The organism is Bacillus cereus group sp. BfR-BA-01355, from assembly GCF_022663675.1.
In the GTDB taxonomy this organism is placed as follows: Bacteria; Bacillota; Bacilli; order Bacillales; family Bacillaceae_G; genus Bacillus_A; species Bacillus_A thuringiensis_S.
Genome location: NZ_JAKUFY010000024.1, coordinates 1 through 57,671 on the forward strand (window position 1 = coordinate 1; position 57,671 = coordinate 57,671).

Genomic DNA, 57,671 nt, shown 5'->3' on the forward strand with positions numbered 1-57,671 from the left:
GAAAAACCAAGGTGACCAAGACGATAAAACGCTAGATGGGAAAAATCAAGGTGAACAAGATGGTAAAAAACCAGAACAACCAAAGCAAGAGAACATTCAAGATCCAAGTGCACAATTAAACGAAGCCATTTCTAAAACATCAGATAAGATGTTACAAGATGGAATTGAAAGTGATTGGGTAGCTGTAGCGCTTTCTCGTTCTGGAAAGAATGTGCCAATTGAGGCAAAATTAAATTATGTTAAGTCAGTAACTGAAAAAGTAGAAAAGCGCATTAATCGTTTTTCAGCGACAGATTTAGCTAGAACAATTATTATGATGAATGCAATGAGTGCAGACCCTAAAAATGTAGGTGGACATAATTTAGTTCAAAAATTGTATGAGTCAGATAAAGTGAATTCTGTTACAGGTTATGCATTTGCTTTACTTGCATTTGATACGAAGAAGTATGAGATTCCAGTTGAATCAAAATGGAACAGAGTTGCTCTAGTGGAAGCACTGTTAAATAATCAGCATACAGATGGTGGATGGACTTATAATAGTTCAGGTAGTAAAGATAGTGCTAGTAGCGTTGATGTAACAGGTATGGTTTTATCAGCATTAGCTCCTTATCAAGAGCGATCAGATGTGAAACCAGCTATACAAAAAGCTGTTGCGTATTTATATAACGAACAGCTGCAAAATGGCGGTTTTTCAGCTGATGGACAAGAAAATTCAAATAGTACTGCGCAAGCAATTATTGGATTATCGCTTGTTAAAGATGTAGATCAAAACCGTCTTCATAAGGCAATGCAAAACCTATTATCATATCAACTTTCAAATGGTGAATTTAAATGGTTACCAAGTGATCAAAATGGTAACGGAATGGCTACAGAACAGGCTCTTTTAGCATTACTTCAATTTAAGGAAATGGGAAAATCTATTTATGATTGGTCTAATGTAGACGTTGGTGATGTAATTAAGCCAAAACCGATTGAAGAGCCAGAAAAGGTCGTTGAACCAGAAAATAATGTAGTAGAAAAAGAAGTTACTGAAGAACCGAAAGAACAAAAACAAGTACAACAAGAAACAAAAGATGAAAATCTAAAAGTAGTTGTAGATAACGAACCGGTTAAGAATAAAAAAATCGGAAACGGTAACAGTCTACCAAAAACAGGAGCATCTTCTCATAGTGCAGCAACAGAAGTAGGTATGGGTGTATTATGTATTGCTTCTGCATATGTATTATGGAGACGTAAAGCAGCTTAACAAAAAATTAGGAGCAATTATTTGCTCCTAATTTTCGTATGAAAGGTGAGAGATATGATAAGTAAGGTGAAATGGTTCATTTCTTTACTGCTTTCGCTCGGGCTACTTGCCGGATGTGAAGAGGCAGCTGTAAAGCCTGAGAAGAAGGTAGAACCGAAGCAAGAAGAGGTAGCGAAACAAGAAGAACAACAAGATGAAGCGAATCCGGAAGAAAAAACAGAAGAAAAGCAAGCTGAATCAGAGCAAAAGCAGCAAGAAGAGCAGAAAGAGAAACAAGAACAAAAAGTAGAAGAGAAGCCGAAAGAGGAAAAGCCGCAGGTACAACCAGAGGTAAAGAAAGAAGAGAAACAACAGGAACAACCGAAAGAGCAACCTGCTGTAAATAAGCAACCAGAGCAGCAACAAGCACAAGAAGAGAAACAACAACCGAAAGCATCAGGAGTAAAAGAAGAAGCAAAGGTTGTGAATCAGCCGAAAGAAACACCGAAGCAGGAGCAAAAAGAAGATCTGAATAAAGCGGAGAAAACGATACCGACTCCGGCAGTACCAAAACCTGAACCACCAAAACCAGATTCAGTACCAGTACCGAAACCGCAAGTAAAACAAGTAACAATCTCGGTAAAAGGAAATAACGGATATATAATGGGTGCGAAAAAGATGGATGTACAAGAAGGTGATACAGTGTATAAAGTATTGCAACGTACAGGATTAGATGTTGATGCAAGCGGATCTAGAGATAGTATTTATGTAAAAGGTATTAATGATTTATATGAAAAAGATATTGCGGATACTAGTGGATGGAAATATCGTGTGAACGGTGCTTTTCCAAACCATAGTGCTGGTGTAGCTACGGTAAAACCAGGAGATACAATTGAGTGGGTATACGTATTACAATAAGAAAGGCATTCGGTAAAGGGCTATGAAAATAAGTTTTTCTTCTTTACATCCTTTTGTGAATTTTTTCTATTATATCGGGGTGATGATACTATGTATGATGTGTCTTCATCCTCTTTTTTTAATTGGAGCAATAGTATTAATTATTATGTTAAATGTGATGCAAGGAAATAGCGAAAAGATAAGAAAGATGCTACCGAGCACAATTGTTTTCTTCTTTGTGGTAATTTTATTTAATTCGTTATTAACGCATAGAGGTCGAACTACGTTATTTTGGTTAGGTGATAGCCGTATTAAGCTTGAGGCGATTATGTTTGGAATAGTAATGGGGTTATTACTAGTTGCAGTTATGTTTACGTTTGCGTCATACAATGATATTATTTCCAGTCATAAATTTTTATATTTGTTTTCAAGAATTTCACCGAAAGTTGCATTGTTAACGATGATTACAGTGAGATTTGTTCCTTTGTTTATAAGGCGATTAAAGAAAATCACACTCATTCAAAAGACGAAAGGTGTGCAGGTAGATTCAGGTTCGATAATTGAACGCGTCAAAAATGGTATGCAATTGCTGCAAGTATTATTAATTTGTTCATTGGAAGATGCACTGCAAACGGCAGATTCTATGCAAGCTCGTGGATTTGGTGTAACGAAACGTACGACATATATTCGCTATAGAATGGAAAAACGAGATTGGTATACGCTCAGTTATTTAAGTATTCTATTTATAATTGCTATCATATGTAGTACGTATGGCGGAGGAAAGTTAATCATTTATCCGAAAGTCGAATCTATTTTATTTCAGCAATACGATGGGATGATGTTTATCGTATTTACGATGTTTATTAGTTTACCAATTATAATGGAAGGAAGGGAATGGTTATGGTGGCGCATGCAGAAATAAACAATTTATCATTTGTATATGCTGATGAAAACGAAAAAGCGTTACAGCATATTTCTCTTTCTGTTCAAAAAGGAGAGTTTATTGCACTTGCCGGCGGATCAGGATCCGGGAAGACGACTTTATTAAAACATTTTAAAAAAGAATTACTTCCAATTGGTAAGCGTACTGGGGATACATATTATGATGGTACTTTATTAGAAAATGTACCTGATTTGTTATCTGCTCAAGAAATTGGTATGGTATTTCAAAATCCAGAAAATCAACTCGTAATGGATACAGTTATTCAAGAATTAGCATTTTCTTTAGAAAATATTGGGTTACCATCACATATTATTCAAAAACGAATAGCAGAGCTTATTAGCTTTTTAGGATTTCAAGATTTATTGCATCAATCTGTTCACACGTTATCTGGTGGGCAAAAGCAACTTGTTAATTTAGCTGCGGTATTAGTTATGCAGCCGAAATTGCTATTATTAGATGAACCGACAGCGCAGTTAGATCCAATTGCTGCAAAAGAGTTTTTAGGATTATTAAAACGGATTAATGAAGAACTTGGAATTACGATTATTTTAAGTGAACATCGTTTAGATGAAGTTATCCCGCTTGCAACACGCGTTGTTTGTATGGATAATGGCTGTATTATGTATGATGGTAGTCCTAAAACTGTTATTACGAATATGTGGGGAGTAGAAACATTCCGTCCATTTATTCCGCAAATTCCAAGGCTATTTTTAGAGTGGAATGTGAGAGATATTCCGTTTACGGTGCGAGAGGCGCAAATGAAAATGAATAATTTTTCAGCGATATCATATGTAAATGAGCCAATAGCACAAAGTGAAAAGCAAGAGGTAATTTTAAGCGCAGAGCATATTTCGTTCCAATATGAAAAAAATAGTCCGCTTATTTTACGTGATTTATCAGTTTCGATTGAAAAAGGAAAATGGGTAGCGCTCGTTGGGAAGAACGGTACAGGTAAGTCTACACTGTTAACGATTTTAGCGGGATTGCAAAAAGCGAGAAGAGGGAAAGTAAAGTGGAATGGGAAAGTGATACATAAAATTGATTCGAAAGAACGATTTAAAAGTATTGGGTATGTATCGCAGCATCCATATTATCATTTTACATTTGATACAGTGTGGGAAGAAGTGTATGAACGTGCACGTGAATTATACGGAGAACAAGGAAAAGAAATAGCAGAAGATACGCTAAAACAGTTTTGGTTGTATTCGCTTAAAGAACGCCATCCGCACGATTGTAGCGGAGGAGAGCAACAACTTCTTGCATTATGTACGACGTTATTATCAAAGCCGACTTTATTATTACTTGATGAACCGACAAAGGGGTTGGATCCATGGAAGAAAGAAAGAGTAGGAGAACTATTTAGGAAGCTACAAAAAGAAGGTACAACAATTGTAATGGCAACGCATGATATTGAGTTTGCAGCGAAATACGTGGATCAATGTATGATGTTATTTGATGGAACAGTCATTATGAATGATGCACCGAAAGAATTTTTTAGCGGCAACTTCTTTTATACAACATCTATTAATCGATTCATTCGAAAAGAATTGCCATATGCATTAACGTGGGAGGATGTGTACGAAGCGTGTCCAAACGATATGTTGCATTCATAATATGTATCTTTGCAGTAATAATCGGCACATTACTTCTTACGACACTTGTCATGGACGGTTATTACATGTTAAGTAGTTTGTTTATATTAGCAGTTATTATGTTACCTTTCTATATCCGTTTTGAAAGAAAGGCGTTTGTTTCACGTGAAATTGTTCTCGTTGCTGTATTAGCGGCAATTGCAGCAGTAAGCCGGGTGCCATTTTCTATTTTACCAAGTGTACAACCAACTTCTTTTGTCATTATCGTTTCTGCAATTGTATTTGGAAGTGAAACTGGTTTTATGATTGGTGCTACAGCAGCAATCGTATCCAATATTTTTTTAGGACAAGGTCCATGGACACCGTGGCAAATGTTTTCATGGGGCATGATTGGTTTTATAGCAGGTCTACTTCGTAATACATTTTTTATGAAAAAGCTATGGGGAAGACTTCTTTACGGAGTAATTGTTGGCTTTTTATTTGGCTGGATTATGAATTTCTGGGGCCTTCTCGGTTTTATACGAGAAGCAACGTGGGAAACTGTCATTTCGTATTATATCGCAAGTTTTTACTTTGATTTGAGCCATGCGATTTCGAATGTTATTTTCTTATTACTATTTAGTACTTCATGGATTACGATTCTTACAAGATTTAAAAAGAAATACGGTATATTAGATGAGCATAACGTGACATAGAAAAGCATACTCATATAAGGTAGGGTCGCGACTTACATATTCGTTTGCCTCTTTCATGCTTCTTACATATTGTAAGGAGCATTTTTTTGTCAAAAAATTGATTTAATATGCATCCGTTATTATATAAAATTATTTGTATAATGGTAGGTGAGAACTTTTTTCAAAAGTGAGGTGTATAGTTAATGAAGTTAGTTATTCCGAAGCAACATGGTGCATGGGCCATGCTTGTTATTCCTTTTTTATTAAGTGTCATACTTGGGAAACCTACTATTTATCATATTCCATTGTTTTTAGCGTGGTTTTTTATCTATTTAGCCACGTATCCATTTCTTACGTACATAAAGCAAAGACGAAAAAAAGAGTTTTTACAAGCTGCCATTGTTTATTTCAGCATTGCGTTCCTATTTGGGATGATTTCTTTATTATATGAGTGGCGAATTCTTTTATTCTTAATAGTAATGATTCCATTATTTATAGTGAATATGTATTACGCCCGTCAAAAAAATGAAAGAGCACTATTAAATGATATTTGTGCAATCATTGTGTTTTGTATCGGTGGGTTAATTAGTTATTACTTTTCAATGAAGCAAATCGATCATACAGCTTTATTCATTGCACTTATTTCATTTTTATACTTTTTAGGTAGTACGTTCTATGTGAAAACGATGATTCGTGAAAAAAATAACCCGAAGTATCGTCTTATATCTTGGGGATATCATATCTTATTAACGATAATTGTATTTGCGATTAATCCGTGGTGTTCTCTTATTTTTATACCAAGTGTCATTCGAGCAATTGTGTTGTATGGCAAAAAAATTTCTATTATAAAAGTAGGAATTTTAGAAATTGCTAATTCTGTATATTTTTTAATCATAACGGCAATAATTATGAAGTATGCCATTTGAAAAAACTTCCCATCAATAGATGGGAAGTTTTTAATCTTTTTCTAAAATGTGAACGGTGTACTCGCAACGTTGAATAGCTTGTTCAACAGCATAAAGTGATTGTTCAATACGAGCGCGATTAAAATCTTTTTCAACTGTTTCGAGCGCTTCTTCTAAACAATTTTTAGCTTCTTGTAATGATTGAAAAGAATCTTGTACATATCCGCGAGCATTTTGATGCATTTCATAATCCTCCTTGCATGTTCGTATATGGGTAGTATGAACAGTAAGGAAGAAAATATAATTTGTTATATTTATTATATTTGTTTGACAATTAAAGTGGAATTACGTATAGTAAGAATTAAGTGAATATTTTCTTATCCAGAGAGGTGGAGGGACTGGCCCGATGAAACCCAGCAACCGCGATGCAGGTGCTAATTCCAGCAGAACATATTTGTTCTGGGAGATAAGACGAAGATATATACGTAACTTCTTCTTATCGGAGAGGTTTTTTTATTGCAAAAAAACCGATTACGAAAATTTATATTAAGAAGAAAGGGGTTGCGCATTACTGTGACACTCGAAAAATACGTAAAACTGCGTAGTACAGTTTATGAATATATGATAGAGCAAGATAAGCCGATATCATTATTAGATATTCAAGAACATATCGTTTCGCATCATGAAGGAAAATTCACGAAAAAGATGTTGCATCAATTTTATTTATCAAGATTATTAGACGAACTAAAACTGGATGGGAAAATTACATTAGCTGATGAATATCTCTATGCTGAAAAAGGGGTATTGTATAAGGCGAGAAAAGGGAGCTAAGCTCTCTTTTTTTCTTAAAATAACGGAGTATGTAGAGTAAAAGACTGCTAAAGCAGCCTGATACAGGGAATGGTGTTGAGTGTGTAGTGTCAAAAATTGAATGTGCCTGAAAGAGGCAATTCATATCGGCTGCAAATGAAAAGAGACACCTTCGCCGAATAGGTGTCAGTCATTTTGTCATATAGACTTGCTATTTGACAGTTATTAGAATAACATGCAGGGGCTCTAGAAGTCAAAAGGGAATTAAAGGAAGAGGTGTTGTTATGTATGCTTATTTAATAAAAGAACTATATAGGCATATTCCGAAATATATTATTGATAGAGGATATGAATATTATGAAGATGGACATGTAGAAGATGTTGAAGTACATGATAATAAAGTATTTGCTTTTGTGAATGGTAATGCAGGAAATTATAAAGTCGTTATCGACCTCAAAGATTTTTCAGAAAGTAACTGTGAGTGTCCCTATGAAAATTATTGTAAACATATGGCGGCAGTTGTTTATGATATTCAAGGCACTGGTGAGAGTGCAGTTAAAGAGAAACTGAAAGATTTAGAAAAGGAAGAGTTACTTACTGTATTAAACCGTTTATTACAAAGTTCGAAAAACCTGCAAATTGTAGAGAAGTTGTTAAAGAAGGGGAAACTTTAACTTATAGAGGGAGTTGTTATGTAGTGAATGTACTAATTGTATACGCTCATCCTAATCCTTCAAGTTTTAACGCGACGATTTTAAATCATGTGCAAAAAGGACTACAGGAAACAAATCATTCAGTTACCGTACTTGATTTATACAAAGAACAATTTGATCCAGTCCTCGTGTTTCATGAAGAGAAGAAAAGACGTGATTTAGTAAATGAAGAAGAAACAGCTCGGTACAGAACGTTAGTAGAAGAAGCAGATACACTTTTATTCATCTATCCAATATGGTGGTGGGGGATGCCAGCAATTTTAAAAGGATTTATCGATCGTATTTTCGTAGCTGGATTTGCTTATAAATATGAAGGGGTTCTGCCGAAAGGATTATTGCAAGGGAAAAAAGCGTGGGTTATTAATACGTTAGACTCGCCTCTATGGTACGTCGCATTGTTATATCGATCAGCAGATTGGATTATGATGAAGAGAGGTGTTTTACGTTTTTGTGGCATTCGCGATATAAAACGGTCAGTGTTTCAATCTGTGAAAACGAGTAAAGTATCAAAGCGTGAAAAATGGTTATTACAAATAGAAGAAAAGGCTCGTACATTATGAATGAAGTCGACAGTATTATAAACTGTGTTCAGTATGATGGCGAACTTTTTCGGAAGTATGTTACGCGTTTACTTCAATTGAAAAAATGCAGCGATACATTTCAACAAATTCAAATTGAGTTAAGAAATGACTACTTGATAAGAGGAATTTGTGAAAGAGAAGTTGATGAGGTAGTACGGGGAAGTAAAGAATATGAAATGCATTTTCTTCCTAAAGTATTACAGTGGAATTTTTTGAGGGAAAATCCATATCTAATTGAAAAAGTGTGTGAAGATTTTTTTGCGTTTGAGGCATTACATCTTAAGGACGTAGAGTGGAATACAGTTATAAATTGCATGGGAAATAAATGATTTATTATGTAAAAAAACTAGTATAAAACTAGCTTTTCGTTTAAATAAATAAGAAGTATAGACTAAATGATAAAACCCGCCTATAGTAAGTTCACAACACAAAATCCCATAATGTCACGAGCACCTAAACCAGCTATCGCTAATGCTGGTAATGCCCAGAAAGGTTGAAAGGAACGGTATTTGAATATTGATCTAGTTGATTAATATGCAGCAAGTGCAAAAGGATTTTATTTTCTTTTGTGGAATGTTATTTATATTTACCTTATTAAAATTTAGAAAGGAGAATATTTATGAAACATTCCTTAATGGAGACAAATTCAGAACCAGAAAAGAAAGAATCGTTGCTTACACGATGTGCAAATATATTTTCGAGATGGTCTCAGAAATATGTCCCGGATGCCTTTGTTATTGCAGTGCTGCTCACTTTATTTACTTTCATTATAGCTTTGTTGATGAATCCCTCAAATCCGTACAAAATCGTAAAATCTTGGGGGGATGGGTTTTGGACTTATTTAACGTTTACAATGCAAATGGTATTGCTAATGGTTACAGGGATGACGTTAGCTTCTGTCCCGTTTATTAATAGAGCCTTGCAGTCTGTTGCAAAGTTAGCCGATACACCTCAAAAGGCCTATACGATGACATTTTTGATCAGTGCAATTGCATACTATATCAATTGGGGTCTAGCCGTAGTTGTGGGAGCTATCATTGCAAAGGAAGTAGCAAAAAAGAATGCGAATGCACATTTTCCATTACTTGTAGCAGCTGCTTATGCTCCGACAGCCTTATATAGCGCAGGTCTCTCCAGTTCTATTGGCCTGACAATTGCCACAAAGGATCATTTTCTTGTAGATATGATTGGAATTATTCCTACCTCACAAACAATCTTTAGTTACTCTACTTTAATTATTTTTTTCACTCTATTCATCACGATGCCAATTATTATTGTACTTATGGCTCCCAAAAGTGGGATTATCAGCTATAAAGCAATCGAAACTGATACAAATTCTTTTGTAAAACCTCCTCAAAAAAGTTTAACTCCTGCGGAAAAACTGGAATGGACACCAGTTTTAGGAATAATATTAGGCGCAATCGGCACGTTGTATTGTGTTTATGAATTCATGAACGGTCATAGTTTAGATTTAAATATCATTAATTTGTTTTTCTTGTCACTTGGTTTGCTCCTACATGGTTCTCTTGGTAACTTTGCACAAGGATTCAAAGAATCTGCGCAATCCATTTCTCCAATTATCTTACAGTTTCCATTTTATGCAGGGATTATTGCTGTTTTAGGTAGTTCAGGTTTGGGAAGCTCAATCATTGAATGGATGGCATCCATTGCGTCAAAGGATACATTTGATATATTTACATATTGGTCAGCCGGGTTGGTAAACTTATTGGCGCCATCTGGCGGGGGGCAATGGGCTTTACAAGGACCACTGCAGGTCCTGGCAGGATTGAAGTTAGGTGTAGATCCGGCTACTATCGCTATGGCGGTAGGTTGGGGGGACGCATGGACAAATTTGATTCAGCCGTTCTGGGCATTACCTCTTTTAGGTGTGCTGGGATTGAAAATTAAAGACATTATGGGTTATTGTTTCATTCTTTGCATTTGGGTTGGCATAGTTACAAGTTTATTGATGTTATTTGTATATTAGCTTTAATAGGAATGCCAATACTATCAAGTAATACTATTAAAATGAAAAAACCTATTCTTTCTATAAATATATAGGAAAGGATAGCGTTTTTTTATGTCTATTCTTGTATCTGATGAATTACAATTATTTGCTTAAGAATTTTAAAGATTGTTATCTTCAAATATCTTACGAGAGATTACTAGGGATGTTGGTTTTGTGCAACAAACAGATAGGTACCAAGCAAGTATTTAGTTACTTTATATGCTTGGATGAGTCAAAATACCACTAAAACTTCTTTCACATGTATGGAATGTACGGTTTTTTTATCCACAAGCTGTTCTTTATCAAGCTCAGCATGATGATCACCATTAACACTATGGTTGAAAGTATACAATATGGTATGGCAGAACCGAGAGTGTTGGAAGTACTACGAGAACTGTTGGACATTATTAATAAGCGACAATAAAAATTTTTTCCTGAACGCAAGAGGAGTTTTTTATTGGGAATAGTAAGGATGAGGGGAGGTGCATTACATATGGGAAAAGGTAGAAGTAATAATGCAGGTAAAAAGCAACCAAATTTCGATGATTCATCTAATTTCGCTAAACAAAGCCAACCGACAGAAAAGAAGAAGAAATAAAAAAAGGATCTCTCTATATCAAGAGAGATCCTTTTTTACTATATTGACGTTTTAGCACAACAGATCGAGTGTTCAATTGAATAGTCATAACTGTGCAAGGTTTAAACTCCTGCTTCCACTACTGTGGAAGCTTTTCTAAATGATGTGCAATATCAATATACATATTTGAATAAACCGAATGTATTTCATTACTTGGCGTTGCGTTAGAAGAGAAATGAACGATTACCATATTTGCTTTCGGATCGATGTAAAGTGTTTGTCCGTAACTACCTAACACTTCGAAAGCACCTTGTTCATTGTGGGGAATCCACCATTGATTATGATAAGAAATAGAAGCGCCAATACTAATTTCAAGTTCACCTTCTTGTACATTTTTTACACTTTCTGTAATAGAAGAAGGGAGAATTTGTTTTCCGTTATATTCCCCGTTGTTTAATAGTAATTGCCCGAATCTCGCCATATCTCTAGCAGTTGCATTTAAGCCAGCGCTTGCTTGTTCTATTTTTATTTCATCTGTAACGTAATACGCGTTTTCTTCCATACCAATTTGAGACCAAATTCGTTCGCTTACATTTTCAGCTAGTGATTTACCAGTAATAGTTCTAATAATCCAAGCAAGCGTTTCTGTTGATCCGTTATTGTAAGAAAAGGAAGAACCAGGCGGTGCAGTTTCTTCGGCTTCCCGTAACATATCATAAATTTTCATCGGACCGTCGTAATTTTTGCCGCGGGGTAAAATATTGCTAGCTAAATATAATTGTGCATCTTGATTTTCTAGCCCAGGTTGCTCATATCCATGAGTAGGATATTCAGCTGAAACTTGCATGTCCATTAATTGCTGAAGTGTGGCATTACCGAACGGTGTGTTTTTTAATTCTTTTATGTAAGTGTCAGCTGTTTTTTCTAAGTCAATACGTTTTTCTTCAGCGAGAGATTGTATAATTGCCCCGGTAAAGACTTTTGCTAATGATGCCATACCATGAGGTTCATTCTGTTTATACTCATTGAAATATCGTTCATAAACAAGTTGTCCATTATGTACAACGACAAAAGCATCTGTTTTGTTATCGTCTAAAAGTTTTTTTAGAGGAGTTGTATTTCCGAATCTACGCTCCACAGCAAAATCATCTAAGTTTTGCAATGCGGAAGGGAAGTGAGCAATTTGGTCAGGGTTGTTTTTTACGTTATTAACTAAAGTGAATTCTTTCATATGTGTATACGACCAACGTAAGTAAGGGTCATTTAACCAGTTTTCTTTTGTCACATTATGTTTTGATGGGGTCGTTTTATTATGTTTGAAGTAAGTAAACCCAAGCCCTGTAATTACAAATATGAATGTTAGTATAAGTAAGAGTAGGGGAGATTTTTTTAGTTTCATATATGGCCCTCCTTTTTATTTCTACTATAAGTATACGCTCGTCTTGAAAGAAATACAAAATAAGGAAAGTAAACGGGGAAGTTTACTTTCCTTATTAACGTTAAGCGGAAATTTTTCCGTCTGTAGGTTGTTTCTTGAATTTTTGTTTTCGTCCGTGTAATCCGTAATATAAAAGTAAAGTGAACGCAACGATAATAGCTGCGATAAAATACATATTATGATAACTGGATTTCGCTGCGACAATACCTAAAATGAAAGAACCAAAACCAATACCACTATCAAAGAATGAAAAATACGTAGCTGTCGCAGAACCACGTCTATGGTTTGGGGCGGCAGAAATTGCAATCGTTTGGAAACTCGGAATTAATGTTCCGTAACCTAAACCGATTAGCATACCTGCGCCAAGGAACCAAAATGAAGTTTGTGCTTGGCTTAATATGAACATTCCGATTGTGAAAATAATGATTGCAGGGTAAACGAGTACATTTTCACCGAAGCGATCAAAAATCTTTCCTGTAAATGGACGAGAAATGACAACAACAAGTGCGTATACAATAAAGAAGTAACTTGCAATTTCACTTAAACCGAGTTCTTTCGCATAAATAGGAATAAAGGATAAAATACCACTATAAGAAAAGGCTAAAACAAATCCTGTAAGTGCAATCGGAATAGAAGATGGTTCGATTAAGTCTTTCCATTTCATTTTTTCACGTTTTTGTTTGCTAACAGGTGCTTCGTGAGGAATATCGACAAGTAGCCCTAATAAAAATGCAAGTAATGAAAATACGGAACAAACGATAAATAACACAGTAAACGAAAAATGAGAAATAATTGTTAAACCTAAAAAAGGACCAATTACCATCGGCAGACTCATAAATACGCCGAAATATGCAAGTGCTTCGCCTCGTCGATGAGCTGGCGCAACATCAGTTACAATCGTACCAGTAGCTGTCGTTGCCATCCCGAACCCAATACCGTGTAAGAAGCGAAGGGCAAGTAATAAGAATAAACTTTGCGCACCGAAATACATAACAGTAGCGGCTAAAAATAATGAAAGTGAAATAAATAATATTTTCTTTCTTCCTAAATCATCGAGCCATTTTCCTGTGAATGGTCTACATAAAACAGAAGAAATAAGAAACACAGTTGCAACTAAACCAATTTCCTCAGGTTTTCCTTTTAGGCCGTCTATTACATAGACAGGCAGAGTAGTCATAAGCATGTAAAATGTTAAGAAGAGAAATAGACTACTAAAACAAGTTCCGAGGAAATCCTTCGTCCAAAGTTTCTCACTTTGCATCGTCATCCCTCCAATTTAATCTAAATTTTTAATAATTTGTTGTAACATTTGAAATGCTTGATGTAAATCATCTTCGTTAATACCTTCTAGCGTTTTTTCTTCGAAAGTGTCAACTTCTTCTTGCCATACTGGAATCATCTTTATCGCTGTTTCGGATAAAGAAATAAGCTTCTCGCGGCGATCTTTACCTTCTGTACGAATAATCCATCCCATCGTTTCCATACGTGTTAACGTACGAGTCATCGTTGGTGATTCAACATTTAAATACTGGCATAATTCTGTTTGCGTACAAGAACCAGTTTGATTAATGCGGAAAATAACAGCCCATTGCGCACTAAATAACCCTGTTGGAGATACACGTTCATTAAATTTCTTCGTAAACTTTCGAGAAGTCTGGCTGACGATGTGAAAAAAATGTTGTTTTTCGTCCATGTATTTTGATCCTTTCAAATTAGTTACCTAGCTAACTATATACTTTTTTATAATAATTGTCTAGTAATAGACATGTTGATTTATGTAAAAAATTCTTATAGGTTTTATGTTGCGAACGTATATTCTACGTGCTATTCTTTAATTAAGTAAAGAATTTTCTTTCTATTAAATAGAATGGGGGAACTTGTGATGATTAAGCCTGCAACAATGGAGTTTGTTTCACTATCGAACGGAGAAACGATTGCATATCAGGAAGTTGGAAGGCGAAATACAGATATTCTTGTACTCATTCACGGGAACATGACATCGTCACAACATTGGGATTTAGTCATTGAAAAGTTGCAAGATCAATACCATATTTACGCTCTTGATTTAAGAGGGTTTGGACAATCAACGTATAATCGATCGATAGATTCATTACAAGACTTTGCAGAGGATGTAAAATTATTTATCGACGAGTTAAAGCTAGAGAAATTCTCATTAATGGGCTGGTCAATGGGCGGTGGCGTTGCGATGCAATTTACAGCGAATCACCCAAATTTTGTAGAAAAGTTAATTTTAGTAGAATCAGTAGGAATGAAAGGATACCCAATCTTTAAAAAAGATACGAATGGGCAGCCGATTGTATCAAGTTTAGTAAAGACGAAAGAAGAAATTGCGCAAGATCCAGTACAAATCGCTCCAGTATTAGATGCGATAAAAAATATGAACAAACTATATTACCGTACAGTATGGAATCTATTAATATATACACATAGTCAACCTGAACCGGACCGTTATGAAAAGTATTTAGATGATATGTTAACGCAACGTAATTTCGTAGATGTGAATTATGCGCTCATTACATTTAATATTTCAGATGAACATAACGGGGTTGTAGAGGGAAGTAAGCAAATTCATCGTATTAAAGCGCCAACACTCGTCATACAAGGTGATAGAGATTATGTCGTACCGCAAGTAGTCGGTGAGGAATTAGCGAAACATTTGCCAAATGCAGAGTTGAATGTATTAGAAGATTGCGGACACTCACCGTTTATTGATTGTTTAGATGTATTTATAAAACATGTAGAGAATTGGTTAGAACAGAAATAATCCCCGAAATGAGAAGTGTTGCATATACTATAACATTTGTATGTATAAGGGGAGATTATCAATGCATAAACCATCCTTAATCGCTTATTCGCCATATAATCATCATATCTATACAAAAATAATGATAGATCCGATGTATATGCAAGTTTCACCAGCTGTAGTTCCTTTACAAATGCAGCAGCCACTAACAGCTCATATGCAACATTACTTATATGGACCATCATTTTATGAAAATCCATATTTTAAACACTTTCATTACAATGTGAAAGCGCAAGTTTGGGAAGGATAAGATAACAAGCTAAAAGGTTCATTCTTTTAGCTTGTTTTTTATTGCGAATATTCGTACACGCATTTGCAGAAACAGTTTATAATGAAAAGTGGAAGCGTGAGAAGGAGAGGGAAAGGGATGTCAATGCGTTTTACTTTTTGGATTATGGTTGGGATTGTAGCAATCTCGGGTTTGTCACAAGGAATGCTCTTACCTGCCATTGCAATGATTTTTGAACAAGAAGGGGTTAGTTCAAGTATTAATGGTATTCATGCGACGGCATTGTACATTGGGATATTAGTCATTTCGCCGTTTCTTGAAAAACCGATGCAAAGGTTTGGAATGAAGCCGATTATTGTTATAGGTGGGTTTCTCGTTATTATTTCATTATTCTTTTTTACACAAACATTTTCGTTTTGGGTATGGTTTATCCTTAGATTTCTAGTTGGAGTCGGAGATCATATGCTTCATGTCGGAACACAAACATGGATCACGACAACATCGGACCCAAGTAAAATAGGGAGACAAGTATCGATATACGGTGTATTCTTCGGAATTGGTTTTGCCGTTGGTCCGTATTTAGCAAGCACTGTGCAGTACGGTCTTGCGACACCATTTATTATATCTACTGTACTTTGTTTAATAGGTTGGCTTTTACTACTTCCAACAAAAAATGCATTCCCAGCGCAAGATGAAAGAGAAGCGAAGAGTGAATCATCATTTTCTCGTTATAAACAAGTTGTTGGATTAGGATGGATTGCATTGCTAGGTCCACTTGCATATGGCGTACTTGAAGCGATGTTAAACAGTAACTTACCAGTATACGCACTTCGTAAAGGGTGGTCTGTTTCAGATGTATCCTTCTTGTTACCAGCATTTGCAGTTGGGGGTATTATTACACAAATTCCGCTCGGTATATTAAGTGACAAATACGGAAGGGACCGTATATTAACGTGGACGTTTAGCATAAGTACGGGCATTTTTCTACTTGCCGCCGTATTTGATCAATATTACTGGATCGTCTTTGCCTGCATGCTTTTAGCGGGTATGGTTATTGGATCGTGCTTCTCTTTAGGGCTTGGATTTATGACTGATTTATTACCGAGACACTTACTACCAGCAGGTAATATATTATCCGGAATCGCTTTTAGTTTAGGAAGTATTATGGGACCTGTATTAGGCGGCGTATTTATAGAAAAAATACAGTATACAAGCTTTTTTATTGCGGTTATGATTATAATGGGAATTCTCGCAATGTTATATATGGTCTACATGAAAAATCAATTCGCATCAAGAAAAATAGAAAGTAGGTTAGGGCATGACAAAACAACCTAATAAAAAGAAATTTGAAGTACTTGAAAATGAAACAATTACAGACTGCTTAGCACGTATGGAACAAGAAGGCTACGCTCCGTCTCGTCGTATGGAAGAGCCAATCTTTCATGAAGTAAAGAAAGACGGCAAAACAGTAGTTGAGCCGTGCGGTAGGAAGATTGTTTTTGAAGGGAAATTGAAGTAATCCAATAACAAATTCTCTTTATAGTATAGAGCCATCCAATAGTTGGATGGCTTGTTTTTTTATTAATCAATGAAGGAATTGAATAGAATGAATCTCTCGTTCATCTCTCCTAATTGGCTTCTTTATATGAGACAAAAGATTGCTACTTTTTTCGTATATTGGTAAAATAAGTTCTTGGGTCTTACTTATTGTTATCGGTATAATGTTTGTCGCTAGAATGAAAGAAAATAGTTACAAAAATTTTGCACTATGTAAAGGGGTACAGCAACGATCCCCTTTTTGGGAGGCACCTTAAACATAAAGCGAGAGAAGAGGCTATATGAACGAGATTCTCCTATCTTGTTTAAATATTAAACGAGTTACTGCAATTGGAACAGGTATATCAAACTAGTCGACATCCTGATGGGTCATCTTTTTCTAGTAATCTATCATTTCTGATGGAATCGATAGATTGCTAGAAAGCGGAAAACAATTATTAGTATATTCCGAAGCAGGTGTAACAGAGTGTCCTTCCATAATTAAGGGTAAAACCAAAATACGTTGTTGTAAAGAATGATTTGTTAGAACTGGTTATAAGGAATAAAACAGAAAAGAGGATCACATGTTAGATACTTTACAGAGAAGTAAAAAGTTTTTTTTAGTATGTCTTATTTTTTTAGTGCTTTTAACCGCTTGTGGTAATACAGATGTTAAGACATCTAAAGCTTCATTACCACCAGCTGAATCCAATATAGATACATCATTAAAAGCACCAAATTGGGTAGAGAAAAGTCCTATCCAACAGTCTCCTAATTTTACGGAAGATAAAAAAGTACAATCGGTTGTGAATTTAATAGCAACGGGTGATAATTTATATCATGACGCAGTAATTAAAGATGGCAAACAAAAAGACGGTTCATATGATTATAATTATATTTATGAAAATATCAAAAAAGCTGTTAAATCAAGTGATCTTGCTATAGTGAACCAGGAGACTCCGATTGCCGGAAATAATTTAAAAGTACAGGGATATCCGACTTTCAATACACCTGAAGAAGTAGGCCAATCTTTAGTGGACACTGGATTCAATATAGTGACGCAAGCGACAAATCACGCTATGGATATGGGTATTAAAGGTGTTGCGAATACAAGAGAATACTGGAAGAAATATCCGGATGTTATCCCGGTAGGTATTAATGAGAGTCAAAACGAGCGTAATGAAATAAAAACGATTACAAAAAATGGTATTCGTTTTGCGTTACTAAATTATACATATGGTACGAATGGAATTAAAATTCCAGCTGATAAGTCTTGGGCTTTAAATTTAATTGATAAAAAAGCGATACAAAATGATGTGGAAAAGGCAAAGAGTAGCTCTGATATGGTGATTGTTATGGTGCATTGGGGAGTAGAATATACCTCAACACCTTCAAAGCAACAAAAAGAAGTTGCTCAATATTTAACAGATCTAGGTGTAGATGTAGTAATTGGAAATCATCCACATGTAATTCAACCAATTGAGTGGAAACAAAATAAAGATGGACATGAAACGCTAATCTATTATTCTCTTGGAAATCTTATTTCTGCGCAAGAAAAATTAGAAACATTGGTTGGAGGATTATCTTATGTACAATTCGTTAAGTATGAAGATAAAACTTTTGGTATACGACAAGCGGCAATCGTACCGACAGTAACCGACTACGCTGATGGTAAGAAACAATTTAAAATTCAATTTTTAAAAGATTATTCGAATGAAAATTCTAAAAAACATGGAATTAAAAAATTTGTCGGCCCGGTTTCTTTGAAGGATTTCAAGGAGATTCCTAGAGACGTGTTGGGAAATTGGTATAAAGACTAATAAACAAAAAGGGAATGAGATACAATTAAAAAATTTATAATTTTAGCATTGGTATTGGCAATGGGATGGAGTCTTGCTGCTTGTAGTGGAAAGCAAACATCTCAGGAAACTACTAATAATAACGATAAAAATAAAAATGAAATACATGCGAAGAAAAAAGATGTTTTACCTATCTCTGATGTTAATGATTGGAGAATTATCCTTGTAAATAGAGAGCATATGTTATCAAAGGAACTAGGAATTGAATTAACAAGTATCACCCAAAATGCGAAGCCAAATATGAAAATAGATAGTAGAATTGCAACTTCCTATCAGGATATGGTAGCAGCTGCAAAAAAAGAGGGAATCAATCTTTATTTAAGATCAGGTTATCGAGCTATAAAATTACAACAAACTTATTATGATGCGTCAGTTAAAAGCTATAAATCTCAAGGTTTGTCGGATAAAGAGGCTAGTGCTAAGGCGTTGGAATATCTTCAGTATCCTGGTGCAAGTGAACATCATACTGGATTAGCGTTAGACATTATTTCAGTTGAATGGCAGAATACTGTAGAAGATTTAAATGCAAAATTTGAAACTACCGATGCATTCAAATGGTTAGATAAGAATGCTGCAGAGTATGGGTTTACTCTCCGCTATCCAAAAGATAAAGAGAATAGTACTGGCATTAAGTATGAGCCATGGCACTATCGTTATGTAGGAAAAGAAGTTGCCGTTTATCTAAAAGAAAAAGGGTTAACTTTAGAAGAATATAACGAAAAAATTAAGTCTGGTAAGTAAAAATATGCTTTAATTTTATTAAACATTATGCACTGCTACAAGAAAAGGTGAATCTGAGGATGTGTTAACCTTCCGCCTAGTATTGTAAAAACTGAGTATGATAATTTGAGCACGTACGAACCAGTTATCGTGTAAAAAGATGTATGTATTAAGAAATTAAAGTTAAGGATCTGATATTCATATCAGATCCTTTTTCTATCGTTCTTTTAAGAGCGACTGAGCCAAAATATTGGAATGAATATAGAAATAAAACAGCCAAAGGAATAGTAAAACGAATCAGGGAGTCTACTCGTACGCTTCATTGGGATTATCCAGAAATAGTTGTTGATGAAAATAAGAAAGAATTGGTCTTACTCTCAAGCAAGGATTTAATATGAATGAATTGGATAAAAGGTAGTAATAAAAAACACTGCGCCTGGCAGTGTTTTTTATTATTTCTGCACATAAATACATAGTCATATTGATTAAAGTTTCACTTTATTGAAGAAAAATGCGAAAGCCATTCATAAAATATGGAAATGTTAAAATCCCTTTGATAAAATAGCAATATGTAAAAATAATTATTTGTTAATTCTTAATGTAATGAATATTAATGTTTAAATATATGAATTTAACTACATAGTTATTGTGCTAAAGGGGGAGAAAGATGTTAGATGAATTGTACAATGCTTTTTTAAATGCGTCTGGTTTTACAGAAAGTGCGAGGAAACGAGATCGGTATGATGATTTACACGATTATTTAAAAGATAAAGAAAGAGAGTTAAAGCAATTCATTCAAGAGGCTGAATCAGCAAAGAGAGATTATGAGAGTAAAAGTAATGGTTTAGAAGCTAATAAAATTCCAGCAGTTGAATTTGAACAAAAACGTCATGAAAAGGATGAAGAATTACATACATTAGTATCCTATTTTAAAAGTGCATTAAGCGATATTGGATCTGCAAAAAGTACAGCTTATGCAAAGTATTTGGAATATAAAGCGAAAGCAGAATCGGAGAAAGCGTCAGCATACGCTGCCGCGACCAAGGCTTTTGAAGAAAAGAAAAAGGAAATTGAAAAACTTATCCATTAAGTATACAAAGAATGGAGGGAACGAACATGAGTGGTAAAGAGGTTGAAATTATAGGAAGTAACACTGCAAGTGCCATTTCTTACGCACAAAACATTGAAAATGGTATGAAGGATTCTTTAAACCAAGCGAAAGATTTAAAAGCATATGTCACAGGTGCGAAATGGAATGGAAAAACTAGAGATGCATTTTTAAGTTATCTTGATTTAATCATTCAATATAATTCAGAAATGGTAGAGGCATTTGAAGGGCATACGAAAGCTTTGAAAGAGTTAGATAAAAGCATTCAAACGTACGGAGATAGATCGGAAGTAAGAGCGATAAAACAACTGTGATGGAGAAACGAGGGATAAAAGAATGGGGAAAGAAATGATTTTTGCACCTGCTGAATTATATGTTCTCGCAGGTGCAGCTGGGGTTACCGATATATTTGGATTGCCAAACCGTGACGCAATTATTTTACTTGATGAAGAATGTGTCACGAAAGCAACTACGAGTTTAAAAGAAAAGGGCTTACTTACAAGTGAAAATGGAATTACCCCTGCAGCTTTTCAAATAATTGAACTATTAAAGGAATATGAAAATTGTCATGAATACACGAGAATGAATAATGTATTAATTGGCTTTTTAAAAGAGGATAAAGACCGAGTGGCTGTATTAACAGAAATAGAACCAAATAAAAAATACGAGATCGACTACATACCAAAACCGGACGTATATTTCTCATTATTAACACGCATACCCTTCTTATTGAGAGAACCGAGAGAAATAGAAGATACATTTTTCTCAAAGAGAATGACAGAGGCAGAACAACAAACATTTGAGGAAAAAGATTTATCAAATAAAGACGTTATAGCGATAGAAACGTATACGAGGCCTCGAAGTAATAGAGGAGGAAAATGGGAATGTTTCTTATATTTCACTGAAGGAGAAGATTTCGTTCAAATAGATGTAGATCGTAATCGATATGACTGGGTGAGCCTCTATGCGGTTAATAAGAAATTGTATGACGTGTTAAAAATGCCATATAAAAAGTTAATTGACCCGAGACAATTCTCGTTAGGAGGTATTCAATAATGCAAGTATCAATGGGAGATAGTGGTTCTGGTGGTGGAGAAGAAGTATTAGTTAATTTTCAAGAACTACTTGATATAGTAATGAAGTTAGAAAATATATATAAAATCCATGTAGACGTCATTGGAACGAATATTGAGAGTTTATTAAGCTGTGATTTTTATCAAAAAGGTGAAGCGATGAGAGTAATTGAAAAATATCCTGATATATTACACAAAACACTAGAATTGGCTGAACACTATTCTAGGTCAGCGACAGTTGTAGGAAATGTATGTGTAGAAATGCTTGAAAAGGACGAACAATTACGTGAAATATTAAGTAAGTTGTAGAAATCACCATACGGCTGGGGGATGAAAACGAAATGGATGTGAAATATAGACCTGAACCATGGCAAAACATGGGGGATGGTATGAATCGAATTACAAAAGATGCACTCATAAAATTACGGGACGCAAATGAACTATTAAAAAAAATTGATGGAAGAATACGAGATTTAGACTCGGATGGTAGTATACATTTTAATCCTAAAGATCAATCGCAAAAAATCGGGGAATTACTCGAGAGCTATTCGACATTACAAAAATATTGCGGAGAAGCAGGGCGATTGGTCTCTGAACATATAGATAAACCTTTTTTAGTAGAAATGGATAAATTCGCTCAAAAAATGAGAGATACATCTATTCTCAGTTTCAAAACAGATAACCGAATTGGCTCTACAACAACGACAGTATTACCAGGTGCGCATGCAGGCTACGGAAGTGTACCACAAACAATACAGAAGAAGAAAGATAAAATAGCAGTAGAAGATATTTTTAAAGATTCACCTGCATTTGATAAAGTACTGAGAGGGGAATACAAAGAACTAAAAAAACAAAATCCAGATGCAAAATTAAATTATGAAGAATACAAGAAAGTAGTCCCATCCACACGAGGATTTGAATACAAATCGATAGAAGATGAACAGAAAAAACTAGAAATGGTGCGAGACATAGGAATAGGCGTAGGAATCATCATCACAACAATCCTTTGTCCACCACTCGGGGCCGCTGCCGCAGTAGTATACGGAGGTGTACAAATAAAAAGCGGTATCGACGGAGAAGACTGGGGAACACATAGGAAATTGAGCCAAGAAGAGCGGGTAGGAAACATCATTTTTGGCGGATTAGATGCAATCCCAGTTGTTGGAGCAGTAGGAAAAGGAGTAAAAGCATTCAAAGGCACGAGTGAATTAGCTGATTTAGCCAAATTATTAAAATTCAAAGAAGGAATGCCTGGTTTTAATCCAAATTTGGGTGGAAATGTGGTACAATCGCTTAAGGAAAATAAGACTTTAAAGAATGCACTAGATGCTATGAAAAATACTCCTATTCCAGTAGCAGTTAGGACGGTGGATACTGGAATAGGAATGAAGTTTCCTTATATAGAATCTTCAACTGTTGGAGAAGTAGCCGGAAAGTTTTCAAAGGCAAGTACGGCAGCTAAGGATGATGCTTATCAACTTGCTAAGGGTAGTGGTGGTTCAGGAGTTAGTAAGGAAGGTAGTGTGGCTAAGGGTACGGGTAAAGAATATAAAAACTATAAGGATGTAGAATATACTGGAACAACTAAAGTTAATGGAGAAGTAAGGGATATTAGCAGACGGGTTTTTCAAAGGTTAGATATTGATTATATGAGAATTGACCCTAAAACTGGTATGACAAATCTCCAATTGATGAAAAAAGGAAGAGCACCAATTTGGCAAGATGGGACTGCTATAGAACTTCATCATTTAATTCAAAGAGAGCCCGGATCAATGGTGGAGCTCCCGGGTAGTATGCATAAGGAATATTATAAAATATTGCATGGCTTAGTGGAGAATGGTGGAAGCTTTAGAAACGACCCTGTGTTAAAAAAGCAATATGAAAATTTTAGGTCGAAATATTGGAGATGGAGAGCTAAACAAATAGATAAAGCTGAATTATAAAAGGAGGAATTTTGAATGAATAAAGAGGAATTAACCAATTTTATTAAGATAAATATGGAATCAGATGACTTTACTGGTGGAGTAGATAAAAAACAAGTTGATTATGTTCAAGATACCCTACAGTTAAAATTGCCAGAAAGTTATAAGTGGTTTTTAACTAATTATGGCTCTGGTGGGTTATTTGGTGTTGATATTTTAGGGGTGGCTAAGTCTAATATAGCTTCTGTTGTTATTGAAACAGAGAGTTATAGGGATTTAGGAATGAGTGAGAATTTAGTAGTTATTGAAGATATTGGGGAATATGCTTATTGTCTAGACACTAGTAATATGGAAAACAATGAGTGCCCAGTAATAGCATGGGATAGACAAGGTGGACTTGATGACTACAATACAGCAAAGAATTTTTATGAGTTTTTATCACAAAGGTTATTGGATGCAAAAGAAGCATGGGAAGAAGAGTTTTAATATAGATAAATGACCTTGTTTAGCTTAAAGCTGAATAAGGTCATTTTTATTATAAGAAGATTAATTGTTTATGATGAATAGAAGTTATAAGTATTATTTGTATATTTTTTGTTTTATATATGATTATATTTAAAGTTTAATACGTAGGTAGACAAGAAAAGAGAATGAAAACGAATTTGTTTTTGATGTGGATAGAAAAAATATATGGTGTTTGAAAGTAAGTACTCCATGATGGTTGTACCATCATGGAGTACTGTGTGCAATGATAGAATAGAAAACGAAGTATGAGCTTAGGCGAGATGACATTTTACTGGATGATGAATATTAAGGTATGGAATGGACATAAAACTAACGAATTCGTACAAACTCGTAAGTTTTAATGTAGTAGTTGTCATAACATGTAAATGGTGCCATGCTATTACTATAAAATTTACAAATTTATGCTACTTAAAAACATATGAACTTAAAGCACTTGATTGTCAACTAAAGGAACGAGTGCTTTTTTAATAGATAGACATGCTATAAATTTTTAGAAATTATTTTTTATGAATTCAGGCTAATGAAAATTACTATTATTATATAATTGAAAATATATTAGCCAAAGGTGTGGACTGACCACGAATAATAAAGTTGTTTAAAAAATCGTACAGAATTGAAATTTAATACCATCTTTTGAGTTTCTCGTATAATAAAAGGAATAATGTTTCGATATCTGTGGTTAGTTAATAAAAGGGAATGAGGTTTTGGGAGTGAAAATACCGCCACATATTACAGGTTTGAAAGCAATACATTTAAATTCCCATAATGAAAATGAAACAAAGAGAATATTTTATGATGTATTGAGGACATGTAAATTCAAAATAGTAGAATGGATACAACCACACTATCCCGAAATTTTTTTGAAGTGATAGTGATAATAGACGATAAGGAATTTATTATTTTATTGCATGAGTTTTATCCTTTCTTAGCTTTTGCGGATAAAAATGTAGAAGGAAAAATTATTTTTAGTTTTATTGATATGCCCATATTAGAAAGTGAATTTGAAGCGTACTATCAAGTTTTGTCGAAAGCTTATTTAGAAAAGCCTTTTATACCTAGGGAACACAACTTAACAGAAGAAGAATTAAAAGATGCTAAATATTGGCGACCAGAAAATATCGGTGAAGTAATTTTTAATGTTTGGGATTGAATATTAAAGGGGTGATTATTAATTATTAGCTATCCAGAAATTAAACACTTTTATTATTCACTTAAATGAAAAAGTGCAACAAATAAAACTTATTTTTAAACAACTTTAATAACCTCGTACCAAATTAACAGGCAGAAGGTTATTGCATTTCTAGACACAAAATTAAACAACTTGATTATCACTGCACATGAACTCCGTATCCCTATTCGTTAAAGGTGTAGAAATACTGCCAGATGGAAGTGTCGCTAGAACTGGAACGAACTATAGCGTGAAATTCCAAGAAGCCCATGATGCCTCAAAGGCGAGTATTCAGAGTAGGATCTCGAATTTGGAGAGTGGTGGGGTTAAGGGTACGGGTGATATTGATAATCCTATTAGAACATATCGTGGTGTAGAACTTCAAAATATAGATCCAGTTTATATTGCAGATCAACGTACAGTCGTTGAGATGCCTTTTGTTGGGAAAGGCGAAAAGTACACTAATGCAGAAGGATGGAGACGTGATTTAAAGTATTTTTGGAGTGAACTCCTTGATCGACATCCAGAAGCATTCAGCCCGAATAATAGAGCAATAATAGAAGGTAGGAATCCGTTTACTGATAGTCCTGTTAATGATAAGGTGTTTAGGGAATATTTCTCTCAATATGATGTTAAAGGTGTTAGGGGGGGACAAATTAGTTCATCATCATATTGGTGGAGGTGGACAAGCATTTCCAGTGCCCCAAAAACTACACCCAGGCTCCGGTGGAATTCATAATATAGAAAAAGAGGCAGGAATATGGGGGAAAGATAAAATTTATTCAGAGTTACTACAGAAACTTATTAAGGAGTGATTTCTAATATGAAAGAGGTTATGAAAGACTATTTTGAAAAATTTATAGATAAATGGATGGAGTACAACAAGTCCTTACCGCAAATAGCATGGAATGAAGATGTAGATGAATTTATATATTCGGGTGAAGAAGATGAATATGGATATATTTCTTGGAAACCAATAGAGAAGGGAGTGGAATTTTCCTTTGATGAAATTGAAAGTCAATATAACGTTCAGTTACATGATTCGGTGAAGAAGTATTTCAATTCATATTGGTTTTTAGAATTAACGGGATGGGTTTCTTCTTATAATATTAATTTGCACCCCGTTATTCCAGGGATTGAACCAGATTATTTTATTTCACTTGTCAAAGACTATGCAGAATCTAAAGAGGATATTTTTAAATTTATCCCAATTGGTTTTGAATCAAATGGCATGTTAATAGTGCTAGACAACAATACAGGTGAAATTTTAGTTGAAGATTTTGAATTAAATGAGTATAAACGAATAACTAATAGTTTAGAAAGTCTCATTTCACAATTGAAATTTAAGGATGAACAATAGAAATCTATGGTTGAACTTTAATTACGACAAAGTGTTTAACCTATTTTTGTTTCTTGTGGGAACTGGATTGATTTAGATACAAGTACTGAAATTGTTATGAACTGTATTAATAATGAGAGTCATTTACCTATTCCTGTTAGATTAGCAGATTTAGAAACACATAAAATGAGGAAGAAGTTAATAGGAGAATAAAACAATGTATTCTATATTTATTAAGCAATAACTACAAGTAGAATGCATTTATATAAACTTGTAAGTTTTACCTAGGATTTGTCACAACATGTAAGGCTGTCGAACTGTTACTAAAAAACTTACAAATTTAATACTACTTAAAAACATATAAATTTAAAGCACTTGATTGTCTACTAAAGGCAACAAGTGCTTTTTTAATAGATAAGCATGCTATAAATTTATAAAAATTATTTTTGTGAATTAAGGCTAACCCAAATTACTGGTATTATATAATTGGAAATACATTAGCAAAAGGTGTGGACTCCGTAACCCCATTCGTAAAAGGTGTAGAAATACTGCCAGATGGAAGTGTCGCTAGAACTGGAACGAACTATAGCGGGAAATTCCAAGAAGCCCATGATGCCTCAAAGGCGAGTATTTAGAGTAGGATCTCGAATTTGGAGAGTGGTGGGGTTAAGGGTACGGGTAACGCTGTTCATAGATCTGAAATTGACGAAGTAATTAAAAATAATTACGATAAAGACGGAAATTTGATTAATAGATCAATTGTGCCTAAGGGATATGATAATGTTGAAGATTTCTTAAAACAAGTAGATGATACTACTATCAAAGAATTTGGGTATGATAGTGTTGAAGAGTTTAAATCAGTAGTAGGATATGTTGATGACTTTTTAAACGCTTCACCTAAAAATAATATAATTAATAAAGGATTGGCAGGAGGAACACATGTGCAGGGTGTAGACTATGATGTGTTAGGTTTTCCTATTTTTAAAGGAGATAACTTAAAATTTACGTTAAAATTAAAGGAAGAATATTATGTTATGAAAGATACAGATCAGTTTAAAGAGTGTACAAGGATATTAAAAAAGGCAATTGAAGAAGGTAAAGTATCAAGGGAACTTTTTACTCCACAACAGCTTAATCAGATTGAAAAGGGGAGAGCAAGAATAAAGGGGCTTACTTGGCACCATCATCAGGTTCCTGGAAAGATGCAATTAGTATTAACAGATATTCATGGGGTTAACCATCTTGGTGGAAATAAATTATGGGGAGAGGGTATTAGATGAGAAAAGATTTAGAGTGGGAATATGCTGATGCAGAAGTATCAGAAACTAAGATTAAAGAAATTGGATTACAATTAGGCTTCCAGTTACCTCAAGATTATATTGATTGTGTAAAAATAAATGGAGGTGCGAGTGTATTACCAGAAGAATTTAATGTAGGCAATGTAGAGCGTTGCTTTGGTAGTTTATTTAGTTTTGATGAGGAAAGTAGTGAGTACATTATTAAAAAGTATGAAATATATAAACCTACGCTTCCGCAAAAGATTTTCCCTATTGCAATTGATCCAGCTGGAAATTTAATATGTTTAGATTGTAAAAATAATACAGAAAACCCAATTGTAGTTTTTTGGGAGCATGAGAATGCTGGCGAAAAAGAAATGTTAATGCGTCAAGAAGGTTTAACAGAAGCACAAGTAGAAGAACTGGCAAGAGAAAATGTATTTTATATTGCAGATACATTTACTGATTTTTTAAGTAAATTACACGATTAAAAAATATAATGATGAATGAAAAATAAAGTTTATGTGAAATGGATAGAAAAAATAATAGGGTGTTTGAAAATATATACTCCATGATGGTTGTACCATCATAGAGTAATATGTGCAATGATAGAATAGAAAACGAAGTACGAGTTTAGGCGAGATGATATTTTACATGGCGATGAATATAAACACATGGAATGTATATTAAACTAACGAACTCGTACAAACTCGTAAGTTTTAACGTAGTAGTTGTCACAATATATAAAAGGTGTCAAACTGCACTACAAAAATTACAAAATTATCCATAATTAAAAACATATTAACTTAAAGTACTTGATTGCCGACTAAAGGCAACAAGTGCTTTTTTAATTGAAAGGTATACTATAAATTTATAAAAGTTATTTTTATGAATTAAAGCTAACAGAAACTATTAGTATTATATAATTGAAAATACATTAGCAAAAGGTGTGGACTCCGTAGCCCCATTCGTTAAAGGTGTAGAAATAATGCCAGATGGAAGTGTCGTTAGAACTGGAACGAACTATAGCGGAAAATTCCAAGAAGCCCATGATGCCTCAAAGGCGTGTATTCAGAGTAGGGTCTCGAATTTGGAGAGTGGTGGGGTTAAGGAGACGGGTGAAGGTAGTAATACAAACCCAAACAAAATTAAACTAACTTCAGAACGAGAAAAATACTATTGAATGAAAATAGATGAAGCCAAAGCGCGAGGAGATTATAAGGCAGCAGATGATATTAGATATGATCGTCATTGTGAAGAAACGAAACAACCTTTAGAGCGTAAAGATTGGGAAACTAGGACTGAAAATTTAAGAAAGAGCCAAGAGCGTGGAAGAGAAGAAGAAATAAAAGGGAGAAAAGCCTTGGGAGAACATCTTGATCGCCAATTAGAAGACAATAACGCTGGTGAGGTTGTTACATATACATCTAGTGAAGGGCATCTTACGCGTCCAGATAGTATTGGGCGTAATGATAAGGTTGAAATTGATTTAGTTCATGATCACAAACACAAAATGGGTGAAAAAGAGCAAACTATTCATAACGACAGGCAAATGCGAGCTGAAAGAGAGATGCTCGAAGATAAAAATGGAAGTCATATTGTGACAATATCAAGCGATAAACCTGATTTGAATGGGATTCCTCTTCATCCAAGACCAAGTGGGCCTTTAGGAGAAAAGAGTGAGATTTACTATACTGACCCAAGTAGTGGAAAAGTGACTGATAAATGGGAGGGCAATTCACGTTTACCTGGTGGAGGGCGATGGAAAAAACTATGAATAAAAATTATTATGTGACTATATTTTTCAGTATTAAGGAGGATATACATGAAACCTGATTTTTTCTCAATTACAATGTATCCTACAGTATCGATTAATCAGGAAGAGATACTAGGTCGTCTTTTGAGCGTGTTTGATTCGAATGAAAAATTTGCTCCTACTCATTGGGGTAACAGTGAAACTGTACGGGTAGAATATAATCGTGAGGAAATTCTTGAAAAGGTGATTTTGAAACGTAAAGTATCAGAAGTACATTTGTATCGTGATAAAGCAGTGCACTATAGAGGAAGCTTTAAAGTTAACTGGAGTCATAGGTCATATCTTGAGTTTGAGTTTCATAAATCAATACCTAAAAGTTTATGGTCTGCTTTTTTTGAGTTATCCGATCAAATCGCAGAAATTGTAAAACCACGTTTTGGGGTGTCGCAAATCTTTTGGAAAGCGTCTTATCCATGGAATACAGAACGTGAACGGTTACATATGTGGATGAATATGTCTGCCTTACCTATACCGGTAAGGTTTCTTCCTAACGGTCCTTTGGGGGTAGGCGCTAAAACATATTTGAGTGGTCATATTTTAGACATGTTTGATAAGGAATTATTACTAAATAGCCCAGCTGTCGTATCAGAGCTGGATTGGGGTGGGATTTGTATAGACCTTTTACAAAATCCATTAGAAGCCGATATAGATATGTTACTTGATAGTTGGTTACATGTAATGAAATACTTAGAACCAGCTCAAGTAATGGCCATGCCAAGTTTTCATGAAAGTCGAATGGTTGTAACTTATTCTCCAAATGTTGCTTGGAAGGAGTATCTGGAAAGTTAAATGAAAGGAATTTGTAATTATGGATGAGAAAAATAATGATAGAATAAGAGTCATGGAAATATTAAATAGATCTCAATACAATGATGAAATTATAGATGGGCTAGATATGAGCAATTTAGATCTTACTTTTTCAGATTTGTCAGAGGTGATGGCAGAGGGTATCATGGCAAAACAAGTCCATTTAAGAGCTTCTTCACTAATGAGAGCATCTTTTTTTGATTGTGATTTTGAGTTTGCTGATTTCAGGAGCTGTAATTTAGAGGAAATACATATTGCAGATTGTAGATTTGGTGAAGCTAATTTCTCTAAAGCCAATATGAAATATGCAAAGGTAAATATAAGTAGTTGTTTTGAAACATGTTTTGATGAAGTTGATTTTTCATATGGAGAATTAGTTGGAACGATATTAAATCATGCTACTTTTCGCCATGCAAATTTATCAGGAATCAATGCGGAACAGGCTGATTGTACGGGAACAAATTTCAGCAACGCGAATCTTACAGAAGGTAACTTTGAAAAAGCATATTTAGAAGATGCTAATTTATCAGAAGTAGATGCTAGAAATACAGATTTTACAAACGCAGATTTTACAAACGCAGATTTAACAGGAGCGAACCTTTTAAATGGGAATTTCACAAATGCGAATTTTACCGGTGCCAAGCTAGACAATGTAGTTTGGAAGGGAGCACAGGTAGAAGGAGCCAAGTTTGACGAAAATGTGAAGGAACAAATCTTAAAAATGATTTGATTATTATGGGAAGTATATACATTTGAGCACTTGAAAACCTATTATTGGTAGCGAGTGCTTTTTTCGTAGAGAAATTAGAGATTGCTAAATTAGTGAAAATCAATATAGATTATTTTTAAGGATTATTAGATAGATTAAGTCGGGAATATTATATAATGGAAAGTCCAGAAGCTGTTTCCCTTTGGTTTGGAAATTGTACTAGCGAAATGGTGTTAAGAAAGTATGTAGAAATAAAATATGATAATGAGGGGAACAGGATTTCTTCGCGTTTTATGACTGATTTTCAAATAGATTTCATTGAGTATAACCAAGACTTATTAGAATATACATATAGTGAACATGTTACATCTTCTTTGTCTGAATTACTACAGAATGCTTCGTATTCTGAATCAATTATAAGTGAACTGATAGACTTTTATGGCGAAAGTTTAGAAGAACAATACAATACTGTCATTAGGTTATATGATTTTGAGTATGAAGAACTTGTTGAAGAAGCAAAACTGGATGGTAGAAGCCTGAAGTATATGGGATCGGTAATTTATGAAGATTAGAAGTTTAATGTAATAATAGAGATGGAGTAAAAATGACAATGATACAATTTAATTCTTATCATCAAAAAGTAGAGATTAAGAGAAATTTAGAACTTATGAACTTAGAGCATAAAAAAATTAGAGAGTATGTGAATTTTGATGTATGTTCTTTTGAGCAATTAGATGAATTTCAAGTAGGATACAGCATTGACACCGACGGAAACTCCCTTGTAACCGATGAGGAAGATACTTGGGATGCAAATTGGATTGTTATTGCATATGAAACTATGTGTGGAGATCCAATTATTATTGACTTAAGTGAGGAAGGATACCCTATATCTTCACTCATGCACGGGATGGATAGTTGGAGTGGTGGCGATTTTCTTGCAGATTCCATGGAATCATTTATTAATTTTATGAAAGATATAGGTGATTTTCTAACTGAGAAACAAGTGTTAGAAGGTAAAAGAATGATACTAACTAAAGAATTGGATATATTGTTAAATGAGTTTTTAGAAAGAAATAAATTTACTGATTTTGAAATATGGCTCTCTTTATTAAGTCCATTATTTGATATCGCAGAAGAATATGAGCAAACAATGGAGAGAAAAGTAAAAAAGATGAAGGAAGAAGGAAAGAAAATAACGGAAATTGCCCACATGCTTAATATAAAACCTAAAGAAGTGTATGAGTATATTAAGAAAGTTTAATAATGCCTCTTTACTTTAGCGAGAACAATCAGGCACAATGATGGAGCGATACAGGCAGAAAATGCTCGAATTCTTATAAAGTCGAAACAAAAAATCTGCTGAAGAAGAATCCATTTTGCTCAATCTTTTTTCAAAATGGATTCTTTTTATTTATTGTAAAACTGAGGATTGAGAGTTGTTTTTGATTAGAATTTATTTCGAAGCGAGGGCAATGGGGTTCCGAGGCAGCTCTGCATGAGTAAAGATACTTACAAAAAATCAATGAAATTCAAAAGAATATCCATAAGTGAATACAGTATGGAGAATGGGAACGAAGGACGACGGACGCGGAAGGTGGCTACAGGGATGAAGTATGGTGAAAATACTAAGTTAGTTGAGGAAGTAGAAAGAGACCTTGAGATGTGTGCACTAAATCGTTTAGTAAATGGAAAAGTGGATAATTTTTATGAAAAGGTATTTAAGGTGTATAAAATGGGAGGATGGCCTTGTGGATGGAAAGGTGAGTACATGGAAGGGAAAATGATTATCTACTTACCAAATGAAAAATGAAGGCTTACATACCGACATACTTTATGATTTAATGAACTCTATTGTGAAACGATTATAGAGAGATGACAGGCAATACGTTTAAATATCTTGATAGTTTAGGAGGGATTATTAAATGATTAATCTATCTAATATTCCAGATTTGATAGAAAAGTCGGCAGCGAGTGATATTGAAATTCAAGCAGTAGAAAATCGCATGAATGTTACATTACCTAATGTATATAAGGGATTATTGAGATGTTCAAATGGCTTTTCAATAGGTGGTGGGTTACTTATTTATGGTACGGAGCATATTGCAGAAAGGAACGAGGTTTGGGAAGTAGGTGAGTATGCGAGGGGGTATGTCTCAATTGGTGATGACGGTGGGGGTAATGTATTTTTAATGGCTCAACATGCAGAGGAAAAAGAGGTGGTAGTAATTGATTCTGGGGACATGAATCCAAGCCATGCTACTGTGATTACCGCTGATTTTAAAAAATGGGTGAATAGTGGTTGTGTAAGTGAAATAGAACAGAAAACAATACATAAGTCATCTGATATTTGTAATATAGTGTTAGTGAAAACTCCTAATGAAGGTTTGAAAGATTTAATAAGAATAAAGAACGTATTAGGGCTTGAGATTTCCGCAATTGATTTGCTAAAGGGTTCAAAAAATCTTCCTTATATATTAGTAGAGAGATTTCCATATGGGAAGGCGAAAAAACTCATTGGAAAATTAGCAATTGATAGTACTATACTGAGTATAGAAACGGCTGGAAAAAACAGTTAATATTAGAAGGTAACTTTCATATGATTAGAGAAATCGATATGGACCCAAGAGAGTAAACAGGGAGAGTTAAAAATGATAATAAATGATGCAGTTTTTGGTGAGATGGCTATTGTTGAGTACTTATTTGATAATGGTGCAATATTAGATGTTAGTGATCCAAATAGAAATTCACTATTCTCAGCAATTTATGATAGGCATTTTAGTATTGTAAAGAATGGTATTGATACTACTGTAAAGTATACAGGGGATACTATGAAAGATTATAAAAGATATGGGAGCTTATGAATTTGCTACTGAAAGAGGACAAAAAATTGCTGAATATTTAAAAATGTACACTTGAGGTCATATATTGAGGTAATAGAAAAGCGTGGAACCCCTACATATAATGAATGTTTCAGGTTTGTTCCTTTTCTTGGGTTAAGCGGATTATAAAGGTTGAAAACTTAGGATCATATTAATTTAATTATCCAATTCATTTAAAAGGGGAAATTTATATGGACTATCAATCTGAGGTTAAGAGATTATATAGTTGTAGATTTTTAAAAAATCAATCGGAATGTGAAGAGTTTGACAGTGTATTAGAAAACTTAGCAGATTGTACTGATAAGGAACTTATTCAAGAGTTGTGTATAGTATTTGAGGATGAAACACAAGCGGAAGAGGTTATGTTTGGTCTAGTTCATTTTATTGAAAGTTTTGAAATGGGAAAATATTTAACAGAGATGCCTAAAGCTTTACCAAAAATGGTTGAGAGTGCAAAAGAGTGGGCAATGCTACTAAACATAAGAATTTTAAATAATGATTTATATAGAAGTGAGTATGCTAAAGTACTTGTAGGAATGAATAATGATATACAACTAACGATAATTAATTTACTTAATGAAATTATTGCTGATAACCCTAAAAGATTTGAGAGGACTGCCAATGAGGTTCTTAGTCAATTACAAGAAGTTCATAAAAATAAATAAGACTTGTAGAACTACTGTATTATAGATAAAACTAAGAACACCCTAGCGAAGAGCTAGGGTGTTTGTGTTATATAGTTTCACCATATGCTTCCGAATTAGGAGCAGGAGTAATCAAGGAACCTTTTGTAGCGTTTCCTATAATAGAATGTAGGTGTTTAACGTTTAAATATAGGAAGAAAAACAATTAAGCTTTTATTTTATTTAAAATGGATACTTTATTAGTAGTGAATAGTAAATAATTTTGCTTTACTGTCTTAATTAAAATACGATCAGTTGTACCATATGCTGTTCCAATTCGGATTGCGCTTTTTTCTTCAACACCAGCATATGTATTATCTTCCATTACCTCAGTGATTTCACATAATGGAATATGAATTTTAGAGAATTGCCATGAAATAATTAGTTCATCTTTTGTTTTTTTAACATGAATACCTAACATGTTACCAGAACCTTTCTATAATAAAATTTTACTCTTGCTATTTTATTATACGAATTTATAGATAATATTTCTATTTTTTTACAGGTGGTATATAATTTCATTCCTATTATAACGAATTCTACAATAGAAAACAGAACGTATATTTGGTATAATCGAAATATACTATATGAAACGATGTACATGAGTTTGAGATTTATGAAAAAAGGTAAGTAATACATAATAATACATACGCTATAGGATTCAGTTCATGTTATACAAATCAATCGTTAGAAAGGAAAAGAAGTATGAATCAAATTTCATTCGAAGATTTATTTGAAGAAGAAAACAAACCAGAAAAGGTGGAGGTAGCTGAGGTTCCCGTACCTTTATCGCCCTTACAAAAGGATATTTTAGAATTAATTAATTCTGAAGAAATAAGTGCACTTGAGTTATGCGAACAATTAATACGAGCTGGTAAAATATCAGATGAAAGATTCACAACGAATAAGCCTAAAGCATATGGGCAAGTATGCTTACTATTAGAAGGTTTTGTTAAAGAAGAAAAGCTTATTTTTGTCAAAAGTGATGAGAAAAGAGATAGAGTATATAAATTGAAAGAAGAAGATTCTAACGAATAAAATGTGTAAAGTATAGTAATAAAATAAGGAAGTCCTCATATTTGTGTTGAAAGATTATTTTCACATAAGCGTGGGGATTTTTTGGAGGGAGGATGTATGAAAGATTGGGAGTATAATGAATTATTTCATGCAATTCGGGAGGCGTATGAAGAGTTATTAGATGAAGAGAGAGGGTATCGATATGCTATAGCAAAACTAGCGGATGAATTTGATAATGTAGGAAAGATTGAAGATGTTATCGTTGATACTGCCATAGGAGAAATAGCAGTCAATCATCATTTGGTTTTTGCTGGGCGTATTAAAGGTATAACAAAGAGGCTAAGTATGTTTAACCTTCAAGAAGCAGAAGGTGAATTGACAGTAGAGGAAATAAAAGATTTATCGATAAGAATAAATAATGTAATAGAAGGATTAAAAAATGTAAAGGTTGCTTATAAATCTTCGATTGAATAGTTCATGGAGACATAGTTAGACAAGAGAACAGAAATATAGGAGGTGATGTTATGGAGGAGAAAAGTATAAATAAAAAAATAAGAAATGCTATTAAGCTTGGTGATATTAATGAAGTAAAACGTCTAATAGGTGATAATCTAGAATTTTTACATTCAATGACACCATTTGGTACGTGGTTGCATGTTGCAGCAAAGAAAGGGCATATCGAAATTGTTGAGTATTTGATTAATAAAGGGATAGATATGAATGCTAGAGACGGTACATTTGATGCTTCTGCATTAAATTTGTCCGCAGGAGCAGGACATTTGGAAATAGTAAAATATTTAGTAGACTCTGGTGCCGAATTGGATGTAAGTTTAGCAAAAAGAAATCCACTATTTGGAGCAATTTATGGCGGACATAAAGAAGTAGTTGAGTTACTAGTTGAAAAAGGAATAGATATTTCAATTAGATACACTGGAGAAAACTTTAAGAATATGAATGCTTATGAATATGCTGAAGAATTCGGACAAACAGAAATTGCTGCATACATAAAGCGTAAGATGGATAAGAGATAATAAAGATTGTAAAAGGGATAAGACTAAGAATAAAGAGATTAATAGGGGCAGTGTTTAATGATTGTGATTTTGAACTGGCTGACTTTAGAAGTTGTAATGGTATTGCCTTATTAATATTGTAAAGGGGTATGAACATGACAAATAGAAATGATGCATATGGAGGGTTTATTGTATCTAGAAATGTTTTGAATGGAGTACCTATTCGATATAGTTTTCGAGAAGAAAGTTCTATTCCTCAATTAAATGGTTGGAACATCTTTTCAGAAGTGGATGATGATGAATATGTAAACAATCCAAAAAACTTTTGCATAATTAATGCAGAATCAATGTCTTTAATTGCACCTCAAATGCTAGAAATATTTGAAGCACCATATGGAACAGACCTTTTTTGGGTATATGAAGATAATGTACATGTTGGTTTTTACGATTTAGTGAAAGACTGTATGACAGATATAAATAAGATTTTAAATGTAATTTATTAAGGTCTCTTATAACTGTTTTAGATGTGTAGTAATTAATTGAGGAAATTCAGAGGGATGGTGCGAGATGAATAAAGTGGAATGGAGATTACCAGATAAGCCTATATTGCGAGAAAATGTAAAGAATGTGGAAGAGGAGTTGGGCATTCATTTCCCTTTAGATTATATAGAATGTGTAATGGAGAATAACGGAGCACATGTTAGCCCAGAAGTATTTGAAGTTGAGGGGAAGAGAAAAGTTTTTGGTACATTACTAACTTATGATATGGATGATGATGAAAATATTATTGAGGTGTTCTATGACTACAATGACACATTACCGAGTGAATTGGTGCCATTCGTATTTGATCCAGCAGGAAATTTAATTTGCTTTGATTATAAAAATCATGAAGAAGATCCAATTGTCGTTTTTTGGGAACATGAGGGAGCATGGGAAAAGGAAACTTTGATGGAAAGTGAAGGGATTACAGAAGAAGCAGCAGAGGAAAGAGCAAGAGAAAATGTATTCTATATTGCTAATAATTTTACGGAGTTTTTAAATAAGTTACATGATTAATATTGTAAAGGATTCAAACTTATCTGGCAGTGATAAATGAAAATAGTTACATAACCTCGTTCCTAATAAAAAGGGGGGGATTAAAATGAAACCGAATTATTTTACAATCGCAATGTATCCGACTGTAGCATTTAACGAAGAAGAGATATTAAATCGTCTTCTAGATGTATTTGAATCAAACGAAAAATCCGCTTCTACTCATTGGGGAAACTGTGAAACGGTGCAGGTAGAATATAATCGCCAAGAAATCATAGAAAAAGTAATTTCGGAGCGTAGAGTATCTGAAGTTCACCTCTATCGTGATAAACAGTGCACTATTAACTCTACATCAGTAGAGTTAATAAATTATTTAAATAAAAAACTGTTAATAAACAACGAGAATTAATGACGGGTTATATTCACTTAAGAATATAACCCTATTTATTAGAACCAGTAGTATATAAGGAGATTATTCTACGAGTTATATACAAATATTAGACGAGGAATATTTGACGTTGTAAAAGAAAAAATATTGACTCTTATATCATTATTAATGTTGTCCTCAATTCTCCTCATGTAGCACTTGAAAATCAGTAACAAGTGAAACAATTTTTCCTGCTTCATCGATTCCCCAATAGGAAGGATAAAATCCATCTCCATAACCTGAACGGAATATAATGATATTACTTCCTGTTTCCTCACACACCACGCAATTTCCCCAATCTTCATCATGTTCTGTTAGTATGTCATCTATAAGATCATCATACAAACTAGTAAATTCTTCTCCTAGTTCTTGTTGTAACCTATCTTCTATTTCTTCTAACTTATCAATTGCTTCAACATCTGCAAAGCACCCTAAGCCTGTATCAACTGGGTAACCAAAAATATATCCGTCTTCCAGTTCACTGACATTTTGTCCTGGTTTTGTTGCCATCTTCCATCTTACCGCTTTTGACTCCGACAATTTCAATTCGGCACCAGCAATGACTCCATCTTCCTTATGCCACCAAGCAACAATTGGATATGTACCTGGCTGAATTGTTTGTTCGAAGTGATTTTCATTAAAAATAAGAGGATCACAAGCAACAATTTTACCTGAAGTAACTTTCAACTGTTCTAGTGCTTCGGAACGCAGGGCCTCACTATCCGGTTTAGATAATTCACGTAATAACTTTGACATAATGTTTCTCTCCCTTTCCTTTTAAAATATTTGTTGGTGCTGCCTCCCATATATTTTTACATGAGTTACATTTGTGTTCTGTGGTATTTCTAGTGCCTTTGTATGTTCCTATAACTTCGATATTATCGCCATGAACTTCTAAAACCTGTGCGGCATATCGTACCCGCGTTTTTCTAATAGTTCCGCAACATATTCTTCATGCGTTTTACGTTTTCGGATATATTGCCCCGTACAAGGGTAGATAGAACAAACCTTTATAAATATAACAAATGAATTTGACTTTAAAATTAGACCCAGTTTTGAGGATGTAAATAATAATCCACCCGTTGATTATATTATTTTAAGGGTGAAAATGCATTAATTAAAAATTCAATAAAATAAGATCGAACTAGATAGTCTTTCTAGATTGATCTTCTTATTTTATATTCTCAAGGGATATTCCCCTTCACTGCAACTCATTGCAATATGTCTACTTCTGTGACACATTACACAATTGTACAGAGATAATGAAGTAATATGAAAAATAATACAAAGATTTTAATTTAATCCTATATATTTTTTATAAATTCTAAAAGTAAATCCCTTATTTTTGGTATGATTGACAGAGATTATTTAATTTATTATGAATATTCTTTAAAATGGAGTCATGCTGTATGAAATCAATAAATGTAAATGGGAATATATATCATATTGAATCTGTTCCTTTTGAAGATAAGAGTAAGCAGGATAAAGAGGGATACTACGAATATTTTTACAAAGGAGTCAATTTATCGTTTCACTCGGACAAAGAAATAATTAAAGCCCAAATTTATGACGAGGAAGAAATAATATATTTCTTAAAAAATCCATCTCTTGCTTTTTGTAAAGATTTTGAAGCTATAAAAGTATATATAATTAAAGAATATGATATAAATAAATTTAAAATTCCAGGTGAAAAAAAGTCTATATAGAATTATAGCTATAATTCTATATAGGCTTTACCATGACCAATTATAATAAAACAGGAAAACTCATAAAGTATTTATGCCTGTGGGTGATGAAAGGAATGTATTCGAAATTGAGTAAATCAAGTGAAATAAGTAGATTTGAAAATAGATTCTCAGAAAATGTGATTGAAATAGCAGCTGTCACAGGGGCATTAGGAATCGGTGCATCAAAAGGCGGTGACAACATTTTGTGGACTGCGTCAATTGATTTGATTGCGTGGAAAGACTTACATAACAATGAAGCGATTACAAAAGAAGACATACGACTCGCATGGTTGGTTGATGATGCAGAATGGAGAAAATCAAAAGACATTTTGACAGCAAATACAGTTGTAACATTACAGGTGCGCAAGTCAGAAAATTCATTGATGCTTGTTAAGGTTTTGGAAACACCATATAAAGATGATGAGTTGGAAATCATCTTACAAGATGCAATGAAACCACTTTTTTATCATGATGAGATGTTGGGTGTGTTCGAACTCGATAAAAGAGTGAAAACTTTTGAAAAGAGAATATCTTGGGCTGGTGAAGAATGTCATTTATATTTTGATTGGAGTGAAGACAAACATATGATGAAGTCTGCACTGGAAACAGCACATGCACTTTTCAAAGAGCAAGATGAATGGAAAATGAAAATGAAAGTGTACGCTGCAAAAGAACTGGTAGAGTTAGCAAATGAATGGCTACAAGATGATGATGAAGCAGAAATCGACGAAATTACAAAAGAAATGTTCATTAATTTCATCACATTAAGCAGCTTAAGCGTTTATTCAGAAGGTGATTTTGAAATATTTTTTTCGGATGGAGATATATTTTGGGGACATTCTATCATTGTAAGCGGAAATATTCATGAGGGGCTCTCTTCGGCTGAGATTGCAGGATAAAGTGAAACTTCCATTTGCAGCATGTTTATTAGCATATTCAAAAATGATTGATAAGGCAGTAGAGATAAATGGTGAGGATGCCTTTATTGATAATAATATACCAGAGTGTACAATAAGTTGGTTGAAGGAAGAATTGAAAAAAATTGATGATAAGTGTATGGAAAAGGGTTCTTTTTGGTTTATTGAAATTGAGAACTTAAATGAATAATTGAAAGTAAAAAAGAAAATATATGGTGCATGGAAGAGGAGAATGGTGATAGTGAAGAATACTATGAGTACATATTTTAAATTAAGAAAAGAATATTTTGATAGAGGTTTGAATTTCTTATTTAAAACACCATATAACGAAAAAGTCAATTTCGTTATATATCATGGTGAAATAGAGGAAGAAGAAATTTCATGGGAACCGGTTGAGAAATATATTAAAACGGATTTAACAATACTTGAGGAACGGTTCGGGATTAAGTTTCATGATTCGGTTTATCACTATTTTAACTCATATTGGTTCGCTGATTTGGATGGGTTTATCGGTGACCATTATATTAGTTTAGAAGCTGTATTACCAAATATAGAATTGGAGAATTTTGAAGGTAAGTTAGAAGGATATGAAAAAGATCATCGTAAGCTAGATAAGATTCCTATAGGAGTAGAAGGAAATGGTTTACTAGTTATTTTAAATAATGTAAGTGGCAAAGTCGAATTGGAGGATTTCGAACGAGGTTTGTTTATAGAGATTTCGAACAGTTTAAATGAGTTGATTTCTAGTTTGAGATTACAAAAATAGTAAAGTGAAGAATGTTTATATGAATTATAGACCGGCTAGAGGGGCGTGGAAAAGTGGAATATAGTGGAATGGCTTCATTTTGGTTTGGAATTTCTAAATCACTCCAAAATCTTGAGGAGTATGTCGATATAGATTACACGATAGATGGTGATTCAGTTCATTCAAATTTTGGGACGAGCTTTGAATTCGGTTATTATGATGAAGATAATATTGAATTTTGTTTTTATGAGAATAATAAAAGGGACGTTGAACATATTTTAAGTGATTTTTCTTACAGTGAACGAATTACTCCTAAAATAAAAAAGCTAATAAATGGAGATAGTTTAGCGAAAGATATTAACTTTGCTATTGTTCTTTATGATTTTAAATATAATGAAGCGAAAAGAGAAGATATGTTTGATGGTTTAGAGGTAAAATTTATTGGTTCTATGCCGTACAGGTAGTTTGTAGGGAGCTGCAAATTCATTTCATAAATACATGGATAAACCTTATAAAGGAGGGATACAAATGCATGCTTTGCCAAATCGTTTAGAAGAAGTCTTGGAAGAAGATATATATAAACGGGAAGATAAAGCTCAGGTGAATGAAGTAATAAATAGGTTAGGTGTAGAAGTGTCTAATACATTTAGAGAGTTTTATTATCGATTTGCAGGACCATTTTGGGAAGAGCATGTTCCTTATGAATTACTTGACATTATAGATGAAGAGAATAATATAGAATATTACACAATTATTGCTCGAAAGGAACATGGATTTCCTAATAAGTATTTAGTATTAACGGAAATGAAAGCAAATGCTGCATTGGTCCTTGATAGTATAACTGATAAAATTTACTCAGTAAATTTTGAAGGTGGAGATGAATTACTTTTAAGTGGAAAATTAAAGGAGAGTTGGCCAACATTTTATATGTTTTTGAAAGAGTATTTTAAATGTTAGGTGTTAACAGAAATGAATAATAAACAGGGACATCTTTACGAGTAACATTAAAGAACTATTATTGGAAATAAAAAATGAAGATCCTGATATGTTTAGTGAACCTGTTAATGAAGTTATTGAGCTTATCTAATAGTTGAATAACCTTAATTAAAAAGGTGTCAATCCTTCTCGAATTGACACCTAGGTATGAATTTCTTTAACATCTTACATACTTACGCTTAAAACCAAGTCTTCCTCTATCAAGTTCTTTCTGAATACTCTCTGTAGCATTTAGCAAACTGCTTTTTTTATTCTCCCGTTTGACTTCAACTATACCAACTTCTTTTGCAGTCTCGACTGCTTTTTCATGTAGTGGTACATATGATATTGCCACAGTGTTTAGGAAATTATTCATAGCGGATTTTGTTCGTTCTGGAGAATGATGAATTGTATCTTTCACCATTTCAAGCATATCGGAAATTTTACTTTCGGAAAATTCATTGTCTTTGCGGTTTCCTAAAAGCCAACAGTAGCAACTCCAGCCTGCAGACATTTTAAGCTCGTCCCCACTTGCAATCCATTTATCAGCAACATCTTGTGCGATATTTGACTCCGATAAAGTTACTGCCACTACATAATCAGATAGCATATAAAAATATGCCCCGTCTATCCAGCGATCAAAATCAGACTCACTCATAGCTTTTGGATCGGCAATAATACCTGCAAAGTACATAGCATCGTAGTTGCCTGTGGCATAAAGCTCTTCAGCTAACTCTTGATTTAATTTTATTTTTTTAGCGATTGGTTTCATAGCACCTGTAGCAACTCCGAATACTGGCTCATGCGCACCGTTAGATATGTATATTTTTTTCGTTCGTTCCTTACCTAGAGCTTCAAGTTCTTGCATAACTGTTTTAAAATCCATAGTTGTGCAACTTCCTTTCATCATGTAAAAGCCTTTTTAAGCTTTTCGTATTTCATATGTTAATACTAATTGTATTCAAGAGGTATGTCTACTTTCTAAAAGTATCGAAACTTGGTTTGAATTTTAGATGAAATAAATTAGCTCTTTATTGTAAATAAAGAGCTAATTAAAAGGGTGGTATAATATAGAAAAAGTGAATGATGAAAATCAAATAGGGGGTATTCAATTGGAAATAAAATTGAATCGATTATATAGAGAGATAGCGGAAACGGTTCATGCCATGATTCCTGAAGAATGGGAGAAATTTTATTTTTATGCACAAATATCAGAAGCTGGAGGGGGAACTTACTTTTTCTATAACAACTTCAGAAATAAAGAAAATTATAAGTATAGTGTAGAAATTCCTTTTAAATACGAAGTTAATGAAGAGGAGTTTGAAAGGAAAGAAGATTCTTTATATAAAGTGAGTAAGGAATTAAGAAATGTTTTCAAAGATAATCAGCAAGAGCTTTGGTACTCTTTTACAATGTCTCTGGAACATAGTGGGGAATTTAACATGCATTTCGATTATACCAATTGGCTCGACACAGAATATAGTTTTAGTGATCAAATGATTATTTGGAAACATAAATACTTAGGTGAAGTACCAATTAATGAAAATGATAAAGCGCTAATTAATAAGTATGATAGTGAATTTCCGAATAACCCCATTTAACTAAATGGAAAGAAGAAATGTTTTTCATAAAAATTATGAGTTTTAAAGTAGTCGGTAAGTTATAGAATTGGTTCTGCAAGATAAAAAATAAAGGAGAACTACAATGGAAGTACATGGAATAGTTTCAATATGGTTAGGTAATATGAAAACGCAAGATCAGTTGGATACATATATAGATGTTACGTATGATGAAGAAGGAGACGCTATACCAGCGAGTTTTTTTGTTGATTTTAATATAGATATGATTGATGTAGATGAGGATTTTATTGAAAAGGAAGTGTTAGAAGAAGCAAGTGATGACATTTCTATGTTATTAACGGGATGTTCATATGATGACAAAATACTTTCTCGAATTAACGAAGAAGTTAAATTAAAGAAATCCTACAATTCTATCATATTAATTTATAATTTTCAGTATGACAATTCGGTTAGTAATTTTGAAGCTTTTGATTTTGTGACTGCTACAAGCTATCTATAATGGTAAGAAGGTCACTGTAAGGAAGAATGAAAAGTATGTATAGTTTTTCCAATGAATATTTGGTATGATGGTGAATGGGAAAAATATACAAGCAGTTAGTGGTTCATAAAAGGGGGATTGAATTGAAAAGAACGCCTGAATTTGTATTAGGTTTAATTGGTGGCATTTTGGGAATTATTATTTCCATAATATTAATAGTTGTAGCGTTTAATATTATGGAAGGGGTTGATTACGAACTTTTAGCTTATTACTCTATTATTTTAACGGTTCAAATAGGGTTGTTCATTTTATCGTGTTTAGTAAACAAGGTTAATAATAAAGTTTATGGAGTTTGTATGATTGTGATTCCTATAGTTATGTTATTTATGTCATTATTCTTTTTACTTATTCCGACAATTTTACAAATTATATCTGGTTCATTTGCATTTAGGACATTAAAGTTAGAATCGAATGTAAGCTAAATATAATTATTAACGTCTGAATATTCTGATTTTTAAACATTTTCGTTTGCAGTTCAAATTAACATAAAGTACAAAGTTGTACGCTTTAGGAGGAGAAATAAATGATTATTTGGTCTGGTTGGGGTTTTTTAGTCGCAATTATTGTAATTATTAATACTCTTTTGGGTAAGGCTATCTTTGGATCTATAACGGGGGACGCTACATATTTTCAAGATCATAGTTGGCCAATGGCGGTAATGTTTATTATATCAGGGGTTATGTCTTGGTATTTAGGTAAATATATTAATAAGCCAGATGGGAAAGTTTATATAGATACCGAAACTGGTGAAAAAGTTATGTTTAACAAAAAGCACTCATTATTTTTTATAAAAATGGAATATTGGGGACCGATTCTAGGAGTTATTGCGATTGTAACTTTAATTACAAGATAAAAAAAGAGGATGGGTATAGTAAGAGTAATCTATTCAAGTAGAAGGAGAAATCAGTCATGAATGCAAAAAAACTACTAGGGGTAGCAGTTCCGGTCATGTTGTTATTTGGTTGTGGAGTTTCTGAGAAAACGAACACTTCTAAACGGGAGAAAACGGAAGAGTCTAAAGTAAAAGAATCGAAGTCTAATAGTAAGAAAGAAAAAGTTTTAAAGGAAGACTATCCTAATAAAGTGTATAAATTAGGAGTAGAGTTTGATAAGTTGTTTGCGGAGCATAACAATATTACAAGAGAGGTTTTTGACGGTAAGAAAAAGAAATCAGATATAGTAGATAGTGTAAAAGAATTAAATAAAGCGTTAGATAAATTCGAGTCGATAGATCCCCCTGCAGAGTATGTAAATCAACAAAAGGATTTTGAAAAAGCAATTAGTTATTTTAGAGAGTCTTTTTCTTTAATCAATGAAGTATTCACCCGAAAAGAAAAAAGAGAAAAAGGCGATAAGACTGATAAAGAGTTAATGGAGAAATCCGAAAAGTTAGTGAAAGAAGGAGATATTTACTGGCTTAAGGCATTCAAAGACCTTGAAGGGGATATTAAAATCGGTGACGGTACAGTATCTGTGAAAGATTTGAAAGAGTTAGATAAGAAAGCTGGAATTAATACGGATAACGTTATGAAGAATGTGAAGGATGGTACGGAATTAATTGGTAATTGGGGATTCAAAGGAACAGACGGTTTCATTATGTCACTTATTTTAAAAGGTGATAAGACATTTGAAACGTATGGTAAAGATGAGTATCCAAATAAAAAGAATTATATTGAAGGCACTTGGGAATATGATAAGGAAGCTTTTACAATCTATTTACATCTCAATAAACGTTTAGTAGACGGTGTAGAAGATACAATTCAAAAAAAGAAAATAGCATATAAAGTTCAAGATTATGATGGGGAAAACTTGCGATTATTTAATGAGACGTCATTTCATACAATTAAGTATGTGAAGCAAAGCTAAAGTTATGGAGGACTAGGTTTAAATGGTCTGGTCCTTCATTAAAGTGTGGGTATGTAAATAATATGTTATCTTTCGTTCTGTTTACTTAGTATCATGTTATTCTTTAATAGAGTAATAAATGGAGTTTTACATTAAATATATGAGGTTGGTTACAAATGATAAAGAAATTCACTAGATTAGTATTAATAGTGGTTATGCCAATCAGTCTTATTACAGGTTGTGGGGCTACTGAAAAAACTGAAGCACAAAAGCCGAAAGCGGTACAAACGGAGAAAAAGGACTATATGGATTATTCATATGGTAGCAAAGGTATATTAGTAAGTGGCAAAGCGAAAGAACGGCAACAATACGAGATTGGATATATGGATGATAATAAGTTAATTGGAATTGATGAAAATATTGAGGACTGTATTATTTTAGATAATAAAGATGAAGCAAGTCTCGTTTGGAAACAAATAGAGCGTGGGTCTATTATTGAAGTGCAATATGGTAAAAATCGCAACGATATCGTCGGCGTACAATTAGTAGAAGATCGTGAGCCATACGAAATTAGTGATAAGTTTGATCGAAATACGATAAACGAAATTGTTGAAAACGTTAAAGGGAATTTGTAATAGATGTATTTCGATAGTATAGGATCTCTTATTATGAAATTGTGAATCAACGGCATTTTTTATATGAAAATGCCGTTGATTTGTGTTAAAAAATAAATGCTATTCTATAGTCTTGTAGAAAAACACGTATTAATCATAAATGAATTATTCTTCGTTCAGCTGTGATGATCGCCGCAAGGTTATTATCCAAAATAAAAGAGCACAAGCACTAATAGATACACCTAATATGCATACGCCATCCCAACCATATTTTGCATACGTATTTGTTGAAAGAATTGCACCTGTTGCACTACCGATAGAATAAAAAATCATGTAACTGGCAGCAAGTCGACTTCTTGCTTCGGGACGCACTGTGAACAGCATACTTTGATTGGTGACATGTACAGCTTGCACCGCTAAATCTAAGAGGATAATGCCGAAAATTAGTAATAATAGAGAGTGATTAATAGATTTAATTAGGAGCCATGAAAGTACTAATAAAGATAAAGCTATGCCAGTTGTTCTTTGTCCTAATCCTTTATCAGCTAATTGTCCAGCTTTAGTAGCAGCTAATGCACCTGCAACTCCAGCAAGGCCGAACGCACCAATAGCTGTATGTGAAAGATTATGTGGTGTAGCACTTAGAGGTAATACTAAAGAAGTCCATAAAATACTGAATGAAGTGAAAATGAGCAATGCTAATATTCCGCGAATGCGTAAGAGTCGTTCTTCTATAAATAATAAGAGTACAGAACGTATTAACTTCCGGTAAGGCATAGTTGTCATTCTGCTCTGTCCAAGAGTAGGTAAATTACGATATAACAAAACAGTTACGAATAGTATAAGGGTAGCGGAAGTGAGATAAACGGACCGCCATCCAGCTAAGTCTGTTAATGCGCCTGCAAATGTACGCGCAAGGAGAATGCCTATTACAACGCCGCTTGTAACGAAACCTACTATGCGTCCACGTTCTGCTGGATTTGCTAAAATTGATGCGTATGCGACGAGTGTTTGCGTAACTGTTGCAAGAATTCCTACTAAGGCCATACCTATAAAAAGTACGATGGCCGAGGGAGCGGTCCCAATTACAATTAAAGCGATAACGGATAAAACCATTTGAACAATAATGAGTCTTTTTTGGTTTAATAAGTCACCAAGTGGAACTAATAAAAGTAATCCGATTGCATAACAAACTTGAGTAATAGTAATCACAATACCGATAGTTGAATGACTAATCTTAAATTCATTTGATAAAGAATCAAGTAGCGGATGAGCGAAATATATATTTGCCACCGCCATCCCGCAAGCTATTGCGAATAATAGAGTCATGTAGCGGGACATGTTTGTGCTAATAGGTGAATGTAACTGGGGATCATTATGTTTAAGAGTGGTCATCATCTTTTCCTTGCTATTCATAAAATCAGCTCCATTTTGTATTGTTGTAAATAACGTACCGAACGGTATGTTATTTTGTAAGTAAAATATAATCTTGAGTAAATATATATGTCAAGTTTCTTTTGATTTAATTCCATTTTCTTTGACACATCGTTTATAATTTAATACGATATATAATATACTGATTGGTACATAAAGTGTTAGTTTATAATCTGAAAATGTAGAGGAAGGGGATATTTTTAAATGGCTCGACTACGCGAATTTGATGAAGAAAAAGCTTTGGATGCTGCTATGCAACTTTTTTGGGAGAAAGGATACGCTGCTACTTCATTAAGTGATCTAACTGCAAGAATGGAAATACAAAAACCGAGTTTATATTCAGCTTTTGGTGATAAAGAGGGCTTATTTGAAGCGGCATTAAGGAGATACACAAATTTACATGCGGCTCGTATACGAACAAAACTTCAAAACGAACAATCTGTAAAAGAAGCAATTCAGATGTTTTTTGAAAATATGGTGGAAGAGGAATATAAAAAAGAGTTCAGTAAAGGCTGTTTTTGTATTAACACAATGGTTGAGCTTGCTCCTCATAATGAAAAGTTTGAAGTACTGACTAGAGAACACCAAATGTATCTTGCAGTTATTTTTCAAGAATTAATCATGAAAGGAATTCGATCAGGAGAACTACAAAGTGATTTGAACGCTAAAGCATTAGCGCAAACATTAGTCACGTCCTTAATTGGATTAACAGTGTTAATGAAATCACGCCCAGAACGTTCCGTTATAGATAATTCGGTATCTATAATAGTATCGTTAGTAAAATAATTTTTGAGTGAGATGTTAATCAGCAAATTAAATATTAAGAAAGTCGATTCCTTATTAAAATAAGAAATCGACTTGTTATAATTATATATTTTGTAAGTTGTCTTTCCAAAAATTATAGCTATTATCAATAACTTCTTTTAATTTGAAATAATTTTCTCAAGTAACTTGCACGTGGTAGAGAGTTTCTCCATCGTCTGTAAAAATACCTGAGTAATCATCTATATACTTCCACTCATCCTTATTGTTAAAGTAGTACATTGCGAATTGGTTGCCCTCATCATTTAACATGTTTTCTGCTAAAACGCCATCCCAGTTTATATAAATTTGTGTGCCAGTCATTTGTCTAAGTTTAAATTGATTAATTTCGTCTGGAGACTCTTCTTCAAATTCTTGACTAAATAAATTATGTTCAATGATCCAGCCTAAAAACATGCCAGTATGTACAAATGCTTTTGACGGTATTTGTAATTAGTTGTAAAATAATGTTTGTTGACGAAATTTGTAAAAAGTATGTTAGATGAAATTCATCTGTAGGGATGACATATAAATATTTTCTTAATGGGTATAAAATATAATAATTTAAATATATAAATAAAAAGAAAATGTATTAGAAGTACATAGTAGATTCATATTTTAAAAAATTAATGTGACAATAAAGGGAGGTTGAGATACATACACGGCGGGAATGTGTATGTATCTATTATAATAATGAATAAGACAATCAAACAACAAGTAATCGCACTATCAACAAGTCTAGTGATTTTAGGGAGCGTACCTTTATCAGTATCAGCAGAAGAGATAAACAACTCTCAAACTGATCAACTTAATATTGCCCAAGGAGAACACGGATCGAGCGGATTAAATTATTCTAATTTCAAGTTGGAAGTTCCTAATCATGTACAAATTAACGAAGCAGAAGTATCTGAAAATGAAAAAATGCTTTTAGAAGAATATAAGCATAAACATGATGAAACAGAAGAATTAAACAAAATGCAAGATGCTAAGAAGGGACAAGTAGCAGAAAAGGAAGCTATTTCAAACATTGAAAAGGCATTTGAATCTGTAGATGGTCGAAATGATGGGTCTGATCGTCAAATGAAACCTGTTGCAAAGCCAAGAGGTATTCAATATAGCGCACAGAGTACGAAGAAATATGGAACACTTGCAGGAGTTCCATTTGTGGAGTGGATTGTTCCAGCAGGAAATCCTGATATTCGTCCTGCAAATCCGATGAAAGCACGTTACATTACAATTCATGAGACCGCAAATACAGCCGCTGGTGCTAATGCTGAAAATCATGCGAAATATTTATACAAGCAAGCAACTGAAGGCACTTTCCGAACAGCTTCATGGCATTTTACTGTAGACGATAAACAAATTTATCAACACTTACCAACAAACGAAAATGGTTGGCATGCAGGAGATGGAGATGGATCAGGAAACAGGGAATCTATCGGTATCGAGATCGCGGTTAACCAAGATGGTGATTACAATAAAGCATTAGAAAATGCAAAACGACTTGCAGGTTATTTAATGAACAAAGAAGGAATTGGTGCAGATCATATTTACAAGCATCAACAATGGAGCGGGAAAAAATGTCCTGACATTTTAATTTCACGTGGTAATTGGGCTGGTTTCGTACAAGGAATTCAGTGGTATGCAAATATAAATGCGCAGATTGATACGCCTTTACAAGATAAAAATGACTCATTTAATCCAAATGAAAATAATCCAGCTGAACCTAGCATGGAACTAGTGGTAAATGGTAGTGGCATCAATGTACGTAGTGATGCGGGTATTGAACATCGTGTTGTACGTAAAGCTTCAAACGGAGATCGTTACAAAGTATTAGCGGTTAAAAATGGTTGGTATAAAGTAGGTAATGGAGAATGGATTTTCTATGACCCAAGTTGGATTAAAATTAACTACAATGTACCAAAGGAAGAAGTACAAAAACCAAAAGATGATATTACAGGTGGCTGGTTTGAAGGGCATATTCGTAAATTAAACAGTCTAGGTATTATGCAAGGCGAAGGTAATGGTGTATTTGCGCCATATCGAAATGTAACGAGAGCGGAGTTTGCGAAATTAATCTCGAATGCTCTTAAACTACCAGAGGGAAATAAGTCATTTGTAGATATTAATGAGGCACATCCATCACTTCATGACGGTATTAAACGTTGTGCAAGTGCAGGAATTATTAATGGTCGTGGTGAAGGGATTTTTGATCCTAACTCACCAATTACTCGTGAAGAAGTATCTATTATGATTGACAAAGCATTACGATATAAAGGAATTACAGGTGAGTTAGTAGCATTACCATTTACAGATAAGCATTTAATAACATACAAAGAATCGGTTCAACGATTATACAGTCTAAAGGTAGTTAATGGTATTGGAAATAATGAGTTTGATCCTCGAGGCACAACAACTCGTGGTCAGGCAGCTGCCTTTATTGTGAAGATGTTAGATTCAATGCAAAAATAAAATGAAACTTTAATCAGTGAGGGTCACTCGCATTGCAATCGAGCAGTTTATTCACCGAATTTTGAAATGAGAGTGTTACTGCCCGCAAATAGCAGAAGAAATTGTATGTAGAAGCTGACATTGGTAGAAGTAAAAAATAAGAAGAATTTGAAAGGAGCTATCCAAAATAATAATTTGGAATAGCTCCTATTTAGTAGGAAGAAAAAATTGTATTTGATAGATTGTAATGTAGAATGCCCTTCCAAGCCCCTCATAAGCCCCTACCAAGTAATAAATCACTAAGAAAAAACAAAAACAAAAACAACTACAAGAACAAAACAAGCGCGAAAAAATGAAACCGGCGTTGTAGTAGTAAAAAAATTGTAATTCGAATGCCAAAACCATTCCCGCATGCCTATCTTTATAATGAAGGATTAAAATTTTCCTATTTACTAGCAAAGAGTGGAGGGAAACATATGGCGGTATACCGTAATGTGCAGGTGAACTTTTGGCAAGATGAATTCATATTAGATTTAACGCCAGAGGAGCGTTATTTTTACATATATTTGTTAACTGGTACGAAAACAAAGCAATGTGGTATTTACATATTACCGAAGCGTGTGGCAGAGCTTGAAACAGGTTATAGTATGGAGACTGTTGAGAAGCTGCTAAACAGGTTTGTTGAGTATGGAAAGATTCTATATGATACGAAAACGAAAGAGGTATTCATAATAAACTGGTTACACTATAACCCTATTTCAAATACGAATGTGGAGAAGTGCGTATTACGTGAGTTAAAGACTGTAAAAAGTAATGAGTTCATACATATATTTTTACGTAAATGCCTTGAAGAAGAATACACGATTCCATTATTATTGCAGTATTTTGGTATGCCAGAAGAAGAGGATAATAGTAGTTCACAAGTAGTTATTGAAGAGAAAAAAGAAGAGGAAGAGATAGAAACCATAGAAGAGGGCGTTCCAAATAGTGAAGTTTATAAGTTTTATGAACAAAATATTAGTAGTTTATCCCCGTATATTGTGAAGGAATTGAAGAATTGGATACAAAGACTTTCTGGAGAGAAAGTGTTAGAGGCACTTAAAATTGCGTTTGAAAATAATAAGAAAACGTTAGCTTATGTGAAGGGGATTTTGAGGAATTGGTGTAAGAAAGAACGAGTAGATTTTAGTGAAGGAATCCATAGGAGAGAAGTATTCGGTTTGTATGATCCATAGTTTGGATAAGGATTTTTTCTAGTCTAAAAGGTTCTTTTACTATAGAAGCGAATAGTGTGAGAAAGGGGTGGTTATATGGAAGTCGTTATAAAGAAGAAACGAAAAAGGGGAAAAAGAATTTTTATTTGGGCTAGTAGTATCGTTCTTTTTTTAGTTATTTCCGCTGTGATTTTTTTGAACATATATACGCTGAAATCTATGCCAAAGATAGATGGAACGATAAAGCTAGAGGATTTACAACATGCTGTTACAGTGAAGCGTGATAGTAAAGGTGTACCGCATATTAGATCGGAAAATGCACATGATTTATATTTTTCACAAGGATATGTACAAGCGCAAGATCGGTTGTTTCAAATGGATTTAAGTAGAAGACAAGCTTCTGGTATGTTAAGTGAAGTTGTTGGGGAAGCAGCTGTTGACCGAGATAAATTGTTTCGAACACTCGGTTTACGGCGAGCGGCAGAAGCTTCAGTTAGTCAATATGATGGAGAAGCAAAATATGCCCTGCAGTCATTTGCTGATGGGGTGAACGCTTTTATACGCGAGGCGAAAGCGGAAAAGAAATTACCAGTTGAGTTTACTATATTAGGTTATGAACCTGCTAAGTGGTCAATTGTTGATACTTTAACGATCGGGAAGTATATGGCGTTTGACTTAGGAGGACATTGGCACGGACAGGCATTTCGATATTGGGCGCTGAAAAATCTTCCGAAAGAGCAAGCGAATGAGCTATTTCCTGCATATCCGAAAGATGCCCCTAGATTGCTAGCTGAACTGAAAAATACAAATGTGGACGTAGCACAAAGTTTTTCAAAAACGATAATTCCGCCGGAGTTTAACGGTAGTAATAACTGGGTTGTGAGCGGTGAGAAGAGTGCGTCAGGTAAGCCGATTTTAGCAGATGATCCTCATTTATCTCTTGCGACGCCTTCTATTTGGTATCAAACGCGACTTGAAATGAAAGGTTTAAATGTGAGTGGCGTTATTTTCGCTGGAGTACCAGGTGTTATATTAGGCCATAATGAAAAAATAGCGTGGGGCGTTACGAATACGGGGCCTGATGTGCAAGATTTATATATTGAGAAGAGAAATCCTAATAATGAAAATGAATTTCTGTATAACGACAAATGGGAGAAAGCTACCGTTGTTGACGAGTCTATTAAAGTAAAAGGCAGGAAGACAATTCCTTATAACGTTACGATTACGAGGCATGGACCAGTAATTTCAGAGTTTGCGAATAAGGGGAAGGAGAAAACGAAAACAGTATTTGCTTTGAAATGGACAGCTTTAGAACCGTCAGCTGAGTTAAAAGCTGTATTAAATATGAACAAAGCAAAAGACTGGAATGAGTTTGAAACCGCTCTTCAAGAGTTTCATACACCAACCCAAAACTTTGTGTTTGCATCAAACGACGGCACAATTGCTTATAAAGCGAATGGAAATATACCAGTGCGTAAAAAAGGAGATGGTAGCTTACCTGTTCCAGGATGGACAGATGAATATGAATGGGAAGGGTATATCCCGTTTAATCAACTTCCAAAAGTAATCAATCCAAAACAAGGGTTTATTTCAACTGCGAATAATAAAATTGTTGATGATGATTATCCGTATCATATTAGCAATACGTGGGCGCAGCCATATAGGCAAATGCGTATTCAAGAATTTTTACAAGAGAAGGAAAAGTATACGGTGAAAGATTTAGAAGAGTTACAGATGGATCAAAAGAATTTATACGGGAAAGAGTTTACTCCTATATTTTTAAAAGAGTTAAATAAAGCATCTTTAAATGAGGTAGAGAAAGAAGGCGTAAACCAATTAACAAAGTGGAATTTTTACGATAGTAAAGATGAACCGGCACCATTAATATTCTATTTATTAATGAAAGAGATTTCAAATACGTTATTTTCAAAAGAAATACCGAAAGATGTAATGAAGTTATTTGAAGGGAAGTCACAAGTTGTTGATGAATTGATTCGAAAAGAAGTAGCGGGAGAAAATAGCGCGTGGTTTACGAAGTACGGAGGTTTCACAAAAGTTGTGCATACATCGTACGAGAATGTAATGAAGAAATTGCAGAAGGAATATGGACCGGATGTTGGAGAGTGGAAGTGGGGCGATTACCATCAACTCGCTTTTACACATCCAATTTCAAAATCATCTAGTATGTTAGCACTACTCGCTTTTAATCGTGAGAAACCAGTCCCGATTGGCGGAAGTCAAGTTACCGTGCAAGCAGCGAGTTACGGCGATAACGGCATTGTAAATCACGGAGCGTCTTGGAGATTCATTATTGATACGAAAGATATGTCAAACGGTTATCATATAGTGGGACCAGGACAATCGGGACATTTTAGAAGTGATTGGTATCATGATCAAATAGATGATTGGGTAAGTGGAACGTATCATACGACTACATTGAATACGGAGGGAATAGAGGGGAAGGTGCTAAATTTAGAACCGAAGTGATAGGGTGTTTTTGTTTGTGGAGGGACTAGTAATAATCTTTTTGATAATGAAAGCTTATCATTTAGAACATAACCCAGTTCTTAAATAATTTTAACAGCCAGCCTACTATCATTTAATTTGATAGTAGGCTGTTTCCATCTTCGAAATACGCTGTAGCAACTTCTTCAGGATTACGATTATTTCCACATGCTGCAAGTGCTGTAACAAATAAAGCCATTACAACTATTAACATGATTATTCCAGTTTTGAGGGGAATTAGTTAACAAAGACCAGGTATTATTTGCAACAGAACGGTCCCTCTGTACCCCTTGTTTCGTCATTTTTCTAAGCCATCCAACTTGACAAATGTTTTTTTATCAAACTACAATGAAAATCATTATCAATAATATAGGGAGGATACTTTTGTCAATAAATGAAAAACAATATATTTATAGGTTAATAACCAGATCTTGTTAAGTCGTATGTACTATTTTTAGTTTAGCGTTGCCCAGAATGTACACCAATTAATCTCGCGAATTACAAGAAAACTATTATTGAAATGAGGCGTGCATTGTGAAGTTGGACGTGAATGAGTTAGCAGAGTATCTTGCCAATAATCCTTTCCGAGTAGAAGGAGTATATCGTTATGCTAAAAATCCAGGTGTGCCTTGTGCTGAGTCTACAGATTCTTTCCCAGGATTTGTATTTCCACTTACAGGGAAGACGCAATTTCAATTTAATGGTACGCCGTATATCCTTTCCCCAGGAAAAGTTATACATGGGGGTGCAAAAATGACATTAGCCCATAAAATGCTTGGTGAAATAAACTGGGAATATATTCTTGTTTTATATCAGATAAGCAATCCAGAACGAGAAGACTCTGGCTTTACTCATCAGCATTTTGAATTATTAACAGGACAATCTCCTCGTCTTGTCGAATTACTTATGCGTCTTTGGGATGTGTATAATCAGCGTGGAGGCATTTCGATGCTTCAGACCGAAATGCTGTTTCGCGAAGCGTTGAATGAAGCTTTATTAAGTGTTGTCAATAGAGAAAACAACTATGAGTCGCATACTTTATTCGAACGAATATCTAGTTACGTTCGCAAATACTATTATAAAGATATTACAATACATACGCTTACAGAACAAAATAATGTTAATCGAAATCGTCTTTCTTACGTGTTTAGAAAGCATGCAGGTATGGGGCCAGCAGAATATTTATTGAACTATCGTATAAAGATGGCCCAAAAAATGTTATGTACAAGTGGTGTGCCTGTACAACAAATTTCGCAGGCTGTTGGAATTGCAGACCCTTTTTATTTTAGTAGAGTTTTCAAGAAGCGAGTTGGCATTTCGCCTACTAAATATCGCGAGAAGTTCATCAATAATCCATACTAATGTCAACAGGGGTCCATTCTTATTTGAAAATCACTGTTCTATACTTATGGAGAGTTAAAGGAAACATTGGATTGAAAGAACTTTCATTGAAATCACTCCTTTGTACTATCTGAATGAAAAGTTCTGGCCGGAGCATTTTCTTTTTAAGCGTAATGACGACTTTTTTACTTAGATTATTGTAATATAGTGGAAGTTAAAAATGAGGAGGGATTATTATCCATTACCAACCTATTAAACTAAATGACGAGTTATCTAAAATTAACGATTATTGGTATCCACGAGTGATTGGTGAAATGAATGATGATCAAATTCAGCTTTTTAAAGCTAATGGAGATTTTATATGGCATGAGCATCCTGATACGGATAAGCTATTTATTGTGCTTGAAGGGGAGATGTTCATCGATTTCCGTGATGGACAGGTGAAAATTTCTAAGGGCGAGATGTTTATTGTCCCGAGAGGCGTTGAGCATAAACCTTTCACTGAAAAGGAATCCCACATCATGTTGGTAGAGCCTAAAAGGGAAATGGATTGATAATCGTAAAAAGATAAAAAAGGAGCGGAAATCCGTTCCTTTTTTATTTATCTTACTATTTTTAGGGGCTTAGTATGAGTAAGATGTGAATAAAGGATGAATAGCAT

The 57,671-nt window shown here is 34.0% G+C and carries 63 protein-coding genes, 10 pseudogenes and 1 riboswitch; of the genes and pseudogenes, 63 read left to right on the forward strand and 10 right to left on the reverse strand.

The window, feature by feature from the left end:
- The 6 genes from MR167_RS10580 to MR167_RS10605 all read left to right on the forward strand — a co-directional run.
- Positions 1–1,246 (forward strand): prenyltransferase/squalene oxidase repeat-containing protein (locus MR167_RS10580; RefSeq protein WP_242314546.1); only part of this gene is annotated, 1,246 nt, incomplete at its 5' end.
- Positions 1,247–1,303: 57 nt separating this feature from the next.
- Positions 1,304–2,143 carry a DUF4430 domain-containing protein gene (locus MR167_RS10585; protein ID WP_242314610.1) on the forward strand — a complete coding sequence of 280 codons (840 nt, stop codon included), beginning with the start codon at positions 1,304–1,306 and terminating at the stop codon, positions 2,141–2,143.
- Positions 2,144–2,165: 22 nt separating this feature from the next.
- Positions 2,166–3,044, forward strand: a complete 879-nt coding sequence (locus tag MR167_RS10590) for an energy-coupling factor transporter transmembrane component T (protein ID WP_002181330.1) — start codon at positions 2,166–2,168, stop codon at positions 3,042–3,044.
- Positions 3,017–4,678, forward strand: a complete 1,662-nt coding sequence (locus MR167_RS10595; RefSeq protein WP_242314548.1) for an ABC transporter ATP-binding protein — start codon at positions 3,017–3,019, stop codon at positions 4,676–4,678. Before MR167_RS10590 ends, MR167_RS10595 begins: the two co-directional genes overlap by 28 nt.
- Positions 4,651–5,352 (forward strand): ECF transporter S component, encoded by a 702-nt coding sequence (locus tag MR167_RS10600; RefSeq protein ID WP_000044907.1) that lies wholly within the window; start codon positions 4,651–4,653, stop codon positions 5,350–5,352. Before MR167_RS10595 ends, MR167_RS10600 begins: the two co-directional genes overlap by 28 nt.
- A gap of 182 nt (positions 5,353–5,534) precedes the next feature.
- The gene (locus tag MR167_RS10605) at positions 5,535–6,257 is read left to right on the forward strand and encodes a YwiC-like family protein (RefSeq protein WP_000779977.1); all 723 of its coding nucleotides are present in this window, start codon (positions 5,535–5,537) and stop codon (positions 6,255–6,257) included.
- A gap of 30 nt (positions 6,258–6,287) precedes the next feature.
- Here the strand turns inward: MR167_RS10605 and MR167_RS10610 are convergent, their stop codons facing one another.
- Entirely contained in the window at positions 6,288–6,479 is a 192-nt protein-coding gene (locus tag MR167_RS10610; protein WP_000554032.1) for a hypothetical protein, read from the reverse strand.
- Between the two features lie 131 nt (positions 6,480–6,610).
- Positions 6,611–6,709: riboswitch (SAM riboswitch) on the forward strand.
- Positions 6,710–6,809: 100 nt separating this feature from the next.
- Here MR167_RS10610 and MR167_RS10615 point away from each other — a divergent pair.
- The 4 genes from MR167_RS10615 (at position 6,810) to MR167_RS10630 (ending at position 8,669) form a co-directional block, all read left to right on the forward strand.
- Positions 6,810–7,067 (forward strand): hypothetical protein, encoded by a 258-nt coding sequence (locus MR167_RS10615; protein ID WP_000171476.1) that lies wholly within the window; start codon positions 6,810–6,812, stop codon positions 7,065–7,067.
- Between the two features lie 263 nt (positions 7,068–7,330).
- Complete coding sequence (locus tag MR167_RS10620; RefSeq protein WP_242314549.1) at positions 7,331–7,720, forward strand: SWIM zinc finger family protein; 390 nt, start codon at positions 7,331–7,333, stop codon at positions 7,718–7,720.
- Positions 7,721–7,743: 23 nt separating this feature from the next.
- Complete coding sequence (locus MR167_RS10625) at positions 7,744–8,319, forward strand: NAD(P)H-dependent oxidoreductase (RefSeq protein WP_242314552.1); 576 nt, start codon at positions 7,744–7,746, stop codon at positions 8,317–8,319.
- Positions 8,316–8,669 carry a group-specific protein gene (locus tag MR167_RS10630; protein WP_242314554.1) on the forward strand — a complete coding sequence of 118 codons (354 nt, stop codon included), beginning with the start codon at positions 8,316–8,318 and terminating at the stop codon, positions 8,667–8,669. Before MR167_RS10625 ends, MR167_RS10630 begins: the two co-directional genes overlap by 4 nt.
- A gap of 80 nt (positions 8,670–8,749) precedes the next feature.
- Here MR167_RS10630 and MR167_RS10635 read toward each other — a convergent pair.
- Positions 8,750–8,836, reverse strand: a pseudogene (locus MR167_RS10635) (TIGR00366 family protein); the annotation flags it as partial.
- Positions 8,837–8,959: 123 nt separating this feature from the next.
- Between MR167_RS10635 and MR167_RS10640 the strand changes: the two are divergent.
- On the forward strand, positions 8,960–10,327 hold the full coding sequence (locus MR167_RS10640; protein ID WP_242314556.1) for a short-chain fatty acid transporter: 1,368 nt from the start codon (positions 8,960–8,962) through the stop codon (positions 10,325–10,327).
- 737 nt (positions 10,328–11,064) lie between these two features.
- On the opposite strand, the gene MR167_RS10645 is transcribed toward MR167_RS10640, so the two are convergent.
- From MR167_RS10645 to MR167_RS10655, 3 genes are all read right to left on the reverse strand, one after another.
- The gene (locus MR167_RS10645) at positions 11,065–12,324 is read right to left on the reverse strand and encodes a serine hydrolase domain-containing protein (RefSeq protein ID WP_242314557.1); all 1,260 of its coding nucleotides are present in this window, start codon (positions 12,322–12,324) and stop codon (positions 11,065–11,067) included.
- Between the two features lie 100 nt (positions 12,325–12,424).
- Positions 12,425–13,624 carry an MFS transporter gene (locus MR167_RS10650; RefSeq protein WP_001190320.1) on the reverse strand — a complete coding sequence of 400 codons (1,200 nt, stop codon included), beginning with the start codon at positions 13,622–13,624 and terminating at the stop codon, positions 12,425–12,427.
- A gap of 15 nt (positions 13,625–13,639) precedes the next feature.
- Positions 13,640–14,056, reverse strand: a complete 417-nt coding sequence (locus MR167_RS10655) for a MarR family winged helix-turn-helix transcriptional regulator (RefSeq protein ID WP_000343679.1) — start codon at positions 14,054–14,056, stop codon at positions 13,640–13,642.
- Positions 14,057–14,245: 189 nt separating this feature from the next.
- Here MR167_RS10655 and phaZ point away from each other — a divergent pair, with 189 nt between their 5' ends.
- The 27 genes and pseudogenes from phaZ to MR167_RS10800 all read left to right on the forward strand — a co-directional run bounded on the left by phaZ (position 14,246) and on the right by MR167_RS10800 (position 34,819).
- Entirely contained in the window at positions 14,246–15,148 is a 903-nt protein-coding gene (phaZ, locus tag MR167_RS10660) for an intracellular short-chain-length polyhydroxyalkanoate depolymerase (protein WP_242314559.1), read from the forward strand.
- Between the two features lie 61 nt (positions 15,149–15,209).
- Positions 15,210–15,437, forward strand: a complete 228-nt coding sequence (locus MR167_RS10665; protein ID WP_000549500.1) for a hypothetical protein — start codon at positions 15,210–15,212, stop codon at positions 15,435–15,437.
- Positions 15,438–15,554: 117 nt separating this feature from the next.
- Positions 15,555–16,751, forward strand: coding sequence for an MFS transporter (locus tag MR167_RS10670; protein WP_000062803.1), 1,197 nt, complete (start codon positions 15,555–15,557; stop codon positions 16,749–16,751).
- Positions 16,735–16,935 carry an NETI motif-containing protein gene (locus tag MR167_RS10675; RefSeq protein WP_000166303.1) on the forward strand — a complete coding sequence of 67 codons (201 nt, stop codon included), beginning with the start codon at positions 16,735–16,737 and terminating at the stop codon, positions 16,933–16,935. The genes MR167_RS10670 and MR167_RS10675 overlap by 17 nt, the downstream gene beginning before the upstream one ends.
- Before the next feature lie 601 nt (positions 16,936–17,536).
- Positions 17,537–18,772, forward strand: coding sequence for a CapA family protein (locus MR167_RS10680; protein ID WP_098829117.1), 1,236 nt, complete (start codon positions 17,537–17,539; stop codon positions 18,770–18,772).
- 48 nt (positions 18,773–18,820) lie between these two features.
- Positions 18,821–19,552 carry a M15 family metallopeptidase gene (locus MR167_RS10685; protein WP_276575829.1) on the forward strand — a complete coding sequence of 244 codons (732 nt, stop codon included), beginning with the start codon at positions 18,821–18,823 and terminating at the stop codon, positions 19,550–19,552.
- Between the two features lie 646 nt (positions 19,553–20,198).
- Positions 20,199–20,621, forward strand: coding sequence for a hypothetical protein (locus tag MR167_RS10690; RefSeq protein WP_098578124.1), 423 nt, complete (start codon positions 20,199–20,201; stop codon positions 20,619–20,621).
- A gap of 26 nt (positions 20,622–20,647) precedes the next feature.
- Positions 20,648–20,953 carry a WXG100 family type VII secretion target gene (locus MR167_RS10695; protein WP_000014538.1) on the forward strand — a complete coding sequence of 102 codons (306 nt, stop codon included), beginning with the start codon at positions 20,648–20,650 and terminating at the stop codon, positions 20,951–20,953.
- Between the two features lie 22 nt (positions 20,954–20,975).
- A complete protein-coding gene (locus MR167_RS10700) occupies positions 20,976–21,695 on the forward strand; it encodes a DUF5081 family protein (RefSeq protein WP_242314561.1) in 720 nt (239 codons plus the stop codon).
- Positions 21,695–22,021: a hypothetical protein gene (locus tag MR167_RS10705; protein WP_001198201.1), complete on the forward strand. Its 327-nt coding sequence runs from the start codon at positions 21,695–21,697 to the stop codon at positions 22,019–22,021. The genes MR167_RS10700 and MR167_RS10705 overlap by 1 nt, the downstream gene beginning before the upstream one ends.
- Before the next feature lie 32 nt (positions 22,022–22,053).
- Positions 22,054–23,655 carry an HNH/ENDO VII family nuclease gene (locus MR167_RS10710; RefSeq protein ID WP_242314563.1) on the forward strand — a complete coding sequence of 534 codons (1,602 nt, stop codon included), beginning with the start codon at positions 22,054–22,056 and terminating at the stop codon, positions 23,653–23,655.
- A gap of 15 nt (positions 23,656–23,670) precedes the next feature.
- A complete protein-coding gene (locus MR167_RS10715; protein WP_001030887.1) occupies positions 23,671–24,120 on the forward strand; it encodes an SMI1/KNR4 family protein in 450 nt (149 codons plus the stop codon).
- Positions 24,121–24,988: 868 nt separating this feature from the next.
- Positions 24,989–25,309: a hypothetical protein gene (locus MR167_RS10720; RefSeq protein ID WP_242314565.1), complete on the forward strand. Its 321-nt coding sequence runs from the start codon at positions 24,989–24,991 to the stop codon at positions 25,307–25,309.
- 187 nt (positions 25,310–25,496) lie between these two features.
- Positions 25,497–26,142, forward strand: a pseudogene (locus tag MR167_RS32940) (hypothetical protein).
- A gap of 8 nt (positions 26,143–26,150) precedes the next feature.
- The gene (locus MR167_RS10735; protein WP_242314567.1) at positions 26,151–26,687 is read left to right on the forward strand and encodes a SecY-interacting protein Syd; all 537 of its coding nucleotides are present in this window, start codon (positions 26,151–26,153) and stop codon (positions 26,685–26,687) included.
- A gap of 39 nt (positions 26,688–26,726) precedes the next feature.
- Positions 26,727–26,879, forward strand: a pseudogene (locus tag MR167_RS33325) (endonuclease V); the annotation flags it as partial.
- 281 nt (positions 26,880–27,160) lie between these two features.
- Positions 27,161–27,946, forward strand: a pseudogene (locus tag MR167_RS10745) (HNH endonuclease); the annotation flags it as partial.
- Positions 27,943–28,434: an SMI1/KNR4 family protein gene (locus tag MR167_RS10750; RefSeq protein WP_242314569.1), complete on the forward strand. Its 492-nt coding sequence runs from the start codon at positions 27,943–27,945 to the stop codon at positions 28,432–28,434. The pseudogene MR167_RS10745 and the gene MR167_RS10750, both read left to right, overlap by 4 nt.
- Positions 28,435–28,892: 458 nt before the next feature.
- Positions 28,893–29,720 (forward strand): annotated as a pseudogene (locus MR167_RS10760) (ADP-ribosyltransferase).
- A 48-nt stretch (positions 29,721–29,768) separates the two neighbouring features.
- The gene (locus MR167_RS10765) at positions 29,769–30,548 is read left to right on the forward strand and encodes a hypothetical protein (protein WP_242314572.1); all 780 of its coding nucleotides are present in this window, start codon (positions 29,769–29,771) and stop codon (positions 30,546–30,548) included.
- Positions 30,549–30,567: 19 nt separating this feature from the next.
- Entirely contained in the window at positions 30,568–31,296 is a 729-nt protein-coding gene (locus MR167_RS10770; protein ID WP_242314574.1) for a pentapeptide repeat-containing protein, read from the forward strand.
- Between the two features lie 155 nt (positions 31,297–31,451).
- Positions 31,452–31,847, forward strand: coding sequence for an immunity 22 family protein (locus MR167_RS10775; protein ID WP_242314575.1), 396 nt, complete (start codon positions 31,452–31,454; stop codon positions 31,845–31,847).
- Positions 31,848–31,879: 32 nt separating this feature from the next.
- Entirely contained in the window at positions 31,880–32,536 is a 657-nt protein-coding gene (locus MR167_RS10780) for an SMI1/KNR4 family protein (RefSeq protein WP_242314577.1), read from the forward strand.
- A 345-nt stretch (positions 32,537–32,881) separates the two neighbouring features.
- Positions 32,882–33,085 (forward strand): hypothetical protein, encoded by a 204-nt coding sequence (locus MR167_RS10785; RefSeq protein WP_000873537.1) that lies wholly within the window; start codon positions 32,882–32,884, stop codon positions 33,083–33,085.
- A 112-nt stretch (positions 33,086–33,197) separates the two neighbouring features.
- The gene (locus MR167_RS10790) at positions 33,198–33,851 is read left to right on the forward strand and encodes an SMI1/KNR4 family protein (protein WP_242314579.1); all 654 of its coding nucleotides are present in this window, start codon (positions 33,198–33,200) and stop codon (positions 33,849–33,851) included.
- An 87-nt stretch (positions 33,852–33,938) separates the two neighbouring features.
- Positions 33,939–34,191, forward strand: a pseudogene (locus tag MR167_RS10795) (ankyrin repeat domain-containing protein); the annotation flags it as partial.
- Positions 34,192–34,345: 154 nt separating this feature from the next.
- Complete coding sequence (locus MR167_RS10800; RefSeq protein WP_242314581.1) at positions 34,346–34,819, forward strand: Imm30 family immunity protein; 474 nt, start codon at positions 34,346–34,348, stop codon at positions 34,817–34,819.
- 184 nt (positions 34,820–35,003) lie between these two features.
- Here the strand turns inward: MR167_RS10800 and MR167_RS10805 are convergent, their stop codons facing one another.
- Positions 35,004–35,258 carry a SunI/YnzG family protein gene (locus MR167_RS10805; protein ID WP_242314583.1) on the reverse strand — a complete coding sequence of 85 codons (255 nt, stop codon included), beginning with the start codon at positions 35,256–35,258 and terminating at the stop codon, positions 35,004–35,006.
- Between the two features lie 284 nt (positions 35,259–35,542).
- On the opposite strand from MR167_RS10805, the gene MR167_RS10810 reads away from it, so the two are divergent.
- The 6 genes and pseudogenes from MR167_RS10810 to MR167_RS10835 form a co-directional block, all read left to right on the forward strand.
- Positions 35,543–35,875 (forward strand): DUF3895 domain-containing protein, encoded by a 333-nt coding sequence (locus tag MR167_RS10810; RefSeq protein WP_088084518.1) that lies wholly within the window; start codon positions 35,543–35,545, stop codon positions 35,873–35,875.
- A 96-nt stretch (positions 35,876–35,971) separates the two neighbouring features.
- The gene (locus MR167_RS10815) at positions 35,972–36,328 is read left to right on the forward strand and encodes an Imm3 family immunity protein (RefSeq protein ID WP_242314585.1); all 357 of its coding nucleotides are present in this window, start codon (positions 35,972–35,974) and stop codon (positions 36,326–36,328) included.
- A gap of 50 nt (positions 36,329–36,378) precedes the next feature.
- A complete protein-coding gene (locus MR167_RS10820) occupies positions 36,379–36,885 on the forward strand; it encodes an ankyrin repeat domain-containing protein (RefSeq protein ID WP_242314587.1) in 507 nt (168 codons plus the stop codon).
- 134 nt (positions 36,886–37,019) lie between these two features.
- Entirely contained in the window at positions 37,020–37,367 is a 348-nt protein-coding gene (locus MR167_RS10825; RefSeq protein ID WP_242314589.1) for a DUF2185 domain-containing protein, read from the forward strand.
- A gap of 64 nt (positions 37,368–37,431) precedes the next feature.
- The gene (locus MR167_RS10830) at positions 37,432–37,920 is read left to right on the forward strand and encodes an SMI1/KNR4 family protein (protein WP_242314591.1); all 489 of its coding nucleotides are present in this window, start codon (positions 37,432–37,434) and stop codon (positions 37,918–37,920) included.
- An 85-nt stretch (positions 37,921–38,005) separates the two neighbouring features.
- Positions 38,006–38,227 (forward strand): annotated as a pseudogene (locus MR167_RS10835) (hypothetical protein); the annotation flags it as partial.
- Between the two features lie 234 nt (positions 38,228–38,461).
- Here the strand turns inward: MR167_RS10835 and MR167_RS10840 are convergent.
- On the reverse strand, positions 38,462–39,079 hold the full coding sequence (locus MR167_RS10840; protein ID WP_242314593.1) for a DUF4241 domain-containing protein: 618 nt from the start codon (positions 39,077–39,079) through the stop codon (positions 38,462–38,464).
- 653 nt (positions 39,080–39,732) lie between these two features.
- Here MR167_RS10840 and MR167_RS10845 point away from each other — a divergent pair.
- The 7 genes and pseudogenes from MR167_RS10845 to MR167_RS33670 all read left to right on the forward strand — a co-directional run.
- Positions 39,733–40,029 (forward strand): hypothetical protein, encoded by a 297-nt coding sequence (locus MR167_RS10845; protein ID WP_242314595.1) that lies wholly within the window; start codon positions 39,733–39,735, stop codon positions 40,027–40,029.
- An 86-nt stretch (positions 40,030–40,115) separates the two neighbouring features.
- Complete coding sequence (locus tag MR167_RS10850) at positions 40,116–40,949, forward strand: DUF2262 domain-containing protein (RefSeq protein WP_242314597.1); 834 nt, start codon at positions 40,116–40,118, stop codon at positions 40,947–40,949.
- 13 nt (positions 40,950–40,962) lie between these two features.
- Positions 40,963–41,157 (forward strand): annotated as a pseudogene (locus tag MR167_RS10855) (SUKH-4 family immunity protein); the annotation flags it as partial.
- Between the two features lie 63 nt (positions 41,158–41,220).
- Positions 41,221–41,733, forward strand: a complete 513-nt coding sequence (locus MR167_RS10860) for a SecY-interacting protein Syd (RefSeq protein WP_170959350.1) — start codon at positions 41,221–41,223, stop codon at positions 41,731–41,733.
- Between the two features lie 53 nt (positions 41,734–41,786).
- Entirely contained in the window at positions 41,787–42,176 is a 390-nt protein-coding gene (locus MR167_RS10865) for an immunity 22 family protein (protein ID WP_242314599.1), read from the forward strand.
- 64 nt (positions 42,177–42,240) lie between these two features.
- Entirely contained in the window at positions 42,241–42,669 is a 429-nt protein-coding gene (locus tag MR167_RS10870; RefSeq protein WP_000543092.1) for an SMI1/KNR4 family protein, read from the forward strand.
- Between the two features lie 46 nt (positions 42,670–42,715).
- Positions 42,716–42,799 (forward strand): annotated as a pseudogene (locus tag MR167_RS33670) (Imm30 family immunity protein); the annotation flags it as partial.
- Positions 42,800–42,865: 66 nt separating this feature from the next.
- Here MR167_RS33670 and MR167_RS10875 read toward each other — a convergent pair.
- Positions 42,866–43,573 carry a DNA alkylation repair protein gene (locus MR167_RS10875; protein ID WP_044795151.1) on the reverse strand — a complete coding sequence of 236 codons (708 nt, stop codon included), beginning with the start codon at positions 43,571–43,573 and terminating at the stop codon, positions 42,866–42,868.
- 226 nt (positions 43,574–43,799) lie between these two features.
- Here MR167_RS10875 and MR167_RS10880 point away from each other — a divergent pair, with 226 nt between their 5' ends.
- The 6 genes from MR167_RS10880 to MR167_RS10905 all read left to right on the forward strand — a co-directional run bounded on the left by MR167_RS10880 (position 43,800) and on the right by MR167_RS10905 (position 47,285).
- Positions 43,800–44,288 carry an antitoxin YezG family protein gene (locus tag MR167_RS10880; RefSeq protein ID WP_000403540.1) on the forward strand — a complete coding sequence of 163 codons (489 nt, stop codon included), beginning with the start codon at positions 43,800–43,802 and terminating at the stop codon, positions 44,286–44,288.
- Between the two features lie 103 nt (positions 44,289–44,391).
- Positions 44,392–44,766, forward strand: coding sequence for an immunity 22 family protein (locus MR167_RS10885; RefSeq protein WP_100616897.1), 375 nt, complete (start codon positions 44,392–44,394; stop codon positions 44,764–44,766).
- A gap of 122 nt (positions 44,767–44,888) precedes the next feature.
- Positions 44,889–45,227 (forward strand): DUF4064 domain-containing protein, encoded by a 339-nt coding sequence (locus MR167_RS10890; protein WP_000831724.1) that lies wholly within the window; start codon positions 44,889–44,891, stop codon positions 45,225–45,227.
- Between the two features lie 101 nt (positions 45,228–45,328).
- A complete protein-coding gene (locus MR167_RS10895) occupies positions 45,329–45,658 on the forward strand; it encodes a hypothetical protein (RefSeq protein WP_000587855.1) in 330 nt (109 codons plus the stop codon).
- 56 nt (positions 45,659–45,714) lie between these two features.
- Positions 45,715–46,671, forward strand: a complete 957-nt coding sequence (locus tag MR167_RS10900) for a DUF3994 domain-containing protein (RefSeq protein ID WP_242314600.1) — start codon at positions 45,715–45,717, stop codon at positions 46,669–46,671.
- Between the two features lie 155 nt (positions 46,672–46,826).
- Entirely contained in the window at positions 46,827–47,285 is a 459-nt protein-coding gene (locus MR167_RS10905) for a hypothetical protein (RefSeq protein WP_000591640.1), read from the forward strand.
- Between the two features lie 144 nt (positions 47,286–47,429).
- Here the strand turns inward: MR167_RS10905 and MR167_RS10910 are convergent, their stop codons facing one another.
- A complete protein-coding gene (locus MR167_RS10910) occupies positions 47,430–48,680 on the reverse strand; it encodes an MFS transporter (RefSeq protein ID WP_242314602.1) in 1,251 nt (416 codons plus the stop codon).
- A gap of 222 nt (positions 48,681–48,902) precedes the next feature.
- On the opposite strand from MR167_RS10910, the gene MR167_RS10915 reads away from it, so the two are divergent.
- Positions 48,903–49,484, forward strand: coding sequence for a TetR/AcrR family transcriptional regulator (locus tag MR167_RS10915; protein WP_000113331.1), 582 nt, complete (start codon positions 48,903–48,905; stop codon positions 49,482–49,484).
- Between the two features lie 81 nt (positions 49,485–49,565).
- Here the strand turns inward: MR167_RS10915 and MR167_RS10920 are convergent.
- A pseudogene (locus tag MR167_RS10920) lies at positions 49,566–49,946 on the reverse strand (DUF7832 domain-containing protein).
- A 246-nt stretch (positions 49,947–50,192) separates the two neighbouring features.
- Here MR167_RS10920 and MR167_RS10925 point away from each other — a divergent pair.
- The 5 genes from MR167_RS10925 to MR167_RS10945 all read left to right on the forward strand — a co-directional run bounded on the left by MR167_RS10925 (position 50,193) and on the right by MR167_RS10945 (position 57,564).
- Entirely contained in the window at positions 50,193–51,971 is a 1,779-nt protein-coding gene (locus tag MR167_RS10925; protein WP_098901716.1) for an S-layer homology domain-containing protein, read from the forward strand.
- A 371-nt stretch (positions 51,972–52,342) separates the two neighbouring features.
- Positions 52,343–53,185, forward strand: a complete 843-nt coding sequence (locus MR167_RS10930) for a DnaD domain-containing protein (RefSeq protein ID WP_242314604.1) — start codon at positions 52,343–52,345, stop codon at positions 53,183–53,185.
- Between the two features lie 75 nt (positions 53,186–53,260).
- Positions 53,261–55,651: a penicillin acylase family protein gene (locus tag MR167_RS10935; RefSeq protein ID WP_242314606.1), complete on the forward strand. Its 2,391-nt coding sequence runs from the start codon at positions 53,261–53,263 to the stop codon at positions 55,649–55,651.
- Between the two features lie 552 nt (positions 55,652–56,203).
- Positions 56,204–57,031, forward strand: a complete 828-nt coding sequence (locus MR167_RS10940; RefSeq protein WP_000762792.1) for a helix-turn-helix transcriptional regulator — start codon at positions 56,204–56,206, stop codon at positions 57,029–57,031.
- A 293-nt stretch (positions 57,032–57,324) separates the two neighbouring features.
- Positions 57,325–57,564 carry a cupin domain-containing protein gene (locus tag MR167_RS10945; RefSeq protein ID WP_000997179.1) on the forward strand — a complete coding sequence of 80 codons (240 nt, stop codon included), beginning with the start codon at positions 57,325–57,327 and terminating at the stop codon, positions 57,562–57,564.
- Positions 57,565–57,671 lie beyond the last annotated feature (107 nt).

Coding starts and splice junctions, on each gene's coding strand:
- phaZ (WP_242314559.1), top strand. CDS start 14,246: ATGATTAAGCCTGCAACAATGGAGTTTGTTTCACTATCGAACGGAGAA.
- MR167_RS10750 (WP_242314569.1), top strand. CDS start 27,943: ATGAGAAAAGATTTAGAGTGGGAATATGCTGATGCAGAAGTATCAGAA.
- MR167_RS10925 (WP_098901716.1), top strand. CDS start 50,193: ATGAATAAGACAATCAAACAACAAGTAATCGCACTATCAACAAGTCTA.
- MR167_RS10710 (WP_242314563.1), top strand. CDS start 22,054: ATGGATGTGAAATATAGACCTGAACCATGGCAAAACATGGGGGATGGT.
- MR167_RS10765 (WP_242314572.1), top strand. CDS start 29,769: ATGAAACCTGATTTTTTCTCAATTACAATGTATCCTACAGTATCGATT.
- MR167_RS10790 (WP_242314579.1), top strand. CDS start 33,198: ATGATTAATCTATCTAATATTCCAGATTTGATAGAAAAGTCGGCAGCG.
- MR167_RS10645 (WP_242314557.1), bottom strand. CDS start 12,324: ATGAAACTAAAAAAATCTCCCCTACTCTTACTTATACTAACATTCATA.
- MR167_RS10655 (WP_000343679.1), bottom strand. CDS start 14,056: ATGGACGAAAAACAACATTTTTTTCACATCGTCAGCCAGACTTCTCGA.
- MR167_RS10640 (WP_242314556.1), top strand. CDS start 8,960: ATGAAACATTCCTTAATGGAGACAAATTCAGAACCAGAAAAGAAAGAA.
- MR167_RS10605 (WP_000779977.1), top strand. CDS start 5,535: ATGAAGTTAGTTATTCCGAAGCAACATGGTGCATGGGCCATGCTTGTT.
- MR167_RS10720 (WP_242314565.1), top strand. CDS start 24,989: ATGGATACAACCACACTATCCCGAAATTTTTTTGAAGTGATAGTGATA.
- MR167_RS10895 (WP_000587855.1), top strand. CDS start 45,329: ATGATTATTTGGTCTGGTTGGGGTTTTTTAGTCGCAATTATTGTAATT.
- MR167_RS10770 (WP_242314574.1), top strand. CDS start 30,568: ATGGATGAGAAAAATAATGATAGAATAAGAGTCATGGAAATATTAAAT.
- MR167_RS10705 (WP_001198201.1), top strand. CDS start 21,695: ATGCAAGTATCAATGGGAGATAGTGGTTCTGGTGGTGGAGAAGAAGTA.
- MR167_RS10860 (WP_170959350.1), top strand. CDS start 41,221: ATGAGTACATATTTTAAATTAAGAAAAGAATATTTTGATAGAGGTTTG.
- MR167_RS10610 (WP_000554032.1), bottom strand. CDS start 6,479: ATGCATCAAAATGCTCGCGGATATGTACAAGATTCTTTTCAATCATTA.
- MR167_RS10810 (WP_088084518.1), top strand. CDS start 35,543: ATGAATCAAATTTCATTCGAAGATTTATTTGAAGAAGAAAACAAACCA.
- MR167_RS10780 (WP_242314577.1), top strand. CDS start 31,880: ATGACAATGATACAATTTAATTCTTATCATCAAAAAGTAGAGATTAAG.
- MR167_RS10595 (WP_242314548.1), top strand. CDS start 3,017: ATGGTTATGGTGGCGCATGCAGAAATAAACAATTTATCATTTGTATAT.
- MR167_RS10850 (WP_242314597.1), top strand. CDS start 40,116: ATGAAAGGAATGTATTCGAAATTGAGTAAATCAAGTGAAATAAGTAGA.
- MR167_RS10875 (WP_044795151.1), bottom strand. CDS start 43,573: ATGGATTTTAAAACAGTTATGCAAGAACTTGAAGCTCTAGGTAAGGAA.
- MR167_RS10675 (WP_000166303.1), top strand. CDS start 16,735: ATGACAAAACAACCTAATAAAAAGAAATTTGAAGTACTTGAAAATGAA.
- MR167_RS10935 (WP_242314606.1), top strand. CDS start 53,261: ATGGAAGTCGTTATAAAGAAGAAACGAAAAAGGGGAAAAAGAATTTTT.
- MR167_RS10590 (WP_002181330.1), top strand. CDS start 2,166: ATGAAAATAAGTTTTTCTTCTTTACATCCTTTTGTGAATTTTTTCTAT.
- MR167_RS10820 (WP_242314587.1), top strand. CDS start 36,379: ATGGAGGAGAAAAGTATAAATAAAAAAATAAGAAATGCTATTAAGCTT.
- MR167_RS10665 (WP_000549500.1), top strand. CDS start 15,210: ATGCATAAACCATCCTTAATCGCTTATTCGCCATATAATCATCATATC.
- MR167_RS10830 (WP_242314591.1), top strand. CDS start 37,432: ATGAATAAAGTGGAATGGAGATTACCAGATAAGCCTATATTGCGAGAA.
- MR167_RS10910 (WP_242314602.1), bottom strand. CDS start 48,680: ATGAATAGCAAGGAAAAGATGATGACCACTCTTAAACATAATGATCCC.
- MR167_RS10630 (WP_242314554.1), top strand. CDS start 8,316: ATGAATGAAGTCGACAGTATTATAAACTGTGTTCAGTATGATGGCGAA.
- MR167_RS10905 (WP_000591640.1), top strand. CDS start 46,827: ATGATAAAGAAATTCACTAGATTAGTATTAATAGTGGTTATGCCAATC.
- MR167_RS10670 (WP_000062803.1), top strand. CDS start 15,555: ATGTCAATGCGTTTTACTTTTTGGATTATGGTTGGGATTGTAGCAATC.
- MR167_RS10845 (WP_242314595.1), top strand. CDS start 39,733: ATGAAATCAATAAATGTAAATGGGAATATATATCATATTGAATCTGTT.
- MR167_RS10900 (WP_242314600.1), top strand. CDS start 45,715: ATGAATGCAAAAAAACTACTAGGGGTAGCAGTTCCGGTCATGTTGTTA.
- MR167_RS10800 (WP_242314581.1), top strand. CDS start 34,346: ATGGACTATCAATCTGAGGTTAAGAGATTATATAGTTGTAGATTTTTA.
- MR167_RS10690 (WP_098578124.1), top strand. CDS start 20,199: ATGTTAGATGAATTGTACAATGCTTTTTTAAATGCGTCTGGTTTTACA.
- MR167_RS10775 (WP_242314575.1), top strand. CDS start 31,452: ATGGAAAGTCCAGAAGCTGTTTCCCTTTGGTTTGGAAATTGTACTAGC.
- MR167_RS10945 (WP_000997179.1), top strand. CDS start 57,325: ATGAATGATGATCAAATTCAGCTTTTTAAAGCTAATGGAGATTTTATA.
- MR167_RS10680 (WP_098829117.1), top strand. CDS start 17,537: ATGTTAGATACTTTACAGAGAAGTAAAAAGTTTTTTTTAGTATGTCTT.
- MR167_RS10695 (WP_000014538.1), top strand. CDS start 20,648: ATGAGTGGTAAAGAGGTTGAAATTATAGGAAGTAACACTGCAAGTGCC.
- MR167_RS10735 (WP_242314567.1), top strand. CDS start 26,151: ATGAAAGAGGTTATGAAAGACTATTTTGAAAAATTTATAGATAAATGG.
- MR167_RS10885 (WP_100616897.1), top strand. CDS start 44,392: ATGGAAGTACATGGAATAGTTTCAATATGGTTAGGTAATATGAAAACG.
- MR167_RS10815 (WP_242314585.1), top strand. CDS start 35,972: ATGAAAGATTGGGAGTATAATGAATTATTTCATGCAATTCGGGAGGCG.
- MR167_RS10930 (WP_242314604.1), top strand. CDS start 52,343: ATGCCAAAACCATTCCCGCATGCCTATCTTTATAATGAAGGATTAAAA.
- MR167_RS10805 (WP_242314583.1), bottom strand. CDS start 35,258: ATGTTAGGTATTCATGTTAAAAAAACAAAAGATGAACTAATTATTTCA.
- MR167_RS10650 (WP_001190320.1), bottom strand. CDS start 13,624: ATGCAAAGTGAGAAACTTTGGACGAAGGATTTCCTCGGAACTTGTTTT.
- MR167_RS10700 (WP_242314561.1), top strand. CDS start 20,976: ATGGGGAAAGAAATGATTTTTGCACCTGCTGAATTATATGTTCTCGCA.
- MR167_RS10715 (WP_001030887.1), top strand. CDS start 23,671: ATGAATAAAGAGGAATTAACCAATTTTATTAAGATAAATATGGAATCA.
- MR167_RS10620 (WP_242314549.1), top strand. CDS start 7,331: ATGTATGCTTATTTAATAAAAGAACTATATAGGCATATTCCGAAATAT.
- MR167_RS10840 (WP_242314593.1), bottom strand. CDS start 39,079: ATGTCAAAGTTATTACGTGAATTATCTAAACCGGATAGTGAGGCCCTG.
- MR167_RS10915 (WP_000113331.1), top strand. CDS start 48,903: ATGGCTCGACTACGCGAATTTGATGAAGAAAAAGCTTTGGATGCTGCT.
- MR167_RS10785 (WP_000873537.1), top strand. CDS start 32,882: ATGAAGTATGGTGAAAATACTAAGTTAGTTGAGGAAGTAGAAAGAGAC.
- MR167_RS10825 (WP_242314589.1), top strand. CDS start 37,020: ATGACAAATAGAAATGATGCATATGGAGGGTTTATTGTATCTAGAAAT.
- MR167_RS10870 (WP_000543092.1), top strand. CDS start 42,241: ATGCATGCTTTGCCAAATCGTTTAGAAGAAGTCTTGGAAGAAGATATA.